This window comes from Rhizobium sp. AC44/96 (assembly GCF_001692185.1).
Lineage (GTDB): Bacteria > Pseudomonadota > Alphaproteobacteria > Rhizobiales > Rhizobiaceae > Rhizobium.
Genome location: NZ_LXKO01000012.1, coordinates 1 through 57011, shown reverse-complemented (window position 1 = coordinate 57011; position 57011 = coordinate 1). Strand labels below are relative to the sequence as shown.

53 protein-coding genes and 2 tRNA genes (1 of these 55 running past the window's edge) are annotated in these 57011 nt (G+C 60.8%); 32 read left to right on the top strand and 23 right to left on the bottom strand.

The window, feature by feature from the left end; all coding sequences use genetic code 11:
• The 5 genes from nusA to truB form a co-directional block, all read left to right on the top strand.
• Window positions 1-1441, top strand: the 3' portion of a protein-coding gene (gene nusA / locus A6U87_RS11985; RefSeq protein ID WP_065691497.1) for a transcription termination factor NusA. Its footprint begins 164 nt before the window's first position; 1441 of the gene's 1605 nt are visible here — the last part of the coding sequence; its start codon lies beyond the left edge, outside the window; its stop codon occupies window positions 1439-1441.
• Window positions 1441-2130, top strand: a complete 690-nt coding sequence (locus A6U87_RS11980) for an RNA-binding protein (protein ID WP_065691496.1) — start codon at window positions 1441-1443, stop codon at window positions 2128-2130. Before nusA ends, A6U87_RS11980 begins: the two co-directional genes overlap by 1 nt.
• A 100-nt stretch (window positions 2131-2230) precedes the next feature.
• Window positions 2231-4963, top strand: coding sequence for a translation initiation factor IF-2 (infB, locus tag A6U87_RS11975; protein WP_065691495.1), 2733 nt, complete (start codon window positions 2231-2233; stop codon window positions 4961-4963).
• 75 nt (window positions 4964-5038) lie between these two features.
• On the top strand, window positions 5039-5446 hold the full coding sequence (rbfA, locus tag A6U87_RS11970) for a 30S ribosome-binding factor RbfA (RefSeq protein ID WP_065691494.1): 408 nt from the start codon (window positions 5039-5041) through the stop codon (window positions 5444-5446).
• A 12-nt stretch (window positions 5447-5458) separates the two neighbouring features.
• The gene (gene truB, locus A6U87_RS11965) at window positions 5459-6391 is read left to right on the top strand and encodes a tRNA pseudouridine(55) synthase TruB (protein ID WP_065691493.1); all 933 of its coding nucleotides are present in this window, start codon (window positions 5459-5461) and stop codon (window positions 6389-6391) included.
• Between the two features lie 42 nt (window positions 6392-6433).
• Here the strand turns inward: truB and gstA are convergent, their stop codons facing one another.
• On the bottom strand, window positions 6434-7042 hold the full coding sequence (gene gstA / locus A6U87_RS11960) for a glutathione transferase GstA (RefSeq protein WP_065691492.1): 609 nt from the start codon (window positions 7040-7042) through the stop codon (window positions 6434-6436).
• A gap of 286 nt (window positions 7043-7328) precedes the next feature.
• Between gstA and rpsO the strand changes: the two genes are divergently transcribed.
• The 4 genes from rpsO (at window position 7329) to A6U87_RS11940 (ending at window position 11636) form a co-directional block, all read left to right on the top strand.
• On the top strand, window positions 7329-7598 hold the full coding sequence (rpsO, locus tag A6U87_RS11955; protein WP_026283114.1) for a 30S ribosomal protein S15: 270 nt from the start codon (window positions 7329-7331) through the stop codon (window positions 7596-7598).
• A gap of 328 nt (window positions 7599-7926) precedes the next feature.
• Complete coding sequence (gene pnp / locus A6U87_RS11950; RefSeq protein WP_065691491.1) at window positions 7927-10068, top strand: polyribonucleotide nucleotidyltransferase; 2142 nt, start codon at window positions 7927-7929, stop codon at window positions 10066-10068.
• A gap of 75 nt (window positions 10069-10143) precedes the next feature.
• Window positions 10144-11160: a class I SAM-dependent methyltransferase gene (locus A6U87_RS11945; RefSeq protein WP_065691490.1), complete on the top strand. Its 1017-nt coding sequence runs from the start codon at window positions 10144-10146 to the stop codon at window positions 11158-11160.
• 68 nt (window positions 11161-11228) lie between these two features.
• Entirely contained in the window at window positions 11229-11636 is a 408-nt protein-coding gene (locus A6U87_RS11940) for an ester cyclase (RefSeq protein WP_065691489.1), read from the top strand.
• Window positions 11637-11683: 47 nt separating this feature from the next.
• On the opposite strand, the gene fabI is transcribed toward A6U87_RS11940, so the two are convergent.
• The 3 genes from fabI to fabA are packed head-to-tail and all read right to left on the bottom strand — an operon-like array spanning window position 11684 to window position 14293.
• Entirely contained in the window at window positions 11684-12490 is an 807-nt protein-coding gene (fabI, locus tag A6U87_RS11935; RefSeq protein ID WP_065691488.1) for an enoyl-ACP reductase FabI, read from the bottom strand.
• A gap of 4 nt (window positions 12491-12494) precedes the next feature.
• Window positions 12495-13718 (bottom strand): beta-ketoacyl-ACP synthase I, encoded by a 1224-nt coding sequence (gene fabB / locus A6U87_RS11930; RefSeq protein WP_065691487.1) that lies wholly within the window; start codon window positions 13716-13718, stop codon window positions 12495-12497.
• A 59-nt stretch (window positions 13719-13777) separates the two neighbouring features.
• On the bottom strand, window positions 13778-14293 hold the full coding sequence (gene fabA / locus A6U87_RS11925; RefSeq protein WP_065691486.1) for a 3-hydroxyacyl-[acyl-carrier-protein] dehydratase FabA: 516 nt from the start codon (window positions 14291-14293) through the stop codon (window positions 13778-13780).
• Between the two features lie 301 nt (window positions 14294-14594).
• Here fabA and irrA point away from each other — a divergent pair, with 301 nt between their 5' ends.
• Window positions 14595-15014, top strand: coding sequence for an iron response transcriptional regulator IrrA (gene irrA / locus A6U87_RS11920; RefSeq protein WP_065691485.1), 420 nt, complete (start codon window positions 14595-14597; stop codon window positions 15012-15014).
• 1 nt (window position 15015) lies between these two features.
• On the opposite strand, the gene A6U87_RS11915 is transcribed toward irrA, so the two are convergent.
• On the bottom strand, window positions 15016-15651 hold the full coding sequence (locus tag A6U87_RS11915) for a trimeric intracellular cation channel family protein (protein ID WP_065691484.1): 636 nt from the start codon (window positions 15649-15651) through the stop codon (window positions 15016-15018).
• 120 nt (window positions 15652-15771) lie between these two features.
• Between A6U87_RS11915 and A6U87_RS11910 the strand changes: the two genes are divergently transcribed.
• Window positions 15772-16254, top strand: a complete 483-nt coding sequence (locus A6U87_RS11910; protein WP_065691483.1) for a hypothetical protein — start codon at window positions 15772-15774, stop codon at window positions 16252-16254.
• Window positions 16255-16260: 6 nt separating this feature from the next.
• On the opposite strand, the gene A6U87_RS11905 is transcribed toward A6U87_RS11910, so the two are convergent.
• Window positions 16261-17046, bottom strand: coding sequence for a YdcF family protein (locus tag A6U87_RS11905; protein ID WP_065691482.1), 786 nt, complete (start codon window positions 17044-17046; stop codon window positions 16261-16263).
• Between the two features lie 231 nt (window positions 17047-17277).
• On the opposite strand from A6U87_RS11905, the gene A6U87_RS11900 reads away from it, so the two are divergent.
• Window positions 17278-17499, top strand: a complete 222-nt coding sequence (locus A6U87_RS11900) for a hypothetical protein (RefSeq protein WP_065691481.1) — start codon at window positions 17278-17280, stop codon at window positions 17497-17499.
• 61 nt (window positions 17500-17560) lie between these two features.
• Here A6U87_RS11900 and A6U87_RS11895 read toward each other — a convergent pair whose 3' ends face one another.
• From A6U87_RS11895 to A6U87_RS11885, 3 genes are all read right to left on the bottom strand, one after another.
• Window positions 17561-17884, bottom strand: coding sequence for a hypothetical protein (locus A6U87_RS11895; RefSeq protein ID WP_065691480.1), 324 nt, complete (start codon window positions 17882-17884; stop codon window positions 17561-17563).
• A 204-nt stretch (window positions 17885-18088) separates the two neighbouring features.
• A tRNA-Ala gene (locus A6U87_RS11890) sits at window positions 18089-18164 on the bottom strand.
• A 153-nt stretch (window positions 18165-18317) separates the two neighbouring features.
• Window positions 18318-18704 (bottom strand): TIGR02300 family protein, encoded by a 387-nt coding sequence (locus A6U87_RS11885; protein WP_065691479.1) that lies wholly within the window; start codon window positions 18702-18704, stop codon window positions 18318-18320.
• Window positions 18705-18952: 248 nt separating this feature from the next.
• Here A6U87_RS11885 and A6U87_RS11880 point away from each other — a divergent pair, with 248 nt between their 5' ends.
• The 3 genes from A6U87_RS11880 (at window position 18953) to rpsA (ending at window position 22118) form a co-directional block, all read left to right on the top strand.
• The gene (locus tag A6U87_RS11880; protein ID WP_065691536.1) at window positions 18953-19594 is read left to right on the top strand and encodes an FMN-binding negative transcriptional regulator; all 642 of its coding nucleotides are present in this window, start codon (window positions 18953-18955) and stop codon (window positions 19592-19594) included.
• 8 nt (window positions 19595-19602) lie between these two features.
• A complete protein-coding gene (gene cmk / locus A6U87_RS11875) occupies window positions 19603-20250 on the top strand; it encodes a (d)CMP kinase (RefSeq protein WP_065691535.1) in 648 nt (215 codons plus the stop codon).
• A 167-nt stretch (window positions 20251-20417) separates the two neighbouring features.
• Window positions 20418-22118 (top strand): 30S ribosomal protein S1, encoded by a 1701-nt coding sequence (gene rpsA / locus A6U87_RS11870; protein ID WP_065691478.1) that lies wholly within the window; start codon window positions 20418-20420, stop codon window positions 22116-22118.
• 84 nt (window positions 22119-22202) lie between these two features.
• On the opposite strand, the gene A6U87_RS11865 is transcribed toward rpsA, so the two are convergent.
• The 3 genes from A6U87_RS11865 to A6U87_RS11855 all read right to left on the bottom strand — a co-directional run bounded on the left by A6U87_RS11865 (window position 22203) and on the right by A6U87_RS11855 (window position 25517).
• Window positions 22203-23783, bottom strand: coding sequence for a hypothetical protein (locus tag A6U87_RS11865; protein WP_065691477.1), 1581 nt, complete (start codon window positions 23781-23783; stop codon window positions 22203-22205).
• Between the two features lie 226 nt (window positions 23784-24009).
• Window positions 24010-24636 carry a ribonuclease D gene (locus A6U87_RS11860; RefSeq protein WP_065691476.1) on the bottom strand — a complete coding sequence of 209 codons (627 nt, stop codon included), beginning with the start codon at window positions 24634-24636 and terminating at the stop codon, window positions 24010-24012.
• Window positions 24637-24710: 74 nt separating this feature from the next.
• A complete protein-coding gene (locus A6U87_RS11855) occupies window positions 24711-25517 on the bottom strand; it encodes a MerR family transcriptional regulator (protein ID WP_065691475.1) in 807 nt (268 codons plus the stop codon).
• A 197-nt stretch (window positions 25518-25714) separates the two neighbouring features.
• Between A6U87_RS11855 and A6U87_RS11850 the strand changes: the two genes are divergently transcribed.
• Complete coding sequence (locus tag A6U87_RS11850) at window positions 25715-26995, top strand: 4-aminobutyrate--2-oxoglutarate transaminase (protein ID WP_065691474.1); 1281 nt, start codon at window positions 25715-25717, stop codon at window positions 26993-26995.
• A gap of 38 nt (window positions 26996-27033) precedes the next feature.
• On the top strand, window positions 27034-28515 hold the full coding sequence (locus A6U87_RS11845; protein ID WP_065691473.1) for an NAD-dependent succinate-semialdehyde dehydrogenase: 1482 nt from the start codon (window positions 27034-27036) through the stop codon (window positions 28513-28515).
• 69 nt (window positions 28516-28584) lie between these two features.
• Here A6U87_RS11845 and A6U87_RS11840 read toward each other — a convergent pair whose 3' ends face one another.
• Together A6U87_RS11840 and A6U87_RS11835 are read right to left on the bottom strand one after the other, a co-directional pair.
• Entirely contained in the window at window positions 28585-29028 is a 444-nt protein-coding gene (locus A6U87_RS11840) for a PACE efflux transporter (protein WP_065691472.1), read from the bottom strand.
• 105 nt (window positions 29029-29133) lie between these two features.
• Window positions 29134-29343 (bottom strand): SlyX family protein, encoded by a 210-nt coding sequence (locus A6U87_RS11835; RefSeq protein ID WP_065691471.1) that lies wholly within the window; start codon window positions 29341-29343, stop codon window positions 29134-29136.
• Between the two features lie 179 nt (window positions 29344-29522).
• Here A6U87_RS11835 and uxaC point away from each other — a divergent pair, with 179 nt between their 5' ends.
• Complete coding sequence (gene uxaC / locus A6U87_RS11830) at window positions 29523-30938, top strand: glucuronate isomerase (protein WP_065691470.1); 1416 nt, start codon at window positions 29523-29525, stop codon at window positions 30936-30938.
• Entirely contained in the window at window positions 30935-32398 is a 1464-nt protein-coding gene (locus tag A6U87_RS11825; protein ID WP_065691469.1) for a mannitol dehydrogenase family protein, read from the top strand. The genes uxaC and A6U87_RS11825 overlap by 4 nt, the downstream gene beginning before the upstream one ends.
• Before the next feature lie 98 nt (window positions 32399-32496).
• Here A6U87_RS11825 and A6U87_RS11820 read toward each other — a convergent pair whose 3' ends face one another.
• The 7 genes from A6U87_RS11820 to A6U87_RS11790 all read right to left on the bottom strand — a co-directional run bounded on the left by A6U87_RS11820 (window position 32497) and on the right by A6U87_RS11790 (window position 41204).
• Entirely contained in the window at window positions 32497-34947 is a 2451-nt protein-coding gene (locus A6U87_RS11820) for an FAD-dependent oxidoreductase (protein ID WP_065691468.1), read from the bottom strand.
• Window positions 34944-35822, bottom strand: coding sequence for a choline/ethanolamine kinase family protein (locus A6U87_RS11815; protein WP_065691467.1), 879 nt, complete (start codon window positions 35820-35822; stop codon window positions 34944-34946). Before A6U87_RS11815 ends, A6U87_RS11820 begins: the two co-directional genes overlap by 4 nt.
• Window positions 35823-35886: 64 nt before the next feature.
• A complete protein-coding gene (locus A6U87_RS11810; protein WP_065691466.1) occupies window positions 35887-36966 on the bottom strand; it encodes an ABC transporter ATP-binding protein in 1080 nt (359 codons plus the stop codon).
• Between the two features lie 23 nt (window positions 36967-36989).
• Window positions 36990-38063, bottom strand: coding sequence for a Gfo/Idh/MocA family protein (locus tag A6U87_RS11805; protein WP_065691534.1), 1074 nt, complete (start codon window positions 38061-38063; stop codon window positions 36990-36992).
• A 25-nt stretch (window positions 38064-38088) separates the two neighbouring features.
• Entirely contained in the window at window positions 38089-38973 is an 885-nt protein-coding gene (locus tag A6U87_RS11800; protein ID WP_065691465.1) for a carbohydrate ABC transporter permease, read from the bottom strand.
• The gene (locus A6U87_RS11795) at window positions 38966-39913 is read right to left on the bottom strand and encodes a carbohydrate ABC transporter permease (protein WP_065691464.1); all 948 of its coding nucleotides are present in this window, start codon (window positions 39911-39913) and stop codon (window positions 38966-38968) included. Before A6U87_RS11795 ends, A6U87_RS11800 begins: the two co-directional genes overlap by 8 nt.
• Before the next feature lie 4 nt (window positions 39914-39917).
• On the bottom strand, window positions 39918-41204 hold the full coding sequence (locus tag A6U87_RS11790; protein WP_065691463.1) for an ABC transporter substrate-binding protein: 1287 nt from the start codon (window positions 41202-41204) through the stop codon (window positions 39918-39920).
• 201 nt (window positions 41205-41405) lie between these two features.
• On the opposite strand from A6U87_RS11790, the gene A6U87_RS11785 reads away from it, so the two are divergent.
• The 10 genes from A6U87_RS11785 (at window position 41406) to A6U87_RS11740 (ending at window position 52965) form a co-directional block, all read left to right on the top strand.
• A complete protein-coding gene (locus A6U87_RS11785; RefSeq protein WP_065691462.1) occupies window positions 41406-42083 on the top strand; it encodes a TetR/AcrR family transcriptional regulator in 678 nt (225 codons plus the stop codon).
• A gap of 132 nt (window positions 42084-42215) precedes the next feature.
• Entirely contained in the window at window positions 42216-43364 is a 1149-nt protein-coding gene (locus A6U87_RS11780; protein ID WP_065691461.1) for a Gfo/Idh/MocA family protein, read from the top strand.
• Window positions 43365-43367: 3 nt separating this feature from the next.
• Window positions 43368-44531 (top strand): dihydrodipicolinate synthase family protein, encoded by a 1164-nt coding sequence (locus A6U87_RS11775; RefSeq protein ID WP_065691460.1) that lies wholly within the window; start codon window positions 43368-43370, stop codon window positions 44529-44531.
• 15 nt (window positions 44532-44546) lie between these two features.
• Window positions 44547-45374 carry a sugar phosphate isomerase/epimerase gene (locus A6U87_RS11770; RefSeq protein ID WP_065691459.1) on the top strand — a complete coding sequence of 276 codons (828 nt, stop codon included), beginning with the start codon at window positions 44547-44549 and terminating at the stop codon, window positions 45372-45374.
• Between the two features lie 42 nt (window positions 45375-45416).
• On the top strand, window positions 45417-46688 hold the full coding sequence (locus tag A6U87_RS11765; protein ID WP_065691458.1) for a Gfo/Idh/MocA family protein: 1272 nt from the start codon (window positions 45417-45419) through the stop codon (window positions 46686-46688).
• 181 nt (window positions 46689-46869) lie between these two features.
• Window positions 46870-47889, top strand: a complete 1020-nt coding sequence (locus A6U87_RS11760; RefSeq protein ID WP_065691457.1) for a LacI family DNA-binding transcriptional regulator — start codon at window positions 46870-46872, stop codon at window positions 47887-47889.
• Between the two features lie 41 nt (window positions 47890-47930).
• The gene (locus tag A6U87_RS11755; protein ID WP_065691456.1) at window positions 47931-49169 is read left to right on the top strand and encodes a sugar ABC transporter substrate-binding protein; all 1239 of its coding nucleotides are present in this window, start codon (window positions 47931-47933) and stop codon (window positions 49167-49169) included.
• 76 nt (window positions 49170-49245) lie between these two features.
• The gene (locus A6U87_RS11750; RefSeq protein ID WP_065691533.1) at window positions 49246-50163 is read left to right on the top strand and encodes a carbohydrate ABC transporter permease; all 918 of its coding nucleotides are present in this window, start codon (window positions 49246-49248) and stop codon (window positions 50161-50163) included.
• Window positions 50160-51023 (top strand): carbohydrate ABC transporter permease, encoded by an 864-nt coding sequence (locus A6U87_RS11745; protein ID WP_065691455.1) that lies wholly within the window; start codon window positions 50160-50162, stop codon window positions 51021-51023. The genes A6U87_RS11750 and A6U87_RS11745 overlap by 4 nt, the downstream gene beginning before the upstream one ends.
• Before the next feature lie 25 nt (window positions 51024-51048).
• Entirely contained in the window at window positions 51049-52965 is a 1917-nt protein-coding gene (locus A6U87_RS11740) for a glycoside hydrolase family 127 protein (RefSeq protein WP_065691454.1), read from the top strand.
• A gap of 152 nt (window positions 52966-53117) precedes the next feature.
• Here the strand turns inward: A6U87_RS11740 and A6U87_RS11735 are convergent, their stop codons facing one another.
• The gene (locus A6U87_RS11735; protein WP_065691453.1) at window positions 53118-53855 is read right to left on the bottom strand and encodes a type 1 glutamine amidotransferase; all 738 of its coding nucleotides are present in this window, start codon (window positions 53853-53855) and stop codon (window positions 53118-53120) included.
• A 115-nt stretch (window positions 53856-53970) separates the two neighbouring features.
• On the opposite strand from A6U87_RS11735, the gene A6U87_RS11730 reads away from it, so the two are divergent.
• On the top strand, window positions 53971-54267 hold the full coding sequence (locus A6U87_RS11730; RefSeq protein ID WP_065691452.1) for a SelT/SelW/SelH family protein: 297 nt from the start codon (window positions 53971-53973) through the stop codon (window positions 54265-54267).
• 2 nt (window positions 54268-54269) lie between these two features.
• Here the strand turns inward: A6U87_RS11730 and A6U87_RS11725 are convergent, their stop codons facing one another.
• Window positions 54270-54698 carry a BA14K family protein gene (locus A6U87_RS11725; RefSeq protein WP_065691451.1) on the bottom strand — a complete coding sequence of 143 codons (429 nt, stop codon included), beginning with the start codon at window positions 54696-54698 and terminating at the stop codon, window positions 54270-54272.
• Window positions 54699-54882: 184 nt separating this feature from the next.
• On the opposite strand from A6U87_RS11725, the gene A6U87_RS11720 reads away from it, so the two are divergent.
• Window positions 54883-54969 (top strand) — tRNA-Leu (locus tag A6U87_RS11720).
• A gap of 110 nt (window positions 54970-55079) precedes the next feature.
• Window positions 55080-56741, top strand: a complete 1662-nt coding sequence (locus tag A6U87_RS11715; protein ID WP_065691532.1) for a tyrosine-type recombinase/integrase — start codon at window positions 55080-55082, stop codon at window positions 56739-56741.
• Window positions 56742-57011 lie beyond the last annotated feature (270 nt).

Sequence of the window (57011 nt, the reverse complement as noted above, 5' to 3'; positions counted from 1 at the left end):
CCCGAAGACCGGCGAAATCCGTCTTCAGCGTCTGCTCGAAGTTGTCGATAAGGCCGAAGATTATTCGACCCAGATCCCGCTTGAGCTGGCCCGCGACCGCAACCCGGACGCAGCCCTTGGCGATTTCATCGCCGATCCGCTGCCGCCGATGGATTTCGGCCGTATTGCCGCCCAGTCCGCCAAGCAGGTTATTGTCCAGAAGGTTCGCGAAGCCGAGCGTGATCGCCAGTTCGACGAATTCAAGGATCGCGTCGGCGAAATCGTCAACGGCACCGTCAAGCGCGTCGAATACGGCAACGTCATCGTCGATCTCGGCCGTGGCGAAGGCATCATCCGCCGCGACGAAATGATTCCGCGCGAAAACGTCCGCTATGGCGATCGCGTCCGTGCATACGTATATGACGTTCGTCGTGAACAGCGCGGCCCGCAGATCTTCCTGTCGCGCACGCATCCGCAGTTCATGGTCAAGCTCTTCACCATGGAAGTGCCTGAAATCTACGACGGCATCATTCAGGTGAAGTCGGTTGCCCGCGATCCGGGTTCGCGCGCCAAGATCGCAGTGATCTCGAACGATAGCTCGATCGATCCGGTCGGCGCCTGCGTCGGTATGCGTGGTTCGCGCGTTCAGGCCGTCGTCGGCGAGCTCCAGGGCGAAAAGATCGACATCATTCCGTGGTCGCAGGACCCGGCGACCTTCGTCGTCAACGCCCTGCAGCCGGCTGAAGTCGCCAAGGTCGTTCTCGATGAAGACGCAGAGCGCATCGAAGTCGTGGTTCCGGACGAGCAGCTTTCGCTGGCCATCGGCCGCCGCGGCCAGAACGTTCGCCTGGCATCGCAGCTGACCGGCTGGGATATCGACATCATGACGGAAGCCGAAGAGTCGGAACGCCGCCAGAAGGAATTCAACGAGCGCACCAACCTGTTCATGGATTCGCTCGATGTTGACGAAATGGTTGGTCAGGTTCTGGCGTCGGAAGGCTTCGCAGCTGTTGAAGAACTGGCTTACGTCGATCTCGACGAAATCGCTTCGATCGACGGTTTCGACGAGGATACGGCACAGGAAATTCAGACCCGCGCTCGCGAATATCTCGAAAAACTCGAAGCCGAGATGGACGAGAAGCGCAAGGCGCTCGGTGTATCCGACGAACTGCGCGGCATCGACGGCATGACGGCCCAGATGATGGTTGCGCTCGGCGAAGACGGCATCAAGACGATGGAAGACTTCGCAGGCTGCGCCGCGGACGATCTCGTCGGCTGGAGCGAGCGCAAGAACGGCGAGACCAAGAAGTTCGAGGGCCTCTTCTCGAAGTTCGACGTTTCCCGCGTCGAAGCCGAACAGATGGTCGTTCAGGCGCGCCTCGCGGCTGGCTGGATCACCGAAGAGGACCTTGCGAAGGAAGCGGAAGCTGAAGAAGCTCCCGAGGCCGAGCAGGAAGTTTAATGTCTGCGCGTGAGCCTACCGTTTCTCCTGAGGATGACGATCTTGCAGGTTATGACGTGAATGGTCGCATGTGCATCGTGACGCGCGAAAGCGGATCGCCGGATGAGTTGATCCGCTTCGTCGCTGCTCCCGATGGAACGGTCGTCCCCGATCTGAAGCGTCAGCTTCCGGGTCGCGGCTGCTGGGTGAAGATCGACCGTGCTTTGGTCGACAAGGCTGTGGCGAAGAAGTCCTTCGCCCGCGCCTTGAAAGCGGATGTAAAGGTGGCGGCCGATCTCGGCGAGGCCGTCGACAAGCTGCTGCTGCAGCAGGTCATGCAGATGATGAACATGGCTCGCAAGGCCGGACAGTTCATCACCGGCTCCTCGAAAGTGGATGCCGCTATCAGAAGTGGCGCCGCCATCGCGGTGTTCCACGCGACAGACGCCGCGGCCGACGGCGTGAGAAAGATCGACCAGGCCCGCAAGGCCTGGCACCTCGGAATGGAGACCGAGGAGGAAATACCTTCCTACCAGCTCTTCTCGGAGGGCGAAATGGAAGGCCTGATGGGCCAGAACGCTTTTATCCATGCTGCAGTGCTTGCAGGGCAGGCGGGTGAGGGTGTAGTGAAGCGCGCAAAGATGCTTGAGCAGTACCGCAATGGCGGTCAGTCCCGGGCAGCGGGCGGCGCTGGCCGGCAAAAACAATGATACGGTCACCGGCTTGCCCGGTCCCAACATCATTGATCGACATATTTGATTGACAGGGCCTGATGACGTCATCGCTCCCTGTCCGAAGGAACGGGAACGAATGACCGATAGCAATGACGACAAGACACTGAACGGACCGGGCAAGAAGACTCTGACCCTGAAGCCGTCGGGCGTGAGCCAGGGCACCGTGCGCCAGGATATGGGCCGCGGCCGCACCAAGGCGGTCGTTGTCGAAACCCGCAAGCGGCGCCCGATGCGCCCCGAGGACGAACGTCCAATCACACCGGTAGCAGCACCGGCAGCGCCCGTGCGCGTCGCTGAACCTGCCCCCGCAGCAGCGCAGGCACCTGTTCAGGCGCGTCCGCAGCAGCCGCAGCAGCAGCGCCCCTACCAGGGTGGCCAGCCGTCGCGTCAGCAGCCTTCTTCGCAGCCGCAGCGCCAGCAGGACCGTCCGCGTCCTGTCGTGCTGAACCATCTTTCGCCGGAAGAAATGGACGCTCGCCGTCGCGCCTTGGCCATGGCCCAGGTTCGTGATGCCGAAGACGCCGTTCGTCGCGCCGAGGAAGAAAAGCGCCGCGCAGCCGAAGAGGTAGCCCGCCAGGCCGCTGAAGCCGAAGAAGCCAAGCGCCGTGCAGCCGAAGAGGCCGCCCGTGCTGCCGAAGCTGCTGCTGCTCCGCCGGCACCTGCCGCGCCGGCTCCGTCGGAAACACCCCGCGTTCAGTCGGCTGCGCCAGCCGTCCGCCGTACCGACAATGCTCCGTCGCCTTCGCAGGCCCGTCCCGCTCCGGGCGGCGCGCCTGGCGCCCCCGGTGTTCGCCGCCGTGAAAACGACGAAGACGACCGTGGCGCGCCGCGTGGCGGTGCTCCGGCCCGTGGCCGCGTCGTGCGTCCGGAACCGGCAAAGCCCGTTACCACGCGTCCGAAGGGCGACGATGGCCGCCGCCAGGGCAAACTGACGATCACCGCTGCGAGCACCGACGACGACGGCAACGCCCGTGGCCGCTCGATGGCCGCCATGCGCCGCCGTCAGGAAAAGTTCCGCCGCAGCCAGATGCAGGAAACGCGCGAAAAGGTTGTTCGCGAAGTCATCCTGCCTGAAACCATCACCATTCAGGAACTGTCGCAGCGTATGTCCGAACGCGCCGTCGACGTCATCAAGTACCTGATGAAGGAAGGCCAGATGATGAAGCCGGGCGACGTCATCGACGCCGACCTCGCCGAACTCATCGCCTCGGAATTCGGCCACACCGTCAAGCGCGTTTCGGAATCCGACGTTGAAGAAGGCATCTTCGACAAGGCCGACGATGCCGGCGAAATGGTGTCGCGTCCGCCTGTTGTCACGATCATGGGTCACGTCGACCACGGCAAGACCTCGCTGCTTGACGCCATCCGTCAGGCAAACGTCGTCTCGGGCGAAGCCGGTGGCATCACCCAGCATATCGGTGCCTATCAGGTCGAACAGAACGGTCAGAAGATCACCTTCATCGACACCCCCGGCCACGCCGCCTTCACGGCCATGCGTGCTCGTGGTGCGCAGGCAACTGATATCGCGATCCTCGTGGTCGCGGCCGACGACAGCGTCATGCCGCAGACGATCGAATCCATTAGCCACGCCAAGGCGGCCGGTGTTCCGATCATCGTGGCGATCAACAAGATCGACAAGCACGAAGCCAATCCGGACAAGGTGCGTCAGCAGCTTCTGCAGCACGAAGTCTTCGTTGAATCGCTCGGTGGTGAAGTGCTCGACGTCGAAGTGTCGGCGAAGAACAAGACCAACCTCGACAAGCTGCTCGAAGCAGTCCTGCTGCAGGCCGAAATCCTCGACCTCAAGGCTGACCCGAACCGCACCGCGGAAGGTATCGTCATCGAAGCCCAGCTCGACCGTGGTCGTGGCGCGGTTGCGACCGTCCTCGTCCAGAAGGGTACGCTGAAGCCCGGCCAGATCATCGTTGCCGGCGATCAGTGGGGCCGCGTTCGCGCGCTCGTCACCGACAAGGGCGATCATGTCAAGGAAGCGGGTCCGGCCATGCCGGTCGAAGTGCTCGGCCTGTCCGGCACGCCTGCTGCGGGCGACAAGTTTGCCGTCGTCGAAAACGAGAGCCGTGCGCGCGAGATTTCCGAATATCGCCAGCGTCTGGCCCGCGACAAGGCGGTTGCCCGCCAGACCGGTCAGCGCGGTTCGCTCGAACAGATGATGAGCAAGCTGCAGAACACCGGCTTCAAGGAATTCCCGCTGCTCATCAAGGGCGACGTGCAGGGTTCGATCGAAGCGATCATCGGTGCTCTCGACAAGCTCGGCACCGACGAAGTGCGGGCACGTATCGTCCATTCGGGCGCCGGTGCCATCACCGAGTCGGATCTGGCGCTTGCCGAATCCTCCGACGCCGCGATCATCGGCTTCAACGTCCGCGCCAACGCACAGGCGCGTGTTGCCGCCGAACGCGCAGGCATCGAGATCCGCTACTACAACATCATCTACGATCTCGTGGATGACGTGAAGGCAGCGATGTCGGGTCTGCTCACGCCGGAGCGCCGCGAAACCTTCCTCGGCAATGCCGAGATCCTCGAGGTGTTCAACATCACCAAAACCGGCAAGGTCGCGGGTTGCCGCGTCACTGAAGGCAAGGTCGAGCGTGGTGCTGGCGTGCGCCTCATCCGCGACAACGTCGTCATCCACGAAGGCAAGCTCAAGACGCTCAAGCGCTTCAAGGACGAAGTATCGGAAGTTCCGGTTGGTCAGGAATGCGGTATGGCCTTCGAGAATTACGAAGACATCCGCGCGGGCGATGTCATCGAATGCTTCCGCGTCGAGCATATCACCCGTACGCTCTGATCGTGCGAGACTAGAGTTGTGGACGGGCGCCGGATCATATGAGGCCGGCGCCCGAACCTTTTGAGGCAAAGAACAATGGCAACAAAAACCTCGACAGCACAGTCGCAGCGCATGCTGCGCGTCGGCGAGCAGGTGCGCGCCGCGATCACCCAGGTCCTGCAGCGCGGCGAAGTGCGCGACGACCTCCTGGAAAAGACCGTCATCTCCGTGTCCGAAGTGCGCATGTCGACCGACCTCAAGGTCGCGACCGCCTTCATCACGCCGCTCGGCGTGTCGGATCACGAGACGGTCCTCACGGCGCTCAACCGCCACGCCAAATTCATCCGCGGCCGTCTCGGCCCGCATCTCCGGCAGATGAAATTCATGCCGGAAATCCGTTTCCGCGACGATACGAGCTTCGACAATTACAAGAAGATCGACGAGCTCCTGCGTTCGCCGGAGGTCATGCGTGATCTCACTGACGGCGATACCGAAGAACAATAGTAGAAGAGCCTTATGTCCAAACCACGTAAGCCCAAAGGCCGCCCGATTTCGGGCTGGCTTATCCTTGATAAGCCTGTCGACTTCGGCTCGACGGAAGCGGTCTCCAAGATCAAGTGGCTTTTCAAGGCCCAGAAGTGCGGCCATGCCGGTACGCTTGATCCGCTCGCTTCCGGTATGCTGCCGATTGCGCTCGGCGATGCGACGAAGACCGTTCCCTACGTCATGGACGGACGCAAGATCTATGAATTCACCGTGACCTGGGGCGAGGAGCGCGCCACCGACGACCTCGAAGGCGACGTGACGCAGAGCTCGGACAAGCGCCCGACCGAGCAGCAGATCCGCGATCTCCTGCCAGGCTACACTGGTGTGATCAATCAGATTCCGCCGCAATTCTCCGCCATCAAGATCTCGGGCGAGCGCGCCTACGATCTCGCCCGCGAAGGCGAAACGGTCGAGATTCCGTCGCGCGAAGTCGAGATCTTCCGCCTGACGCTGCTCGAATGCCAGGACGAAAACACCGCGCATTTCGAAGTCGAGTGCGGCAAGGGCACCTATGTCCGCGCGCTCGCGCGCGACTTCGGCCGCGAACTCGGCTGCTACGGTCATATCTCCGGTCTGCGCCGCAGCTACGTCGCGCCGTTTGCCGAAGAGACCATGATCCCGCTCGCTGACCTCGTCGCACTCGAAGCGATCGAGGACAATGACGAGCGACTGGCCGCCCTCGATGTGCTCCTGATCGACACCAGCGAGGCGCTCTCCGCGCTTCCGCATCTGATCGTCAACGACGATCAGGCTCACCGTCTGAAGATGGGCAATCCCATCCTCGTGCGTGGCCGCGATGCCCCGGTCGCCGAAAGCGAAGCCTATGCGACCGCCCGCGGCAAGCTGATCGCCATCGGCGAGATCGGCCAGGGCGAGTTTCGCCCCAAGCGCGTTTTCGGCTGATTTGCAATGCGCGCGGCGTGATCCGCGCGCACCTTTCTGCAATCAGATCACGCCTTCGGCCTTCATGGCAGCCTGAACCGACGGACGAGCGCCAACGCGGGCGACGTAGTCCTTCAGCTTCGGCCACGCTTCAAGCGAAACGCCCGTCACGTTCGACCAGTTGGTCACGACGAATGCATAGGCGTCCGCAACGGTGAAGTTGGAGCCGGTGAGGTAGGCACGACCGTCAGCCAGCCGTGATTCCAGCCATTCGAATTTCTTCTGCAAGACTTCGCGCGCCGCGTCCTTTTCCGCATCGGTCTTGCCGGGGTGAAAGAGCGGGCTGAATGACTTGTGCAATTCGGACCCAATGAAGCTCAGCATTTCCTGAACGCGGGCGCGAGCAAGCGTGCCGGCCGGTGGCGCCAGGTCGGTCGCACCGTTGGTGTCGGCGATGTATTGCAGGATTGCCGAACCTTCGGTCAGGACTTCGCCGCCGTCGAGCTCGAGAGCAGGCACCGCGCCCTTGGGATTGATCGCCCAATAATCGCGGCCGCTTTCCATGACTTTCGTCTTGGTACTGACCTTCTCGATCTCGAACGGCTTGCCGATTTCATGGAGGACGACGTGAGACGCCATGGAGCAGGCGCCGGGGGAATAATAAAGTTTCACTCAATTTCCTTTCTGGAAATATCCTTGGGACGCGCAGGTGATAGCCAATTGGCTTTTTCGTGTAATCAACATTCTCGTGATCAACGCGCTGCAACGTTCGATACATGAGGCCAACAAGTGCCAAACGTGGGCGAGCAGGCGGCGAAAACTCCGCTCTTCCATTCATGCGCCGGATATTGTATAGGCAGCGCCAGCATCAGGCTTTGCTTGAATGCATTCGCGGCCAAAGCTGGACGACATCCCGGCTTTTGGCGACCTTATCTCCTCTCATCGAAAGGAACATCCGATGTCGATTACTGCTGAGCGCAAGACGGCACTTATCAAGGAATACGCAACGTTCGAAGGCGACACCGGTTCGCCGGAAGTCCAGGTTGCGATCCTGACCGAGCGCATCAACAACCTCACGGAACACTTCAAGGGCCACAAGAAGGATAACCATTCCCGCCGTGGCCTGCTGACGATGGTTTCGAGCCGCCGCTCGCTTCTTGACTACCTCAAGAAGAAGAACGAAGGCCGTTACACCAAGCTGATCACCAGCCTGGGTATCCGCCGCTAAGGCCTTTTTCGGCGGGCGCTCCTTGTGGACGCCCGCCGCATTTGTTTCCGGGGAACGTTTCTCCGACACCGCAGGACGCCGTAGCGTTTGCGGGACTGCCCGCGGACCCGGATGGGCCGGATCCGCAAAACCAACCGTTGACCTGTCATGGGGCAGGATTGCCGGATGCTTTCGGCCAAGGCGCACACCTTGGCCCGGCGTTCTCGAAAGGGAAGCCGAAGATGCAAAGCCTCCCGTTGTCTTGCCCATGATGCGTCATCAACAATTGCGGTCGTCTGCGCCGTGCCCTCGGGCCAATGGCGCGCCTCCGCATTGAAGGACAAGACATATGTTCGACACTCATTCCGTGGAAATCGAGTGGGCAGGCCGCCCGCTGAAGCTCGAAACCGGCAAGATCGCCCGTCAGGCTGACGGCGCCGTTCTCGCGACCTACGGCGAAACCGTGGTTCTCGCCACCGTCGTTTCCGCCAAGGCGCCGAAGCCTGGCCAGGACTTCTTTCCGCTGACCGTCAACTACCAGGAAAAGACCTACGCAGCCGGCAAGATCCCCGGTGGCTACTTCAAGCGCGAAGGCCGTCCGTCGGAAAACGAAACGCTGGTTTCGCGCCTGATCGACCGCCCGATCCGCCCGCTCTTCCCTGAAGGCTACAAGAACGACACGCAGGTCGTCGTCACGGTTATCCAGCACGACCTGGAAAACAACCCCGACATCCTGTCGATGGTTGCTGCTTCGGCTGCCCTGACGCTCTCCGGCGTTCCCTTCATGGGCCCGGTCGGCGGCGCACGCGTCGGCTACATCAACGGCGAATACGTCCTGAACCCGCATCTAGACGAGATGGACGAGTCGATCCTCGACCTCGTTGTCGCCGGTACGCACGACGCCGTTCTGATGGTTGAATCCGAAGCCAAGGAACTGAACGAAGAAATCATGCTCGGCGCCGTCATGTTCGGCCATCGTGGTTTCCAGCCGGTTCTCGACGCGATCATCAAGCTCGCCGAAGTGGCTGCCAAGGAGCCGCGCGACTTCCAGCCGGAAGACTTCTCCGAACTCGAAGCCGAAATGCTAAAGCACTTCGAAGCCGAGCTGCGCACCGCCTACAAGAACACGCAGAAGGCTGAACGCTACGCTGCCGTCGACGCCGTCAAGGCAAAGGTCAAGGCGCACTTCTTCCCGGAAGGCGAAGAGCCGAAGTACACCGCCGAAGTCATCGGCGCGATCTTCAAGCACCTGCAGGCCAAGATCGTTCGTTGGAACATCCTCGACACTAAGAGCCGTATCGACGGCCGCGATCTCGAGACCGTTCGCCCGATCGTCTCGGAAGTCGGCCTCCTGCCGCGCACCCACGGTTCAGCTCTCTTCACCCGCGGTGAAACGCAGGCGATCGTCGTTGCCACGCTCGGCACCGGCGAAGACGAACAGTACGTCGACAGCCTCACGGGCATGTACAAGGAGCGCTTCCTGCTCCATTACAACTTCCCTCCCTACTCGGTTGGCGAAACCGGCCGCATGGGTTCTCCGGGCCGTCGCGAAATCGGTCACGGCAAGCTCGCATGGCGCGCTATCCGCCCGATGCTGCCGACAGCCGAGCAGTTCCCCTACACGCTGCGCGTCGTCTCTGAGATCACCGAGTCCAACGGCTCGTCCTCGATGGCAACCGTCTGCGGCACCTCGCTCGCTCTGATGGACGCTGGCGTTCCGCTCGCTAAGCCGGTTGCCGGTATCGCCATGGGCCTGATCCTCGAAGGTGACCGCTTCGCCGTTCTCTCCGACATCCTCGGCGACGAAGACCACCTCGGCGACATGGACTTCAAGGTTGCAGGTACTGCCGACGGCATCACCTCGCTGCAGATGGACATCAAGATCGCCGGTATCACCGAAGAGATCATGAAGGTCGCGCTCAGCCAGGCAAAGGGCGGCCGCAACCACATCCTCGGCGAAATGGCCAACGCCATCACCGAGAGCCGTGGCCAGCTCGGCGAATTCGCTCCGCGCATCGAAGTCATGAACATCCCGGTCGACAAGATCCGTGAAGTCATCGGCTCCGGCGGCAAGGTCATCCGCGAAATCGTTGAAAAGACCGGCGCCAAGATCAACATCGAAGACGACGGCACCGTGAAGATCGCCTCTTCCTCGGGCAAGGAAATCGAAGCGGCCCGCAAGTGGATCCACTCGATCGTTGCCGAGCCTGAAATCGGCGTGATCTACGAAGGCACCGTTGTGAAGACCGCCGACTTCGGCGCCTTCGTCAACTTCTTCGGCGCCCGCGACGGCCTCGTCCACATCTCGCAGCTTGCTTCCGAGCGTGTTGCCAAGACCCAGGACGTCGTCAAGGAAGGCCAGAAGGTTTGGGTCAAGCTCCTCGGCTTCGACGAACGCGGCAAGGTCCGCCTGTCGATGAAGGTCGTTGACCAGGCAACCGGCCAGGAAATCCCTGCCGACAAGAAGAAGGAAGAAGCTGCAGCCGAGTAAGCTGCGCCTTCCCGAGACTTCATGGGCGCGGGGTAGTTTCCGCGCCCTTTTTGTATTCAAGAACGAGATAGAACCATGAGCAGCGAGACGCTGAAGACACTGTTCCACCCCTTTGTAAGCGGCACCGTTGAGGCGCCCGGCGAGGGCGAGCGCGTGCTCTTCCTCGGCGCCCAGGCGGGCTTTGCGCTGCCGGAAGGCTTTGCCGCCTCGCTGAGCGCCGTACAGGGCTTTCGGTCGCTGTACCGACAGTTGCTCGCCCAGCGCATCGAAACCACGCCTGAGGTCGAAGGCGAGGACTATGATGCCGTTCTGGTTCTCTGCAACAAGCACAAGGGCGAGAACGAGGCGAATATCGCCGAAGCACTCACCCGCGTGAAGATGGGCGGTCTCGTCGTCGTCGCCGGCGGCAAGGAAGACGGCATCCAGCCGCTGCGCAAGCGCATGGAAGCCTTCGGCCTGTCGCTCGAGCACATGCCGAAATACCACGGCGTCGCCTTCTGGTTCGGCGCGCCTGCCGATTCGAGCGAGATCATTGCCAAGTTCGCCAAGCCGCCGGTGCGTGTCGATGGCCGCTTCGAGGCCGCCGCCGGCATGTTCTCCCACGACCGCATCGACGACGGCTCGGAACTGCTCGCCTCGCGCCTGCCGGTCGATTTCACCGGCGATGTCGCCGATTTCGGCGCTGGCTGGGGCTATCTCTCCGTAGAGCTGGCCGACCGATCCCCCGGCGTCAGCCGTCTCGACCTCTACGAGGCCAATCACGCCGCCCTGGAGGCCGCCAAGGCCAATATGGCGGAGAACTGCCCTGGCGTGCCCGCGCGTTTCTTCTGGCATGATCTGGCCGGCGAGCCGGTCAAGGACAAGTACGATCTCATCATTATGAATCCGCCGTTCCACGAAGGCCACGCGGCGGAGCCGTCACTCGGCCAGGCGATGATCAAGACAGCCGCTTCGGCGTTGCGTGGCGGCGGACGCCTGCTATTGGTCGCCAACCGTGGTTTGCCCTACGAGCCGGTCCTTGCCGCAAACTTCAAGGAAAGCGGCGAGACCTGCCGCAACGCCCGCTTCAAGGTGCTCTGGGCGAAGAAGTAACCTCCGGCATAGGCAGATCTTTCAGATCTGCTAGACTTCCCCCAGCACGCCTAGTGGAGGGGGAAGCCATGGACGCAGAAGCCAACAAGGACCTCGTCAGAGCCTATGTCGAGGCATTCAACCGCTTCGACATGCCAGCGCTGCGGGCGCTATTTGCCTCGGACGCGCGGATCTACGGTGTTCTGGGATATGGCGGGCTCGACGATGTCGAACCCATCTGGCACGAGCTCCACGAGGGTATGAACATAAACCTCGAGATCCTCGATATCGCTGCCGAAGGGCAGAATGTCGTCGCCCGCTACCGGGAGACAGGTCGCTATACCGGTTTCTTTCGCGGTCTCGTCGGTCATGACCCGACCGGGAAAAGCTACGATATCACCGCAATAGAATGGTTTGTCATCGAAGACGGGAAGATTGCGACCCGTTGGGGCGCTCGCGACTCAGCGGCAATCCTGCGGCAAGTCATGCATCCCTAGCGGATGCGCCTAAAGGAAAAGCCGGGCTTGGAGCCCGGCTTTTTGTCTTATTCCACGTCTGCCTTGCGCAGCGCCTCGAGCGCCGGCATCGAGGTTATGTTGAACCCGGCATCGACGAAGTGGATTTCGCCGGTCACGCCTGCCGCCATGTCGGAGAGCAGGTAGAGGGCCGAATTGCCGACGTGATCGATGGTTACGGTCTTGCGCAGCGGCGAGTTCTGCTGGTTCCAGGAAAGGATAGCGCGCGCGTCGGAGATGCCGGCGCCGGCAAGCGTGCGGATCGGGCCAGCGGATATCGCGTTGACGCGAATGCCGCGCGGACCGTAGTCAGCCGCCAGATAGCGCACGGAGGCCTCGAGTGCTGCCTTGGCAACGCCCATGACGTTGTAGTTCGGAATGACGCGCGTCGAGCCGTTATAGGTCAGCGTCAGCATCGAGCCGCCTTCGTTCATCAGCGGCGCAAGGCGCTTGGCGATTTCCGTGAAGGAGAAGCAGGAGATGACCATCGTGCGGCTGAAATTGTCGCGCGTGGTGTCGGCGTAAAGGCCCTTCAGCTCGTTCTTGTCGGAGAAGCCGATGGCATGCACGACGAAGTCGAGCGTGCCCCAGCGTTCCTTGATCGCTTCGACCGTGGCGTCGACCGAGTCAATGTCTTCAACGTCGCACGGCAGGACGAAGTCTGATCCGACCTCGGCCGCCAGCGGCTTGACGCGTTTGCCCAGTGCGTCACCCTGGTAGGTGAAGGCAAGTTCTGCACACTGTGCGGCCAGCGCCTTTGAAATTCCCCAGGCGATGGAATGGTTGTTCGCAACGCCCATGATAAGCCCGCGCTTACCCTGCATGATTCCCGTCATATTGTTATCCGTTGTAGCGCTGGAAGACGAGCGTGGCGTTGGTGCCGCCGAAGCCGAAAGAGTTGGAGAGCGCGATGTCGATCTTGGCGTCGTCGATACGCTTGCGAACGATCGGCACGCCGTCGAATTCCGGGTCGAGCTCTGTGATGTGAGCGCTTTCGCCGATGAAGCCAGCCTGCATCATCAACAGAGAGTAGATCGATTCCTGTACGCCGGCAGCGCCCAGCGAGTGACCGGTCAGCGACTTGGTCGACTGGATGTGCGGCATCTTGGCGCCGAATACTTCGCGGATCGCGCCGATCTCCTTGCTGTCGCCGACAGGCGTCGAGGTGCCGTGCGTGTTGACGTAGTCGACATCGCCCTTCACCGTCGAGAGCGCCTGGCGCATGCAGCGCACCGCGCCTTCGCCCGACGGAGCGACCATGTCGTAACCGTCGGAGGTCGCGCCGTAGCCGACGATTTCAGCGTAGATCTTGGCGCCGCGCGCCTTGGCGTGTTCCAGTTCTTCAAGAACCAGAACGCCAGCGCCGCCGGCGATGACAAAGCCGTCACGGCTGACATCGTAAGCACGCGAGGCCGTTGCCGGCGTGTCGTTGTACTTGGAGGACATCGCGCCCATGGCATCGAACAGGTTCGACATCGTCCAGTCGAGGTCTTCGTGACCGCCGGCGAACATGATGTCCTGCTTGCCCCATTGGATCATCTCGGCGGCGTTGCCGATGCAATGTGCCGAGGTCGAGCAGGCCGACGAGATCGAGTAGTTGACGCCGTGGATCTTGAACCAGGTCGCGAGCGTGGCGGAGGCCGTCGAAGACATCGCCTTCGGCACGGCGAACGGGCCGATGCGCTTCGGGCTGTTGTTCTTGATGGTGATCTCGGCAGCTTCGATCAGGGTACGGGTCGAAGGACCGCCCGAACCCATGATGATGCCGGTGCGCTCGTTGTTGCTGATGTCGCTTTCTTCGAGGCCCGAATCGGCGATCGCCTGCTTCATCGCAACGTGATTCCACGCACCGCCCTGGGAGAGGAAGCGCATGGCACGGCGATCAACGAGATCCGTCGGATCAAGCGTCGGACGACCCCAGACCTGGCACTTGAAGCCATGCTCGGCAAAATCGTTGGAGAAGGAAATGCCGGACTTGGCATCGCGCAGCGAAGCGGTGACCTCGGCGGCATCATTGCCGATCGAGGAAACAACGCCCAGACCCGTGACAACTACCCGTCTCATGTGTTTCGACCTTTTCGTTTTTTCTAACTTGGAGAACCGGGCACGAGTGCCCGGCGAAATCAGGCTTCTTTATCCTTGGACAGGCCGACGCGCAGGTCGGTTGCCTGATAGATGGTTTCGCCGTCTGCCTTCAGCCAGCCATCGGCGGTGCCGAGCACCAGGCGGCCGCGCATGACGCGCTTGAAATCGATGCCATATTCGAGAAGCTTCGTGGTCGGGCGGATCATGCCCTTGAACTTCACTTCGCCCGTCGAGAGCGCCATGCCGCGTCCGGGCTCGCCCAGCCAGCCGAGGAAGAAGCCGGTCAGCTGCCACATGCCGTCAAGGCCGAGGCAGCCAGGCATGATCGGGTTGCCCTGGAAGTGGCAGGGGAAATACCAGTCATCCGGCTTCACGTCGTATTCGGCGCGGATATAGCCCTTGTCGAAGGCGCCGCCGGTTTCGGAAATATCGGTGATGCGATGGACCATCAGCATCGGCGGCAGCGGCAGCTGCGCATTGCCCGGGCCAAACAGCTCTCCGCGGCCGCAGGCCAGGATTTCCTCGTAGTTGTAGCTGGATTGTTTCGTCGCCATGAAAACTCTAATTCCCCCCGCAACTATGCCGATGGATGTGAACGTTTAGTCCAAGTACAGCAGAAAATGAAGCATAAGCATGGCTGAGCTTCCCCACCAACAAGGACCGGCTGTGCGCCTTATTTGGTGGTCGCATACAGGAAGGCCAAGCCCTCGGCCAGAGGTATTTGCTCGAAAAGCCCGATTTCGCGGCCTTTTCGCACCTGTTGTCCCCATTGAAGCTATTGAAAGGCTTTTGCGCAAAAGTTATATGGCTAAGGAAACCTGATTGCTGGACGCTAGATTAAACGGAGTTCGTCGAATGGCGGCTGAAGCCCCGCTTACCATCGAAGCAAGGCTGCGTAGCGCAGGCTTGCGACCGACGCGACAGCGTGTGGCCCTGGGTGATCTGCTCTTTGCAAAGGGCGACCGGCATCTGACGGTCGAAGAGTTGCACGACGAAGCGGTGGAGGCCGGCGTGCCGGTTTCTCTCGCAACGGTTTACAACACGCTGCACCAGTTCACCGAAGCCGGCATGATTCGTGTGCTCGCGGTGGAAAGTGCGAAGACCTACTTCGACACCAATGTCTCCGATCACCACCACTTCTTCATTGAGGGCGACAACGACGTCCTCGACATCCCGGTAAGCAACCTGACGATCGCCAACCTGCCGGAGCCTCCCGAGGGCATGGAAATCGCCCATGTCGACGTGGTCATCCGGCTGCGGCCGAAGCAGCGCTAAGCTACATCACATCATCGGGATGGCGGCCAGGCTTGGCCTTGTAGGTCGGGATCGTCCAGCCGAAATGGAGCGCACCGCCACGAACGGCGAATGCCGCAAGAACACCCACGGCGGACGCCGAGTAGATGGGTAGATCCAGTCCATTCGCGACCGTGAAGATCCCGGAGCCGATCAGCGCTGCGGTGATATAGATTTCCGGCCGCAAGAGCACCGACGGCTCGTTGGCAAGCAGATCGCGCAGGATCCCGCCGAACGTCGCCGTCAATGTGCCGGTGACGATGGCGATCGTTGGCGAACCGGTTGCCGCAAGGCCCTTGGCGGCGCCCATGACGCAATACGCCGACAGTCCGACGGCATCGAGCCATATCAGCAAGCGATAGCGTGACTCGACCAGATGCGCCGTGAAGAAGACGATGATGCCGGCGGCGCAGCAAACCAGGATATAGGTCGGGTTTAAGACCCAGAATACCGGTACACGACCGAGCACCATGTCGCGCACCGTGCCGCCACCCGCTCCAGTCACGATCGCAAAAAACAGGAAGCCGACCAGATCGAGCTGCTTGCGCGATGCTGCGAGCGCACCAGTCGCTGCAAAAAGCGCAACGCCGGCATAATCCAGATAGACGAACAATGACATGCGGTGCTCCGGAGACCGACAGGATATCCTGATGAATGAATCATGGCGGCAAGGGCGGCGCAAGGCGGCTCTGCCAAAGTCGTCGATTGATAGCCCCCTATTCGGCCAAAAGAGAAACCCGTGAAAACGCTCCTGATCACCCTGAACCTTCTCGCATTCCTCGTGATGCCCGTTGCCGCCTTTGCTCAGCAATCGTTGCTTTCCGATCCGGAGATCTACGAGAAGAAGCACTTTCAGGAGCAGTGCACCAAGGCTGAGTTCTCGGACGCCTTCGTAACGCATCAGGACATCAACAATGACGGCCTGATCGATACGGTGGTCAATGAAGGGGAGCTCACCTGTGATGGCGAGAAGGGGCCGGGCTGCAACGACGATGGTTGCACCTACAACTTCTACCTCCAGGTCGCCGAAGGCGGCTACTTCATGATCGCGACCGCGCAGATCTACGGCTACGACTTCGTCCAGCGCTTTGGCAACATGGTCCTAGCCATGAAGATGCATCCGCGCTTCTGCGACCGCCCGGATGCCGACCCGACAAAGGAGCAGTGCACGGTCACCGCCCGGGTGCGTGGCACGAAGTTCGTGACGATCTCCAAGAAATAGATTGCGTTAGCCCGGATAGAGCGCCGACGTGCGCCCGGCAAAATAGTACCCGACCAGCCCGAACCACTCGCGAATGGCCGTTGCCATGTTCTGCGAGTTCCGGTTCGGCTGGGTGAAGTCGATCCCGAGGACCTCATGTCCGTCGGTCCGGTAATCGGTCGGCCAGGGCACGATATTGATTCCCTGCTTGCGAAAGATGCCGACCGAGCGCGGCATGTGGTAGCCGGACGTGATCAGCAGGCAGTCCGACAGCCCCTGGCTTGCCAGCAGTTCCTTGGTGTTCGTCGCGTTTTCAAAGGTGGTACGCGATGTCGTCTCTTCGACCAGGCGCTCTTTTCCGACGCCGAACAGCGGGAAGAAGCGGGCGGATATCACCGCATCGCCTTCGTAGATGCCCGACATCGAGCCGTCGCCGCCTGAAATCAGGATGCGGGATTGCGGGTATTTCTGCGCGAGACGCAGCGCTTCGATGAAGCGGTCTCCGCCGGCGTTGAATTCGATGCCGTGGCGCGCCGTATTGACCTCATTTTCGAAGGCACCGCCGAGCACGATCATGCACTGCAGGTTTTCGGGATCCTCACGCTTTGGAAAGCTTTCCTCCAGCCCCTGCAGAAGATAGGTACCAAGGCTCGTATAGAGCGTGACGAAAAGGATGAGCGCGCCAAGTGCTGCGCTTGCAATACCCGTCTTGCGCCACCTGACGCAGCTGAGAAGCACGGAGAGCACGGCGAAAAGGAAAGCGAGAGAGAGCGGCTGTCCAAAAACCCAGACAAGTTTTGAAAAGAGAAACAAAGGCAACGCCCTCCTGGATTTCGATCGACCTCTTTATCCGATGCGATAATGAAGGAAGCGCGACATGGTCAACCGCATCAGCCACGATTGCACGCGTTTTTACCCCGGCTGAAGCTGCGATGCCCGTTCCCCTTGCATGCGCCGAAATGACGCTTTGTCAAAAGAAGGCCGGGCCATAGCTACCTCCAAGCTGGCAACAAGACTGCCAGTCCTACCGAACGGAGGAATGCGATGATCAAGAAAACAGCTTTGACTATTGCGATCCTGGCAATTGGCGCCGTTCCAACGATGGCCGCCACCCATTATTACGTTGTGCATCCCCATGACAGTACGAAATGCAGCGTGGTTTCCAAGCATCCCGACGGCAAGATGGAAATGATGGTCGGCGGCGCGCACAAGACGAAAGCGCTGGCCGAATCTGCCATGATGTCATCGCCCGCTTGCAAATCCTAAATAGACAAACACGGCTGATACGCGCCCGCCGACCGGCGGGCGTGCGAATCCTCAATCGCCGCTAGATCACGGAATACGCGAACAAGACCCCGATTCCGACGATTGCGACAAGGCCCAGCAGGAAACATTGATCTGCGAACAGTTCCAGCCGCCTGCTTGCCACCACGTTGTCCTCCATCCGCAACGACAAATACGAGCTCATTGCACTGGCGAGGAACACCAGCGTTGCCAGGGCGGCATATTCGTCGACATGGCTGCTTTGCCCCTTGAGTTCGGTGACCTTCACCAGGCCGATCAATGTCATGCAGATGCCGATCATCGTGCCGGAGGTCGGCAGGATATGATGGGAAAGGGCGATTTTCCGGCCGTGGGTATCTTGTGACATGGCGCGCCTCCGCAGCTAGCCAGCGTACAGTCTGGAGGTTAGCCTCCGCATTTGCGGCAGCGTTAAACGGCGCGAACTGGGCGAAATTACTGGCAAGCGAAGCTTCACCGCGCTGCAAAGTGACGCACCAGGCGATCAAATTCAGGTGATGCGGAACGCCGGAAAGGATCGAGCATCGGACCTAGAATTCAGAAGAAGGAAGATTGGTGGAGCTAAGCGGGATCGAACCGCTGACCTCTTGCATGCCATGCAAGCGCTCTCCCAGCTGAGCTATAGCCCCATCAGGGTGGTCCGGTTTGTGGCCGGGCCTGGGATGCTTCGCGAAGCGCTTTGCCTCAGGAAGTGGCGGCTTATTACTTCCGGTTTTCGGAGATGGCAAGCCCAAAAAAATAGGCCCGGCGAAATTTTCTCGTCCGGGCCGATAGTTATCGGATCAGACTTCGTCTTCGTCGCCGGTCACGCCGATGATGTCGCTCATGTCGTCGTCATCGTCGTCTTCGTCAGCTTCGAGGAAGGTATCGTCGTCATCGCCTTCGATTTCAACGTCGTCATCGCCCATATCGGGAATGTCGTCGCCGGATGCGCCTTCATCGGCGTCCTCGAGCGAAACCAGTTCGACTTCCGTGCTTTCGGCATCGACTTCCGCGACCTCTTCTTCGTCCTGGGCTTCTGCGGCAGCAGCAGCTGAGGTTTCCTCGAAGTAGGAGAGGGGGTAGGACTTGCCTGTGTAAGGAGAAACGATCGGATCCCGGTTCAGGTCGTAAAATCGCTTGCCGGTTTCCGGATCGGTACGCTTGGTTCCAAGTTCCGCTTTCGCCACTGTTAGCCTCGTGAGAATGGCCGAACCTAGATTCGGCAAATGCCGTTAAAACCGGCGTTCTGTTCGGAATTTATAAGCCGGTCCCCATAATCGTTGCAGCCTTACATGTCAAAGCCAAACTTCATGCTTTGCTCATGCGCGTTACGCAACGACTGGATGACCGGCGCCGTCCTTTGTGTTAGTGACCCGGATATTGTTCATTTGCAAGGGAAAGCCGGCATTGCCCCGGCACCCGAATGGATCGCTCGATGTATCAGCCCCCGCATTTCAGAGAAGACGATCTCGACACCCAGCATGCGCTGGTTCGCGCCCATCCACTTGGCCTGCTCATCACCGCGGGCCAGTCGGGCCTGATCGCCAACCCCGTGCCTTTTCTTCTGGACGCTGCCGCCTCGCAAAAGGGGACGCTGCGCCTGCATGTCGCCAGAGCCAACGGGCAATGGCGGGATATTGAGGCCGGCGCCGAGGTGCTTGCCGTGTTCCAGGGTGCCAATTCATACGTGACGCCATCTTGGTACAAGACCAAGCAGGAGACCGGCAAGGTCGTTCCGACCTGGAACTATGCCATCGTGCAGGCGAAGGGCTCAGCGCGGGTGATCGAGGACGCGAACTGGCTTCTGGCGCAAATCACCGCGATCACCCGTCAGCAGGAAGGGGAGCGGGAGAAGCCGTGGGCGGTCGGCGACGCACCGGACGATTTCATCCGTGCGCAGATGAAAGGCATCGTCGGCATCGAAATCGAAATCTCCTCGATCGAAGGCAAATGGAAGGTCAGCCAGAACCGACCGGTTGCCGATCGGGAAGGGGTCGTGGTGGGCCTTGGCGAAATGCCGGATCAGGCCGAGATGATCGACCTCGTTCGCCATTACGGCGGATTGACCACGGAATGAGTGCATCCATGACCATGCAGAACTTTACGATCGCCATTGATGGTCCGGCCGCGGCCGGCAAAGGCACGTTGTCGCGCCAGATCGCCGAGGCCTATGGTTTCCATCATCTCGATACCGGCCTGACCTATCGCGCAACGGCGAAGGCGCTGCTGGACGCCGGCCTGCCCCTCGATAGTGAAATAATCGCCGAAAAGATTGCTCGCGAGGTTGAACTCGGCGGCCTGGATCGCGACATACTCTCGAAACACGAGATCGGCGAAGCTGCGTCGAAGATTGCTGTCATGCCGTCCGTCCGTCGCGCGCTGGTGGAGGCACAGCGCCGGTTTTCGGAAAAGCAGCCGGGCACCGTGCTCGACGGTCGCGACATCGGAACCGTGGTCTGCCCGCAGGCGCCGGTGAAGCTCTATGTGACGGCTTCGCCGGAGGTGCGTGCCCGACGCCGCTATGACGAGATTATCGGCAGGGGAGGCCCGGCCGACTACGCGGAGATTTTCGAAGACGTCAAACGGCGCGACGAACGCGACATGGGACGGGCCGACAGCCCTTTGAAACCAGCGGAAGACGCGCACTTGCTTGATACGTCGGAAATGAGTATAGAGGCCGCGTTTCAAGCTGCGAAATCGATCATCGATGCGGCCTTGAACCGAAATACATGAATTGAGGCGTTTGATCAGGGCTTTGCCCGATTCGCCTTGCAAGACAGCCTGAAATTCCGTCCAAGCGCCGGATTGCCTTCGATGAGAGGGCGGACGGGGATCAGGCTCATTCAACACGAACCAACCGGCGCATACGTGTCCAGATATCCGGACACGCAGGAGATTTCATGTCAGTAGCTACTCCCTCTCGCGAAGATTTCGCGGCCCTTCTGGAAGAATCCTTTGCCAAGAACGATCTGGCTGAAGGCTATGTAACCAAGGGTATCGTAACGGCAATCGAGAAGGACTCCGCCGTTGTCGACGTTGGCCTCAAGGTCGAAGGTCGCATTCTGCTCAAGGAATTCGGCGCCAAGGCCAAGGACGGCACGCTCAAGGTCGGCGACGAAGTCGAAGTTTACGTTGAGCGCATCGAAAACGCTCTCGGCGAAGCTGTTCTGTCGCGCGAAAAGGCTCGCCGCGAAGAGAGCTGGGTCAAGCTCGAAGCCAAGTTCGAAGCTGGTGAGCGCGTTGAAGGCGTTATCTTCAACCAGGTCAAGGGCGGCTTCACGGTTGACCTCGACGGCGCGATTGCCTTCCTGCCGCGCTCGCAGGTCGACATCCGTCCGATCCGCGACGTTACCCCGCTGATGCACAACCCGCAGCCCTTCGAAATCCTCAAGATGGACAAGCGTCGCGGCAACATCGTCGTATCGCGTCGTACGGTTCTGGAAGAATCCCGTGCCGAGCAGCGTTCTGAAATCGTTCAGAACCTCGAAGAAGGCCAGGTTGTTGACGGCGTCGTCAAGAACATCACCGATTACGGTGCGTTCGTTGACCTCGGCGGCATCGACGGCCTGCTGCACGTCACCGACATGGCATGGCGCCGTGTGAACCATCCGTCGGAAATCCTGTCCATTGGCCAGCAGGTCAAGGTTCAGATCATCCGCATCAACCAGGAAACCCACCGCATCTCGCTCGGCATGAAGCAGCTCGAGTCGGATCCGTGGGATGGCATCCAGGCCAAGTATCCGGAAGGCAAGAAGATCTCCGGTACCGTCACGAACATCACCGACTACGGTGCGTTCGTCGAGCTGGAGCCGGGCATCGAAGGCCTGATCCACATCTCGGAAATGTCCTGGACCAAGAAGAACGTACACCCCGGCAAGATCCTGTCCACGAGCCAGGAAGTCGAAGTCGTCGTTCTCGAAGTCGATCCGTCCAAGCGTCGTATTTCGCTCGGCCTCAAGCAGACCCTGGAAAACCCGTGGGCGGCATTCGCTCGCAACCATCCGGCCGGCACTGAAGTCGAAGGCGAAGTCAAGAACAAGACCGAATTCGGCCTGTTCATCGGCCTCGACGGCGATGTTGACGGCATGGTGCACCTCTCTGACCTCGACTGGAACCGTCCGGGCGAACAGGTCATCGAAGAATACAACAAGGGCGATGTCGTTAAGGCTGTCGTTCTCGATGTAGACGTCGAAAAGGAGCGCATCTCGCTCGGCATCAAGCAGCTCGGCAAGGACTCGGTCGGCGAAGCTGCCGCTTCCGGCGACCTGCGCAAGAACGCTGTTGTTTCGGCTGAAGTCATCGCCGTCAACGACGGTGGCATCGAAGTGAAGCTCGTAGACCACGAAGACATCACCTCGTTCATCCGCCGCGCTGACCTCGCTCGCGATCGCGACGACCAGCGTCCGGAGCGCTTCTCGGTTGGCCAGACGGTTGACGCTCGCGTCACCAACTTCTCGAAGAGGGACCGCAAGGTCATGCTTTCGATCAAGGCTCTGGAAATCGCTGAAGAGAAGGAAGCCGTTGCTCAGTTCGGTTCGTCCGACTCTGGCGCTTCGCTCGGCGACATCCTCGGCGCGGCTCTGAAGAACCGCGGCGAATAATCGCCAGCCGTCAGGCTTGAAGAATAAGAGAACCCGCCGGAGCGATCCGGCGGGTTCTTTCGTTTTGGTTCGTTGAAAGCCGATTTATTCCCAGCCGACCATGCGGCGGTAAAGGGCATAGGCCTCCTCGGCCACCGGCGGCATGGCGAGGCCTGGTGCCGGAAGAAGCTGCATCGACGTATCGTTCCGTGGCGCGACCGGTGGGGGAGCATCGTCGGCATCTGCAAGCATTGCCGGCTCGTCTGCGGCACCATCCGCCGGAGCGTCGGAATCGCCTTCGTCTTCCTGCTCGTCGGATTGTGGTCCAGCGTCGTGGTCTTCCCGGTGCATTTCCCTGGAGCCGCTATCGTCCGCCTCATCCTTGGCGAATTGATAGGGCTGCGGCGCATACGGCACGCCTTCGACGATCTTCATCAGCACGGGCGCGTTGGCCATGTCGATCGTCGGCGCATCAGCGGGGCGCGGATCTGCTTCGTGCGTTGTCTGTCGGTTCGCGGCTGCATTGATCGCCGCCGCATCCAGCGCCGGTTGAGCCGTGAGCGGAGACGCCTGACGAGCAACCACTGCCTGCAATACCGGCTGATCGGATGGCCGGATCAGCTCGTCGGGAATGTCGCCAATCAGGGCGTCATCGAGAATGACGTCGATGTCCACTGCGGGATCGATATCGGCCGCCTCCAGCAAGGTCTCGCTCTCCTGATCGCGGATGATAGCAACGATCAGATCCGTTGCGTCCTCTGACAAGGAGGCGGGAATGCCGGCCCAGCTCTTCGGAATGATGGGATCAGCCTTCGCTGCCACCGGCGCTGGTTCCGGTTCTATCGGCGTTGTGCTTTCGGCGGTGTCGGCGATGATGCGATCGGTATCTTCCGGTTTGAAGGCGGCACTCTTCGCCTCGGGGAGCTGCTGCTGCGCTTCCTTCCTGGTCGTGGTCGAAATCTTCTCGCCCAGGCGGGCATCCGCGACGTTGGCGGCCTGACCGGTCGACACGGGCTTTTCAGCCGACTTGGTGTCGCTGGTTGCCGCCGCCGTGATTGTAGTCTTTGCCGACGTCTCGCTCGCTCGCTCGCTCTGCGCCGGGACCGTTGCTTTGTTGGTGGCGGGAAGGTTCTCTCGTTGGATACTGATTTCCGCGCGTTGTTCCTGGCGCGGCGCAGCGTCATTCTGGCCATAGGAACGGTTGACGGCCCGCGCTACGAGATCGCGGTCCTTGTAGCGCATGGTTTCCAGATAGGCGACAACACGAGCGGCCTCCGGCCCGGACGGATTCTTGAGTGCCTCGACAAGAAGGCGCACCGGGATATCGTGACCTTGCGCGACAAGCTGCCGTTCGATCTGCGCAATCTTTGATGCCGGCAGCTTTTGGATGGCCTCGGCGAGCCGGGAGGCAAAGACAAGATTGGTCTCCGCATCATCACGCGGCACGACAAGAGCATCGGCGGTCGTCTTGAGGGCGTCGAGCAGCGCCTCCACCATCCGTTCGCGGACAGCGAGCAGGAGAATGCTCAGCTTGCCTGCGATGGCCGAATTCAAATCCGTCGTTTCGACTTGTTGAACCGGTGCAATCGCCGTTGCGGCGCGCACTAGGCTGTCGGCATTTAGGGACGCGCTCTGTCCCTGAGCCGAAAAACTTGCATTTGACGCTGCACGAACCGGAGTCAACATGGCATGCTCCTTCCATCGTAAAATGCTGTGAAAAGCAGGTTACAGGAGAGCCGCGCTCATCGGGCCCCTCGCATTCCGGCAGGTCCTCCCGCCTGTGTGACGCTGCATCGCGTCGTCGAATGCTTAAAAATTGATAAGCATCCTAATTAAGCTATCTTAAGAAATTGCTAATCGCCGGCGCGCGGAGGCCGCGCCCGGTTTCGATTTCGACAGAGCAGCAGGAACGCTAGCTGTGGGCGAAGATGTCAGTCTCGTCCCACCCAAGCAGGTCGAGTTTCGCGCGGGTCGGCAGGAACTCAAAGCAGGCAGTCGCGTGCTCCATACGGCCGTCGCGCACGAGGCGGGCAGTCAGCTTGTCACGCAGCGCGTGGAGATAGAGCACATCCGAAGCCGCGTATTCGAGCTGCGCCTGGGACAGGGTCGCCGCCGCCCAGTCCGACGACTGCTGTGCCTTTGAGACGTCGACGTCCAGCATCTCTTTCAGATTGTCCTTAAGACCGTGCCGGTCCGTATAGGTGCGGCAGAGCCGGGAGGCGATCTTGGTGCAGAACACCGGCTGCGCGGTCACGCCGAAGGTGTGAAACAACACGGCAATGTCAAAGCGGCCATAGTGGAAGATCTTCTGACGTCCAGTATCGGCGAGCAATGCCACGAGGTTGGGAGCATCCTTTTGGCCGGCGGCGATGCGGATGACATCAGCCGATCCGTCGCCCGGCGAAAGCTGCACGACGCAGAGACGGTCGCGTCTCGGCACCAGCCCGAGCGTTTCGGTATCGATCGCGATTGCGCCGGTGTAGCGGCCGGCATCTGCCGAGGAGATATCGCCTTCGTGATAACGTATGGTGGCCGCCATCGGTCTCGTCTTTCGTTCAAATGCTATTGTGGCGCTATAGCGCAAAGTCGGACCGGGCGATACCGCTTTGGACGTCAGAACGTCGGCGGAGTGTTGATCCAGATGAGAATCGTCTCACCGTCATGGCGATTGCGCCAGGAGTGATAACGACGGCTTTCGAAGTAGAGCGAGTCCCCCGGGCCGAGGTCGAAAAACTGATCGGAATCGAGCACCAGCTCGAGACGCCCGGAGAGTACGTGCATGAACTCCTCGCCGTCGTGCCGGTAAGCGCCCTCACTGGCGGCGCCAGGCGCCAGCACAAACCTGTGGCAGTCCATCATGGTGCGGCCCTCGGCAAGCAGCTGCACAGTGACCCCCGGTGTCGTTTCCGGCCAGGCGCGCCACTCGCCAGCGCGAACGACGCCCGGCAGGTCGTCTGTGTCTTCGCCGGACAGGCGCGAGACGGTCGTTCCGTAATATTCCGCTAGGTCATGCAGCGTCTTGAAACTGACGCCCTGTGATGTCCGCTCCAGCGTGGAGAGCGTCGAAGCGGTGATACCCATGTCGCCTGCGACCTGGTCCAAGGTTTTACCGCCAGCGTGCCTCAAGCTGCGCAACCGTCGCCCGATGTCCGAAATCACGCTTGTTTCGGAGAGATCCGAAGGCTCTTCGCTCTCCAGCGCTTCGCGGATTGCTGCAGGGTTAAGGCCGCGTTCTACCCTGTAGAATGAAATCCGCTTCAGTCGCGCCACGTCCTCGGCGCTATATTGCCGGTGGCCGGTATCCGAGCGGCTGGGGACGACAAGGCCTTGGCTTTCCCAGAGGCGCAGTGTCGAGGCGGAGACGCCTGCCAGTTTCGCAGCCTCGGCCACCTTGTAGCGCACGGGCGCCTCGTTGTTCATAAGCCAATATTCCTGGTTTCGTTGTCTTTGGCGGGAAAGGGTCCCGCTGTTTTTGCCGTGAACCATTGCTGAAAACGCCAGCGGTTTGAAGCGGAAAATGACACTTGCGTTCTTGCAGAAAAAATGTAGGTATTTTCTATAAGTCTTGCAGAAGTTATGCAAGATAATTCCGGATTCTCTAACGCAGGAACGCAAAGATGACCGCGACCACCCTCACAGACCGCAAGAATGCCGCCATTTCCCGTGGTGTTGGCATGACCACGCAGATCTATGCCGACCGCGCCGAGAATTCCGAGATCTGGGACAAGGAAGGCCGCCGCTATATCGACTTTGCAGCTGGCATCGCCGTTCTCAACACCGGCCATCGCCATCCGCGCGTGATTGCTGCGGTAAAGGACCAGCTCGATCATTTCACCCACACCTGCCATCAGGTCGTGCCCTACGAAAGCTATGTGCATCTTGCTGAGCGCCTCAACGCACTGACGCCCGGTAATTTTGAAAAGAAGACAATTTTCGTCACGACCGGCGCTGAAGCCGTCGAAAACGCCGTCAAGATTGCCCGCGCTGCCACCGGCCGTTCCGCTGTCATCGCCTTCGGTGGCGGCTTCCATGGTCGTACCTTCATGGGCATGGCATTGACCGGCAAGGTCGTCCCCTACAAGGTTGGCTTCGGCGCGATGCCGGGCGATGTCTTCCATATCCCGTTCCCCGTCGAGCTCCACGGTGTCACCGCCGACCAGTCGCTGACCGCTCTGAAGAAGCTGTTTGCCGCCGACGTCGACCCGCAGCGCGTCGCCGCGATCATCATCGAGCCTGTGCAGGGCGAAGGCGGTTTCTATCCGGCGCCCGTTTCCTTCATGAAGGCGCTGCGCGAGCTGTGCGACCAGCACGGCATCCTGCTCATCGCCGATGAGGTCCAGACCGGCTTTGCCCGCACCGGCAAGATGTTCGCCATGGATCACCATGAAGTCGCGCCGGACCTGATCACGATGGCAAAGAGCCTGGCTGGCGGCTTCCCGCTCGCAGCCGTCACCGGTCGTGCCGAAATCATGGATGCGCCGGGCCCAGGCGGCCTCGGCGGTACCTATGGCGGCAATCCGCTCGGCATCGCCGCCGCTCATGCCGTCCTCGATGTGATCAAGGACGAGGATCTCTGCGGCCGCGCCGACCAGCTCGGCGGCCGGCTCAAGCAGCGCCTGGAATCGCTGCGCGAGAAGGTGCCGGAAATTGTCGACATCCGTGGCCCCGGCTTCATGAATGCCGTCGAGTTCAACGACAAGACGACGAAGCTGCCGAGCGCCGATTTCGCAAACAAGGTGCGCCTGATCGCTCTTGAAAAGGGCCTCATCCTGCTCACCTGCGGTGTCCACGGCAACGTCATCCGTTTCCTGGCTCCCATCACCATTCAGGACAACGTCTTTGGCGAGGCACTCGACATTCTTGAAGCGTCGATTCTGGAAGCAAGCGCCGGCAAGTAAGCCGGTACTCGCCCACCCATGCCTTTGGAGTACATGACATGGCATTCACGACTGCACTGACAAAACACGTTCGCTTCTCCTCTCCGTTCCTTCGCGACGCCGGCTACATCAACGGCGTTTGGACGGCGGGCGGCGCCACCGAGACCTTCGACGTTCTGAACCCGGCGACCGGCGAAGTGCTGGCATCGCTGCCGGATATGGGCGCCGCTGAAACCAGGGAGGCGATCGACGCCGCCTACGCCGCGCAGCCTGGCTGGGCCGCCCGTCCGGCCAAGGAACGCGCCAACATCTTGCGCAAGTGGTTCGATCTGATGGTCGCCAATGCCGATGAGTTGGCTGCCATCCTGACGGCCGAAATGGGCAAGCCCTTTGCGGAAGCGCGGGGTGAAATCCTGTATGCCGCCGCCTACGTCGAATGGTATGCCGAGGAAGCAAAGCGCATCTACGGCGAGACCATTCCCGCGCCGTCGAACGACAAGCGCATGATCGTCATCAAGCAGCCTGTTGGCGTCGTCGGAACGATCACGCCCTGGAACTTCCCGGCGGCGATGATCACGCGCAAGATCGCCCCGGCGCTTGCCGTCGGCTGCACGGTGGTTTCCAAGCCCGCCGAACAGACGCCGCTTTCGGCACTGGCGCTTGCCGTTCTCGCGGAGCAGGCGGGCATTCCCGCCGGCGTCTTCAACGTCATCATCGGCCAGGACGGCCCGGCGATCGGCAAGGAGCTTTGCGGCAACGACAAGGTCCGTAAGATCAGCTTCACCGGTTCGACGGAAGTTGGTCGCATCCTGATGCGTCAGTGCGCTGACCAGATCAAGAAGGTTAGCCTCGAGCTCGGTGGCAACGCGCCCTTCATCGTCTTTGACGATGCCGATCTCGACGCCGCCGTCGAGGGCGCACTTGCCTCGAAGTACCGCAACGCGGGCCAGACCTGCGTCTGCGCCAACCGCCTTTATGTGCAGTCGGGGGTCTATGACGCCTTCGCAGCCAAACTGGCGGCGAAGGTCGAGGAGATGTCGGTCGGCGATGGGTTCAAGGCAGGTGTGACGATCGGCCCGCTCATCGACGCGCAGGGGCTTGCGAAGGTCGAGGATCATGTTACCGACGCTGTCTCCAAGGGCGCGAAGGTCTTGACCGGTGGCAAGCGTATCGAGGGTGCGGGCACCTTCTTCACGCCGACCGTCCTGACCGGTGTCACGCGCGGCATGAAGGTGGCGCGCGAGGAAACCTTCGGTCCGGTGGCGCCGCTCTTCCGCTTCGACACCGTCGACGATGTCATCCAGCAGGCGAACGATACCGAGTTCGGCTTGGCAGCCTACTTCTTTGCCGGCGACATGAAGAAGGTCTGGCGGGTCGCAGAAGCGCTGGAGTACGGCATGGTGGGCATCAACACCGGCCTGATGTCGACGGAAACCGCCCCGTTCGGCGGCATCAAGCAGTCGGGCCTCGGCCGCGAAGGCTCGCGTCACGGCGCCGATGACTATCTGGAAATGAAGTATCTCTGCATGGGCAACGTCTGAGCATCAGGCGCCTTGCTTGCCAATCAATGGGATCGCCCGAAACGGCGGTCCCATTTTTCGTTGGAAGCGTTAGCCTTGAGACGCTTCCGCCGCTATCTGCCAGTCCGGCAACGGGAAAACGCGGTCGTAGACCCAATTGAAGACGAAGGCATACACCATGTAGAAAAGTGCGAAGGACACGTCCATCATCAGGGCCTGCAGCAGGCTGACGCCGAGATACCAGGCGATCAGCGGCAGCAGGACAAGCAGCAATCCGCCTTCGAACAGCGCGGCATGGGCGACCCGGATGGCGACAGTCTTTTGCGTGCCGCCGGTCAGGCGCTGCATGAGATGGTCGAAACCGAGATTGTAGAGATAGTTCCAGCCGGTCGCGATCGTGGCGCTCGCAACGCCGATCACGCCGATGTCGGCCATCGGCATGCCGAATGCCAAGGCGCCGAGCGGCGTGATGAGCGCCAAGCCGATAATTTCGAAGCTGATAGCGTGACGGATACGGTCTGCGGTCGATCGCATGTATAACCCCTATGGGATGGTCGGGTCGTCCCGAGTTTTATGCCCATAAGGGGGAGGTCGTCCTCACGACCATATTATAGGGATCCCGACTGCCCCGGACAAGGGTCAGTAGTGTGGCGGCCGCGTGATTGCGGGCGCTTCCAGCGATTGTTCTTCCAGCGAGAGAAAGCGTTCCGCCAGCCGATCGAGCTTGGCGCGGGTCTGTTCGACGACCTTCCACTGCTCTGCCAACTGATCGGAGAGCTCCTCGATAGTCTTCGTCTGATGGGCAATGATCTCTTCAAGCTGGGTGAGGCGGTTCGTCTCGTCGGACATCGGATTCTCCTTGCCGCAACCGATCTTCTTCGGCCCTCTCAAAAGCGGAAATAGGCCGCGCCGTCAATCGTTTCGAGGTCGATGCCAAACGTATCACAAAGTGAACCGTTTGGTTACTAAAAGCCCTTGCCGCGTCTTTTGTTGTAGGGTAGGGCGGTAATCCTCAGGGAGGAAATCTGATGGATGTTGGTAATGGCTTTCTTCATCCGGACCGGCTTTTTCCGGCCGATCCGACGACTCGCACGATCGCGCGGGACCTCTATGAGACTGTCCGTGGCCTCCCGATCGTAAGCCCCCACGGCCACACCGAGCCTTCCTGGTTTGCCGATGACAAGCCGTTCGAGGACGCATCGTCGCTGCTGGTCATTCCCGATCACTATCTCTTCCGGATGCTGCACAGTGTCGGTGTTTCGCTTGACGATCTCGGCGTGCCGAGGCTAGACGGAAAGCCGGTGGCTGCCGGCCGCGCGATCTGGCGCGCTTTTGCGGCCCATTATCATCTCTTTCGTGGCACGCCGTCGAGCCTGTGGGTCGACCATGCGATGTCCGCAGTCCTCGGCTGCACCGAGCCGCTGACGCCCGAGAACGCCGATACCCTCTACGATCACATCAACGCACAGCTGGCGCGTCCGGAGTTTCGTCCGCGCGCCCTGCACAAGCGCTTCGGCATTGAGACGATCGCCACCACGGAAGGCGCGCTCGACCCGCTGGTGCACCACCAGAAGCTCGCGGCCGATGGCTGGATCGGCCGCGTTCGCACCACCTATCGTCCTGACAGCGTCACCGATCCCGATGCTGTCGGCTTCCGCGACAATCTCATCCGCCTTGGCGAACTCACGGACTCCGATGTGACGAAGTGGGATGGCCTGATCGACGCACACCGCAAGCGCCGCGCTTATTTCCGCCAATACGGTGCAACCGCGACCGATCATGGCGTACCGACGGCCTTTACCGCAGATCTGCCGCTGGCCGATAAGCAAAGGCTGCTCGACAAGGCGCACAAGGGCACATTGAGCGCCGATGAGGCCGAACTCTTCCGCGGCCAGATGATGACCGAGATGGCGGGCCTGTCCGCCGAAGATGGCATGACGATGCAGATCCACGCCGGATCGCGCCGCAACACCGATCGCGAGCTGTTTCGGACGCGCGGCCCGAACATGGGCGCCGATATTCCGGGGCCGACGGACTGGGTTGGCGGTCTCTCAGCGCTGCTGTCGAAATATGGCCACGCGCCGGGTCTGCGCGTCCTGCTCTTCACCCTCGATGAAACCACCTATGCCCGCGAGCTGGCGCCAATGGCGGGCCATTGGCCCTGCCTGATGATCGGTCCGCCGTGGTGGTTCCTCGACAGCCCTGCCGGCATCCGCCGCTATCTCGATCAGGTGGTCGAGACGGCTGGCTTCGCCAACATGGCCGGGTTCAACGACGATACGAGGGCGTTGCTGTCGATTCCCGCGCGTCACGATGTCTGGCGCCGCGAGGTCTGCGGCTTCCTCGGACAGCTGACGGCGGAGCACCGCATCTCCCGCAAGGACGCCGAGATCGTTGCCGGCGAACTTTCCTATGGCAACGCGAAGAAGGCCTACAAGCTGTGACCGAACGACTGACGAGCCTTGTAGGCCTTGCGCCGACCGCCAAGCTTCCCGACTATGACCGCAATCTGCTGAAGGCCGGCATCCTGCACCTCGGGCCTGGTGCCTTCTTCCGCGCGCACTTCGCGCCGTTCACCGATGCCGCACTCGCCGCGGCCGGCGGTGATTGGGGAATAGAGGTGGCAAGCCTGCGCTCCGCTGATGTCGCCGATCACTTGAACCAGCAGAACGGTCTTTATTCGATGCTGGTTCGCGATACCTCGGACACGAAGGCCGAGATCATCGGCCCCATTCTTCGTGCGCATGTCGCGACGCGCAATCCTGGCGATCTCCTTCAGCGGCTAGAAGATCCCGCGATCCGGATCGTCAGCCTGACCGTGACCGAAAAGGCCTATGGCTTTGACGCGGCGAGCGGCGGTCTCGATCTCAATCACCCCGATGTCGCCGCCGATCTGGCCAATCCGCATGCGCCACGTGGCGTCATCGGTTATCTCGTCGAGGGCCTGTCACGCCGGCGCGCGAAGGGTATTGTGCCCTTTACGGCGCTCAGCTGCGACAACCTGCCGAGCAACGGTGCCGTGCTGAAACGGCTGGTGGTTGATTTCGCGGAGCGCGTCGATCCGTCGCTACGGCAGTGGATCGAACAAAACGTACCGTTTCCCTCAACCATGGTCGACCGCATCACCCCGGCCAGCACGGAAGCGACCTATCGCGACGCCGAAACGCTGACCGGCCGGACGGATCTTGCCGCGATCGAGACCGAACCTTTCGCGCAGTGGGTGATCGAGGACCATTTCGTCAACGACCGCCCGCAATGGGAGAAGGCCGGCGCCCTGATGGTCGAGGACGTCTCCGCCTATGAGAAGATGAAGCTTCGCATGCTGAACGGAGCGCATTCGCTTCTCGCCTATCTCGGCTACATAGGCGGCTATGAATTCATTCGGGATGTGATGGACGATGCTGGCCTTGCCGGTCTTGCGCGTCGCCAGATGAACGCCGCGGCGGCCACGCTCGATCCGGTTCCCGGCATCGATCTCGAAGCCTACGCGGACGAGCTGATAGCCCGCTTTGCAAACAAGGCCATCGCCCATCGCACCTACCAGATCGCCATGGACGGCACCCAGAAACTGCCGCAGCGCCTGTTGGAACCGGCGACGGAAGCGCTCGCCAATGGCAGTAGGGCGGAAACCTACGCGATCGCCGTCGCCGCCTGGATGCGCTATGCGCTCGGCATCGACAGGAACGGCCAAACCTATGAGCTCCGCGATCCGCGTGCTGGCGAGATTGCCGCCCTGCTTGCCAATGTGCCGCGTAACGGCGGCGCAGTCTCGGCGGCGCTCTTTACACTGCCGGGCTTGTTTCCTCCCGCGTTGACCAGGAATGTCGCATGGTCTGAAGATGTGGCCAACAAGCTCGAGATCCTCATCCAGGATAACAGGCTGCCACTGATCCGGGGTCCGTAAACAAGGGTTCCAGGTGTTCGAGGCCACCGGGACCCAAGACGCTGGAAGGTCCGCGCTCGGTAGAGCGCAGACACCAGCTCGGGTAAAGCTGCCTGCAGCTACGCTTTGATCCGCTTCATCTCAGGATCATAAAGCGGCTTCAATGACACACGGCAGGGAACACGTTCCCGGGCGACGTCGAGTTCGTAAGTGCCTGACAGCACGAAATCTTCGGTCACCCCTTCCGGATTGCGCACATAGCCATATCCGATCGGCTTGCCGATGGTGTAGCCGAAGCCGCCGCTGGAAAGCCAGCCGACTCGCTTGCCATCGCGGTAAATCGTTTCGCGACCGAGCAGAACGACCTCCGGATCGTCGGGCACGAAGCAGGCGAGCATCTTCTTGACGCCCGACGCCAGCTGCCGCTCGATCATCTCGCGCCCACGGAAGGGCGTGGCTTTCCTGGTCTTCACCGCCCAGCCGAGCCCCGCTTCGATCGGGGTGTGATCCGGCCCGATGTCGGAGCCCCAGGCGCGATAGCCCTTTTCGAGCCGGCAGCTCTCGATTGCGCGGTAGCCCGCATTGGTCAGATGAAACTCGCCTCCCGCAGCCATCAGCGCATCGTAGACCGCCGTCGCATATTCGACCGGAACATGCAGCTCGTAGCCGAGTTCGCCGACATAGGTGATGCGCAGTGCCCGAACCGGGCAGCCGGCGATGCCGATCGTCTTCACCCGTCCGAAGGGGAAGCCGGCGTTGGAAACATCGCTATTCGTCACCTTCTCCAGCACCGCCCGGGCATTCGGCCCCATGAGCGAAAGGACGGAATAGGCGGAGGTCACGTCGACCAGTTCGGCATGCATATCCTCAGGAATATTGCGTGCGATCCAATCGAAATCATGGGTCGCGAAACCGGTGCCGGTGACGATGTAATATTCATCCTCGGCAATGCGGGCGCAGGTCAGGTCGCATTCGATCCCGCCCTTGTCGTTCAGCATCTGCGTGTAGATGAGCGACCCCACCGGCTTGGCAACGTCGTTGGAAGCGATCCAGGACAACGCGGCTTCCGCATCGCGACCCTTGAGCGCGAACTTTGCAAAGGATGTCTGGTCGAAGATGACGGCAGCCTCGCGCACGGCCCGATGCTCACGCCCGACGGCGTCGAACCAGTTCTGCCTGTTGTAGCTATAGATGTCCTTCGGCTCTTCATTGGCGAAAAGATCCGCAAACCAGTTCGGGCGCTCCCAGCCGAGTTTTTCGCCGAAGCAGGCGCCCTGTGCCTTAAGCCGGTCGTAGAGCGGCGACCGGCGGCAAGGCCTTCCGCTCGCATATTCCTCGAAGGGAAAGGCGAGTGTGTAGTGCTTGCCATAGGCCTCGAGCGTGCGTGTGCGCACCCAGTCGGTGTCGAAATGCGGGCGGCCGAACCGGCGAATGTCCACCGGCCAGAGATCGTAAGGCGGTTCGCCTTTGGCCACCCATTCGGCCAGCGCCATGCCGGCGCCGCCGCCCGAAGCGATGCCGAACGCATTGAAACCGGCGCCGACGAAGAAGTTCTTCAGCTCCGGCGCCTCGCCGAGGATGAAGTTGCCATCCGGCGTAAAGCTCTCAGGCCCATTCAGCAGCTGCTTGACGCCGACATTCTCCAATGCGGGCACACGGCCGAGCGCCTGCTCCATGATCTGCTCGAAGTGGTCGAAATTGCTGTCGAGCAGCGTGTGGTGGAATCCCTCCGGAATGCCGTCCTTTGCCCAGGCAATCGGGTTCGGCTCGTAGCCGCCCATGACGATGCCGCCGACCTCCTCCTTGTAATAGGTCAGTCGATCGGGATCACGCAGCGTCGGCAGATTGGAGGGAACGCCGAAGGATTCGGTGATGATGTATTGATGCTCGACGGAAACCAGTGGCACGTTGACACCGAAACGCGCCGCAAAGCTCCTCGTCCACTGGCCGGCGCAGACGACAACGCGCTCACACTCGATGCGGCCATGCCCGGTGATGACGGCGCGGATCTTTCCCTTGTCGATCTCGAGATCGATCACCTCGGTGTCTTCGAAGATGGAGACGCCGGACATGCGCGCACCACGCGCCAGCGCCTGGGTGATATCGGAAGGGTTGGCCTGACCGTCGGTCGGGAGGTAAGCGGCGCCGACGAGGTCGTCGATCGTCATCAGCGGCCAGAAATCGAAGGCCTCCTGCGGCGTCAGCAGCTGCATGTCGAGGCCGAAGGATTGCGCCGTCGTCGCCTGCCGCTTCACCTCCGTCCAGCGTTCCTCGTTGCACGCGAGGCGTAGGCCGCCATTCATCTTCCAGCCGGTGCCGAGCCCGGTCTCTGCCTCCAGTGTTTTATAGAGCTCGACGGAGTAACCGAGCAGCTGCGTGATGTTGGCGCTGGTGCGTAGCTGCCCGACGAGGCCGGCGGCGTGAAAGGTGGTACCGGAGGTCAGCTTCTTGCGCTCGAGCAGCACGGTGTCCGTCCAGCCGAGCTTACCGAGATGATATGCGGTCGAGCAGCCGATGATGCCACCACCGATGACGACGACCTTTGCGGTCTTGGGCAATTCCTTGGTCATGCAGTGTCCTGTTCGAAAGCGTCATAGGCGCGCTCGAAACGCGCGCGGTTTTCTGCGGTATAGCCGACATAGTCGAAGTCTATGGTGGAGTGTATTTCAGAAACCATGCTCCAGAGCATTTCGCGCAGCAACGAAGCGCATTTCATGGCGCGGTATCGTTGCCAGAGATCGGGTGTGAGCGATCGCTGATAGTAAGCCTCAAGCAACGATCGCTCCGCGTCGTCGGCAAGCTCGTTGTTGGATGCAAGGCCGCCGAGGTCGAACAGCGGCGTGTTGAAGCCGGCATAATCCCAGTCGATCAGCCACAGCCGCTTGCCGTCGTCGAGAAAGTTCGCGGCCAGCATGTCGTTGTGACCGAAGGCGATCTCGAAGGGACCTGCCGCCGCTTCCAGCCTCTCGGCTTGCGCCAGCAGGCTGGGAAACAACGGGCGGTAGGGGCTGTTTGCCGCGTCCAGGTTGGCGATGTAATCGCGGATGACATGAAACACCCAGAAGATCGCTGCCGCACCACGGAACTCACGGGCGATATCATAGTGACAGGCGCGCACCAGCGGAATCACGCGCGCCAGCGTCTCGGCGTTCCTGATGTCATCGGGCGAAAGCGCCTTGGCCTCGATATAATCCAGGACGAGGATACCCGGCGCATGATGCACCACCTCGGGCGATAGCCCAGCCGCGTGGGCGGCCTGGCTTGCGGCAAGCTCGTTCTGCCGGATGATGTGGTGAACCGGGATATCCTCACCCAGCCTCACCACGCGTCGCGTCGTGCGGTCGCGCACCAGATAGTTCCGGTTGGTGATGCCGCCGGTGATAGGTGTGATGTCGATCGGACCGTGCCAGATGCCAAGCGAGCGTATCCGATCTTCAGGCGTCACGATTTCCCCCTGGTGGCCTATCCTATTGAAATCTTGGCCAGAAGGGGGAGCGCTGTCAAGCGTGCTAGATAGCGGCCCCCGAGGCGTCGAAGACGTGACAGCGGGCCGGGTCGAAGGAGGCCTTCACATTGGTGCCGCGTTCCACCTTCTGCTGCCCATCGAGCGCGACCGTCAGTTGCTGATTGTCTGGCGTCGTCGTGTAGAGCATGGTTGCGCCGCCGAGGTTTTCGACGAGGTCGACGTTGACAGTCGCAAGCGTGATACCGCCTGTGTTGAGAACGGAGAGGTGCTCCGGGCGAATGCCGAAGGTGACGCTCTGGCCCGCCTCTGCCTTCAGGCGCCGTGGCAGGCGTACGGAATTGCCGCAGACGTTGATCGTCGTGTCTGCATCGCCCGTCGTTTCGATCCGACCCTGCAGGAAGTTCATCTTCGGGCTGCCGATGAAGCCGGCGACAAAGCGGTTTGCCGGATTGTTGTAGAGATCGAGCGGCGCGCCGACCTGCTCGATACGGCCGGAATTGAGCACCACGATCTTGTCGGCCATCGTCATCGCTTCGACCTGGTCGTGCGTGACGTAGATCATTGTGTTGCCGAGGCTCCGATGAAGCCGGGAAATCTCGACGCGCATCTGCACGCGCAGCTCGGCATCGAGGTTGGACAGCGGCTCGTCAAAGAGGAAGATCCTCGGTTCACGCACGATCGCGCGTCCGATCGCCACGCGCTGGCGCTGCCCGCCCGAAAGCGCTTTCGGCTTACGCTCCAAGAGCTTTTCGATCTGCAGAATCTCGGCCGCGCGCTTTACCTTCGGCTGGATATCCGCCTTCTTGTAGCCCGCCGTTTCAAGCCCGAAGGCGAGGTTCTTGTAGACCGACATGTGGGGATAGAGCGCATAGGACTGGAACACCATGGCGATGCCGCGCTTGGCGGGCGCCACTTCATTCATCCGTTCGTTGTCGAGCATCAGGGCGCCGCCTGTGATCTCTTCCAGCCCTGCGATCATGCGCAGCAGCGTGGACTTTCCGCATCCCGACGGGCCGACGAAAACCACGAATTCGCCGGGTTCGATTTTAAGATCGATGCCGTGAATGACATCCAGCGCGCCATAGCGCTTCTCGACCTTCTGAAGAACGACGCTCGTTGCCATCTCTCAAATTCCTCTCTGGTCCGTTATTTCGTTCGTGCGCGCCAGTCGGCGTATTTGGGGCTGTATGGTCCCATCGGCAGAACAACTTCGCTGCCGCTGTCGGATGATTGATAGATCGCCGTGACGAGTTCCAATGCGCGCCGGGCATCACGTGTCGTCACGGGAAGTGGACCGCGGCCACTGAGATAGGCATGAAAATGCTCCATCTGTGTCGTGAAGCGGGGGGCGACCGGTTGCCAATTGCCGACGATGGCGTCGATCTTCGCCTGCACGTCATCATTCGCGGCAATGATCTTCCAGGGATCCTTGCCCGGCGAATAGGGTTCGTGGTTGCTTTCGAATGTGACGTTTTCGAAGTGCAGTCGCAGGCGGCTGATCTGCTCCTGCGAACCCAAGGTGCAGGACAGTGAAACGAACGCGCCGCTCTCCATCAGCAGACTGGCCGATGCGCAGTCCTCGACTTCGATGTCGTTGACGCGGGTCATGACCCGGCCGAAGACCTTCGCAGCCGGCCCCATGAGATGCAGCAGCATGTCGTGCAGATGCAGCGCATGCGTTACCAGCACGCCGCCGAGCTCGGTTGCCCACTTTCCACGCCAGGGGACCGAATAATACTCGGCGGTTCGCAGCCAGAAGGTCTCGACGGATCCCATGTAGGGCTTTCCTGCAATGCCGGCCTCGATGATCCGCTTCGCCTTCTCGACCCCGTCACCATAGCGATACTGGAAGATCGGCATCAGCACGCCCTTGGCTGTCTTTTCGGCTTGCATGATCTGGTCGACGCCGGCAAGCGAGCCGGTCAACGGCTTCTCGCAGATGACATGTTTGCCGGAGGTGAGCGCCGCGATCACCTGTTCAAGGTGGATGCCGGGTGGCGTGCAGATGTCGACGATGTCGACGCCGTCATCCGCGAGGACCTCGGCAAACGAGGTGGTTCGCTTTTCGATGCCGAACTCGTCGCCGACTTCCTTCAAACGCTCCTCGTTCAGGTCGCAGAGCGTCACCACCCTGAACTTGTCGGGATGCGGCAGGTAACCTTCGACGATGTGCGAACGGCCGATGCCGCACCCGATGATCGCAACTGTCTTGATGGTCATTTCATTCATCTCGGTGTCGTAGCCATCAACGCTTCATGCCTGTCGTGGCGATACCGTCGATGAGCAGTCGCTGGAAGAACAGGAAGAAGAAGAAGACCGGCACGAGCGTCAGCGTGGACATAGCGAACAACCCGCCCCAATCGGACGCGCTGGTCGAGTCGACGAATGTGCGAAGACCAAGCTGGATCGTGTAGGTGTTCATGTCGTTGAGGTAGATCAGCGGCCCGAAGAAATCGTCCCAGGTCCAGATGAAGGAGAAGATCGCGGCCGTCGCCAGAACCGGGAGCGAGAGCGGCAGCATGATTTTCCAGTAGATGCGCCAGGCGCTGCAGCCATCCATCATCGCCGCTTCGTCAAGTTCGCGCGGGATGCCGCGGAAGAACTGGACCATCAGGAAGATGAAGAAGGCATCGCTTGCCAGGAACTTCGGCACGACCAGCGGCAGGATGGTGTTGACCCAGCCGAGGTTGAGGAACAGCACGTACTGCGGGATCAGCGTCACGTGGTACGGGATCATCAGCGTGCCGAGCATGATCGCGAACCAGAAGTTCCTCCCCGCAAAGCGCAGGCGGGCAAAGGCGTAGGCGGCCAGCGAACAGGCAACCACGTTACCGACGACCGTCAGCACGGAGATGATGAGCGAGTTCCAGAAGAAGCGGCCGAACGTGATGTCGAGACCGACCCAACCGCGAAGATAGGATGAAAAGTCGATCGACGACGGAATGAGCGACGTCGACGAGAAGATCTCGCTCTCCGGCCTGACCGAGGCAGAGACCATCCACAGCAGCGGATAGAGCATCAAAAGCGAGGCGAGGATCAGCAGCGTATGAATGATGATCGATGCTGGCCGGCTGCGCTTGGTGATGTCGGAGGGCGGTGCCGAGACGGCGGCGGTGATACCGTTAGTCATCGTAGTGTACCCAGTAGCGCGAGGACAGGAACGAGAAGGCGGTGAACACGGCAATGATGAGCACCAGAATCCAGGCAAGCGCCGAGGCGTAGCCCATGCGGAAGTTCCCGAAAGCCTCCTGATAGAGGTAGAGCGTGTAGAACAGCGTCGAATTGATCGGCCCGCCGGATCCGCCGGAGATGATGAAGGCCGGCGTAAAGGCCTTGAAGGCGTCGATCGTCTGGACCACCGCATTGAAGAAAATGACGGGCGTCAGCAGCGGGAGCGTGATCTTGTAGAACTGCCGGAATTTCGAAGCGCCGTCGAGGCTGGCAGCCTCATACATGTCGGTCGGAATCTGGCGCAGCCCGGCAAGGAAGATGATCATCGGAGAACCGAACTGCCAGACGCTGAGCGCCACCAGCGTGTAGATGGAATAGCTCGGATGCGAGATCCAGCTAGGACCTTGTATACCGACCTGCGCAAGCGCGGCATTGACGAGGCCGTCACCGGCAAACAGTTGCCGCCAGAGAACGGCGATGGCAACGCTGCCGCCGAGCAATGACGGAAGGTAGAAGATCGCACGATAAAACGGCAGGCCGCGAACGCCCTTGTTGAGCGCCATCGCGACGAGCAGCGCAAAGGTCAGCTTGAACGGAACAGACAGAACCACATAGGTCAGCGTCACCCTCATCGCAGCAGCGAATTTGGGATCGGCGGTTGCGATGCGCACGTAGTTCGCGGACCCCACCCACTCCGGCGACCTGATCATGTCGAAGTCGGTGAATGAAAGGTAGAGCGAGATCAGGGCTGGTCCGAGCGTCAGCCCGAAGAAGCCGATGAGCCACGGCAGGAGAAAAAGATATCCGGGTGCATTGGCAGCCCAGAGGCGTTTGAAACGCCCCTCGGCCACCGCGCCCTTGCCGCTTTCGACAGCGGTCGCGCGCATCACATTGCTCATTGCACTAGCCCCGCGCGAGAAGTCGCGTGATTTCGTCAACAAGCTGCTTGGCACCGTCGCCCGCCGAAAGCTGGCCGAAGGCAACCTGCTCGGAGATGGTGCGGAGGGTTACCTGACCTTCGCCGGCTCCTGATGGAGGCGGCGGGGGCAGCTTGCCGGCGAGGTCGCCAAGTCCGCTGACATATTCAAGCGGGATCTTGCCGGTCTCATCCAGCTTCGCGGCCACGACGTCGCGCATCGCCTTCGATTCCGGGATGCCGCGTTCGACGTCGAGCGCCACGGCCGCATCGGGATTGGTGACGAAGAAGTTGACGTAGTCGACGGCCTGATCGAGCACCTTCGATTGCGACGAAACCGAGAAGAACATGGACGGCTTGCGGTAGTGGCCACCCTTGGAATCCGGCTTGATACGCATGTAGTTCGTCAGTGCCAGCTTATCCTTGCTGATCGCCTGGAAGCCGACAAACTGGTTGCTGTGCGCGTAATCGGCGGCAGCCTTGCCGAGCGTGACGGGGCTGGTGTCGATCGTGTCCTTGTAGAGAGCCTGAACGTCAGGCGGCACGCAGGCTCCGGCTTCGCGGAACTTGCTCCACATGTCGAACCATTCCGATGCATCGTCCACGCCGAACGCAATCTTGGAATCAGCCGTATAGAGCGCCTTACCGCGCTGGCGCAGGTAGTTTTCCAGAAGCGGTTCGTTGCCGCTGCCGTCGGCAAAGCCGAACATGCCCTTGCGCTTGCCGGCCTTGGTGATTTCGGCGCCAATCTTGCCGAACTCTTCCCAAGTGGTCGCCTGCGTGGGCAGATCAACGCCGGCTTCCTTGAAAGCGGTCGTGTTCAAAACGGTTGCTGCTGCATTGGCGCCGAGACTGACGCCGTAAAGGTGGCCATCAACGCTGCCGCCCTCGACCTGCGCGGGATCGAAATCGCCGAGGCTGAGCTTGGCCGGCATGTAGCTCTCAAGCGGAGCCAGCGCGCCGCGCCGGGCGTATTCGACGATATAGCGATAGTCCATCTGGATGACGTCGGGGGCGTTGCGACCGGCGACTTGGGTCGCGAGGCGCGGCCAATAATCGTTCCAGCCCAGGAATTCCCCGGTGATTGAGGTGCCCGGGTTCTTCGTCTGGTAAAGCTGGGATACCTTGTTGGTGCGGTCTGCGCGCGGTTGCGATCCCCACCAGAGAAGCCGCAGCCGAGCGTCGGCAGCGAATGCAGCCGACCCCAAGGCCGACATCGAAAGAAGCGTCGCTCCTCCCGCCAGAAAATGACGTCTGTTTACGCGTAGTGTCATCTGTTTTTCCTCCTCCTTGGGGAGCGCCTCCACACGCTCCTTGCTGGTTTCTCTTGCAACAAATAACTAATTGGTTACAAGCTATGGAGAAGGACCGAACCTGTCAAGCGCTGATGTCGCGGGCTCCATGTGGAATTCGTTTTTACATTATCATCGCGAAATATTATGAGCGCAGCGGGGGATCAAAGGAAGGTAGGGTTAATGGATAGCGCCGACGGCAGTGGGGAAAAGAAGACGGCAAGGCGCCGCTCATCAGAGCGCGTGCTGCAACGCGATCCGGAACGCACGCGCGCCGCGATCCTTGAGGCGGCAACGAAAGAGTTTGCCGAGAATGGCATGGGCGGTGCCCGGGTGGATGCGATTGCCGAGCGGGCGGGCACCAACAAGCGCATGCTCTACCACTATTTCGGAGACAAGGAGCGGCTTTACCTACACGTGCTGGAGGAGGCCTACGTCGCCATCCGCACGGCCGAGCGAGAATTGCATATCGGCGATCGCAGTCCGAAGGAGGGGATCGGCGAACTGGCGCTGTTCACCTGGCGCTATTTTCTCAAGCACCCGGAATTCCTCAGCCTGCTCGGCACCGAGAACCTGCATCGCGCACGCTGGCTGCGCCAGTCGGTCCGGCTGAAGGAGCTCCATTCGCATCTGATCGGTGAACTTTCTCAGGTCATCGCCCGCGGCAAGGTGGAAGGTGTCTTCGCCGAAAACGCCGATCCGTTGAACGTCTATCTGACGATCGCTTCGCTCGGATATTTCTATCTTTCCAATCAATACACACTCTCGACGATCTTCGGACGAGAGCTCGCCACGCCCGAGAATCTGGATGCCTGGGAGCGCCATATCGTCCATGTGACGCTCGCCTCCATCGCCGCCTGATTTCTGAAATTTGGTTTTGTCTATTGACAGCCGCGCTTTTCGTCTGTCATCAAGTAACTGTTTAGTTACTGGCCGGGAGGAGCCGTGCAGTATGCGCGACCGGCCTCGCAAAGCTTTTGCAGGGAGAGAAACATGGCTCGTCTAGGGATTATTTTGCACGGCGTTACAGGCCGTATGGGCTACAACCAGCATCTCGTCCGATCGATCCTGGCAATACGCGATCAGGGTGGATTGGTGCTGAAGTCTGGCGAGAAGCTTGAGATCGATCCGATCATCGTAGGCCGCAATGGCGCCAAGATGGAAGAGCTGGCGCGCAAGCACAACATCAAGCGCTGGTCCACGGATCTCGACGCGGCTCTGGCAAATCCTGAAGACCAGATCTTCTTCGATGCCGGAACGACCTTGATGCGAGCCGAGCTGCTCTCGAGGGCGTTGGACGCCGGCAAGCACGTCTACTGCGAAAAGCCGATCTCGGACGACCTGCAGGTGGCGATCGATCTCGCCAGAAAGGCGCGCGCTTCGGGTCTCAAGCACGGCGTCGTGCAGGACAAGCTGTTTCTGCCGGGCCTGCGCAAGCTGGCGCTCCTGCGCGATTCCGGCTTCTTCGGCAAGATCCTCTCCGTGCGCGGCGAGTTCGGCTACTGGGTCTTCGAAGGCGACTGGGGCGTTCCGGCCCAGCGGCCCTCCTGGAACTACCGCAAGGCCGATGGCGGCGGCATCATTCTCGACATGCTCTGCCATTGGCGCTACGTCCTCGACAATCTCTTCGGAGAGGTGAAGGCGGTTTCGTGCCTGGGAGCAACCCATATCGGCACGCGCATCGATGAGCAGGGCAAGCCTTACCATTGCGACACCGACGATGCCGCCTATGCGACGTTCGAGCTGGACGGCGGGGTCGTTGCCCATATCAACTCGTCCTGGGCCGTGCGCGTTCGCCGCGACGACCTCGTGACATTCCAGGTGGATGGCACGCATGGCTCAGCGGTCGCCGGACTGACCAAGTGCTGGACGCAGCATCGCGTCAATACGCCGAAGCCGGTCTGGAACCCTGATCAACCGCAGACGATCGATTTCTACAACACCTGGGACGAAGTGCCGGATACCCAGTTGTTCGACAACGGCTTCAAGGCGCAGTGGGAAATGTTCCTTCGCCATGTCGCCGAAGATGCTCCGTGGCCTTACGGCCTGGAGGCAGGCGCCAAGGGCGTCCAGCTCGCCGAACTGGCGTTGAAGTCATGGGCAGAGCGCCGTTGGCTCGACGTTCCAGCACTGGAGTTCTGAGCCGTGACCACGATCAACCTTCCTATCGACGGCAAGATAGTGCCCTATGAGTTGACCGGTTCTCCGATCGAGCTCAAGAAGCGCGACGCCAAGGACTTCTCCCGCATTGCCTATGCCGCCGCCCATGTCGTTGCGGACCCTCTTGCGGACAACGACCCATGGATTGCGCCCGCAATCGATTGGGACCGGACGCTGGCGTTCCGCCACCGGCTTTGGGACCTCGGCCTCGGCGTCGCCGAGGCCATGGATACCGCCCAGCGCGGCATGGGACTTGGCTGGCCGGAGGCGCGGGAGCTCATTCGGCGCGCGCTGGCGGAAGCCGCTGGCCGAAAAGATGCTCTGATCGCCTGTGGCGTCGGCACCGATCATCTCGTTGCAGGGCCTGATGTGACGATCGATCAGATCATCAGGGCTTACGAAGAGCAGATGGAGACCGTGGAGGCCGCGGGCGGGCGTATCATCCTGATGGCGAGCCGCGCGCTGGCCGCGGCAGCAAAGCATCCAGATGATTATGTCAGGGTCTACGATCGAATACTCAGGCAGGCGAAGCAGCCTGTCATCATCCACTGGCTTGGTGAGATGTTCGACCCGGCTCTTGAGGGCTATTGGGGTAACGTCGATCACATGAAGGCGATGTCCACTTGCCTGCAGGTGATCGAAGCCAATGCGGCGAAGGTTGAGGGCATCAAGATCTCGCTCCTCTCCAAGGAAAAGGAGATCGCCATGCGCCGGCAGTTGCCGGATGCTGTACGCATGTTCACCGGCGACGACTTCAACTACGCGGAATTGATAGCCGGCGATGAACAGGGGCATTCGGATGCATTGCTCGGTATCTTCGATGCCATCGCGCCGGCCGCTTCAGCAGCTCTGGAGGCATTGGGGTCCAATCGCGATAAGGAGTTCTTCGAGCTGCTTGAGCCGACGGTTCCGCTCTCTCGCCATATCTTCAAATCGCCGACCCGCTTCTACAAGACAGGTGTCGTCTTTCTCGCCTACCTCAATGGTCTGCAGGATCACTTCGTCATGGTCGGCGGCCAGCAAAGCGCGCGTTCGCTTTCGCATCTCGCCGAGCTTTTCCGTCTCGCCGATAAGGCCCGCGTACTTGCCGACCCCGATCGTGCGGTCGCTCGGATGAAGAATGTGCTGGCCGTGCACGGCGTCGTCTGAAGCGGGAGGATCAGAATGGTAGAAGGACTTTCGATCAATCTCGCGACAATCCGCGAGCAATGTGGCTTTGCCGCTGCCGTGGATGTTTGTCTGAAGCACGGCATCACCGCCATCGCGCCATGGCGCGACCAGGTGGCGGCGGCCGGCCTTGATGAGGCGGTGCGTATTGTCCGTGCAAATGGACTCAAACTGACGGGGCTATGCCGCGGCGGGTTTTTCCCCGCAGTGGATGCGGATGGTCGCCAGAAGGCGATTGACGACAACAAGCGCGCGGTTGACGAGGCTGCGGCCCTTGGCGCGGATTGCCTCGTGCTCGTCGTCGGCGGCCTGCCCGGCAGCTCGAAGGATATCGGCGCCGCCCGCCAGATGGTAACCGATGGCATCGCGGCGACCCTGCCGCATGCGCGCGTCGCCGGCGTGCCATTGGCAATCGAACCGCTGCACCCGATGTATGCCGGCGATCGCTCCTGCGTGAACACGCTCGGCCAGGCGCTGGATATTTGCGAACAGGTTGGCGAAGGCGTCGGCGTCGCGATCGATGTCTATCACGTCTGGTGGGATCCCGATCTTGCAAACCAGATCGCGCGCGCCGGTCGCATGGACCGCATCCTCGCCCACCACATCTGCGACTGGCTCGTGCCCACCAAGGACATGCTGACCGACCGCGGCATGATGGGCGATGGCGTCATCGATCTGAAAGGCATACGACGGATGGTCGAAGGGGCGGGATTCTTTGGCGCCCAGGAGGTCGAGATCTTCTCGGGGGACAATTGGTGGAAGCGCCCGGCGGATGAGGTGATTGCCACCTGTGTCGAGCGCTACCGGAGTTGCTGCCAGGCATAGGCACGGAATTTCGTTTCAGCACGCATGAAGGAGGATCATCCGATGGAGAAACGCCGCTTTGCACTCATAGGAACAGGCAACCGCGGAACCACGATGTGGGGCAAGGAACTGCTCGCCGGCTGGCGGGAGCATGTGGACCTTGTCGCCATCGTGGACACCAACTCGCTTCGCGCCGAACGCGCGCGGACGATGATTGGCAGCAATGCGCCGATTTACGAGAACATCGATGCGATGCTGGCCGAACAGCAGGTCGACATGGTCATCGTCTGTACGCCTGACTATACGCACGACGAGATTGTCGTCCGGGCACTTGAGGCCGGCATCGATGTCATCACCGAAAAGCCGATGACGACAGCCGTCGACAAGATTCGCCGCATCCTCGATGCCGAGAAGCGCACCGGTAAGCGCGTCGACGTCTCTTTCAACTACCGCTACGCGCCGACGGCCGCGAAGATCAAGGAGCTTCTCAGTTCGGGCGAGATCGGCCGGGTCACTTCGGTGGATTTCCATTGGTACCTCGATACCAAGCACGGTGCCGACTACTTCCGCCGCTGGCACGCCTACACCGAAAATTCGGGCAGCCTCTTCGTTCACAAGGCAACGCATCATTTCGATCTGCTGAACTGGTACCTGGACAGCGATCCCGAGGCGGTCACGTCATTTGCCGATTTGCAGAACTATGGCCGCAAGGGCCCGTTCCGTGGCCCGCGTTGCAAGCTCTGTCCGCACACTCAGGAGTGCGACTACTATCTCGATCTGGAGGCCGATCCGTTCCTCGATGCGCTCTACGAGGATCCGTCGGAAATTGACGGCTATTTCCGTGACGGCTGCGTCTACCGCGAAGACATCGACATTCCGGATACCATGGTCGTCAGCATCCGCTACAAGAACAATATCCATGTCTCCTACTCGCTGAATACATTCCAGCCGATCGAGGGACATCACATCGCCTTCAACGGCACCGAGGGGCGCATCGAGTTGCGCCAGTTCGAAAAGCAGCCCTGGGAAACGCCGGATGAAGATACCATCCTTCTTATCCGCAATTTCCCCAAGGGCAGGGATGCCGTCGAGCGCATCGTCGTACCGCATTCGGCAGGCGGCCACTACGGCGGCGACGACAGGATGCGCAACATGATCTTCAAGCCCGGTATGGAGGACAAGCTCGGTCAGCGCGCCGGAACCCGCGCCGGCGCCATGTCGGTCCTCTGTGGCATTGCGGCTCTCAGCAGTTCGCGCAGTGGCAACGTCGTGAAGATCGCCGATCTGATGCCGGAATTGGTAGGCAATTCAGCGGCGAGCTTGAAAGCTGGCTAAGGATAATCCTCTCCCGTCGATGAAAATGACGAGCGGCTCCCATCAGGGACCGCTCGTTTTCGTTTGCGGATCCTGCCGCAACCGTCTCTCAGCAAGAACCATGATTTGAATGAGAAAACCTTTTCTCACTTGACGAACAGGAAGAGAAAAGGTTTTCTCACGAAAAATACGGGAGAGCGCGGTGGATATCGCGGGAGGAAAAAAAGGGCGGACCACGATCCACGATGTCGCGGCGGCGGCAGGGGTCAGCATATCCACGGCGTCAAAGGCGCTGAACGATACGGGCCGCATGAGCGCCGAGACGCGGGAGCGTGTGAAGCGGGTCGCCGGAGATGTGGGCTTTCGCCCCAATGCGCTCGCTCGCGGCCTGCTGAGCAAGCGCAGTTTCACCATTGGCCTTCTGACGAACGACACCTACGGTCGTTTCACCTTGCCGCTGATGGCGGGCATTTCGGAAGCGCTTGTCGATCATGGTGTCTCGGTCTTTCTCTGTGCCATCGAGGATGATCCGGCGCTTGGCCAGGTTCACGTCGAGGCGATGCTGGAAAAACAGGTGGACGGCATTATTGCGTCGGGCAAGCGTCTGGATCGGCAGTTGCCGGTCGATCTTTCGAATGTGCCCGTGCCGGTCGTCTACGCCTTTACCGAAGGCGCACCGGATAGCGTCACGTTCCGTTCCGACGATGCGCAGGGCGCGCGTCTGGCGGTGGAATGGCTGGTGAAAACCGGTCGCCGCCGAATTGCGCATGTGACCGGTCCCGAAAGCTTCTTCTCGGTTCGCGAGCGTACCGGGGCCTATCGCGACGTAATCGGCGACAAAGGTCTGGTTCTTTACGGCCAGTGGGCCGAGGCCTGGGGGCACGAGGCAGTGGCCGAGATCTGGGCCGGGCAGGGCGAGCGGCCGGATGCGCTCTTCTGCGGCAACGACCAAATTGCGCGCGGCGCCGTCGACGCCTTGCGTGAGCGCGGCATTCGTGTGCCGGAGGATGTGTCGGTCGTCGGCTTCGACAATTGGGAGATTGTCGCCGCGCAGACCCGTCCGCCGCTGACGTCGGTCGATATGGAACTCAAGGAGCTGGGACGACAGGCCGGGTTGACGGTTCTGGCGCTGGCGGAAGGGCGTGCGGTGGAAGCCGGCGTCAGGAAATTGCCGTGCCGTCTTGTGGTGCGGCAGTCATGCGGGGGAAGCCCCACGGGTTGAGGAACCGGCGCGGAGGAGAGCGCCACTTTGGGAGGAAAGCCATGATCAAGCGTCTATTGGCAGCGACAAGCGTTGCTACCCTGTGCCTGGTGACAGGTGCATCGGCCGCCGAAAAGGTGGAAATGTGGGTTCGTTCCGGTATCGGCGAATCCTTCAAGAAGGTGGTGGAGGCCTACAACGCCAGCCACGAGAACCAGGTCGTTGCGACCGAAGTTCCGTTCTCTGAACTCGTCCAGAAATATGCCACCGCCATTGCCGGCGGTCAGGCGCCGGACGCGCTGTCGATGGACCTCATCTATACGCCGGCCTTTGCCGCTGCCGGCCAGCTCGAGGACCTGACCGACTGGGCGAAGAAGCTGCCCTATTTCAACTCGCTGTCGCCGTCGCACGTCCGTCTCGGCACCTATCAGGATCACATCTACGGCCTGCCCCTGTCGGTCGAAACGTCGGTCTTTGCCTGGAACAAGGATCTCTACAAGAAGGCCGGGCTTGATCCGGAAAAGGCGCCCGCGACCTGGGAAGAGATCACCGCCAACGCTGAAAAGATCCGCAAGCTCGGTGACGACACCTACGGCTTCTACTTCTCCGGTGGCGGTTGTGGCGGCTGCATGATCTTCACCTTCACGCCACTCACCTGGGGTGCCGGTGCCGATATCCTGTCGGCCGATGGCAAGACCGCCACACTCGATACGCCGCAGATGCGCAAGGCGGTCGGCTACTACCGTGACATGGTCAAGAAGGACCTGGTGCCGGCTGGTGCTGCGAGCGACAATGGCGCCAACTTCCTGAGCTTCACCAACGGCAAGATCGGGCAGCAGAGCCTTGGCGCCTTTGCAATCGGCACGCTGGTCACCGAGCACCCCGATATCAACTTCGGCGTGACGCTGATCCCCGGTGTTGACGGCCAGCCGTCGTCCTTCGCCGGTGGCGATAACTTCGTCATCACCAAGGGCACCAAGAAGATCGACGCCGTGAAGGACTTCCTCGAATACATCTATTCGATGGACGGCCAGAAGACGATGGCGAAGTACGGCAGTCTGCCGACGCGCGGCGACATCGCCGACAAGGTGCTTGAAGGCCTCGATCCACGCCTGCAGGTCGGCCTGAAGGCAATCAGCGTTGCCAAGACGCCCTACACGCTGCAGTTCAACGATCTGATCAACAGCGCCAACGGTCCGTGGGCAACCTTCACCAACGCCGCGATCTTCGGCGATGACGTGGACGGTGCCTTCTCGACCGCGCAGTCCGAGATGCAGTCGATCATCGACAGCGGCCAATAATCTCCCAAAAGGCCGCGGCCGGAGGATTGTGGCAGTCCTCCGGCCGGTTTTCCCAGAAATGATGCGGAGTGTTTCGATGACCGTTACAGGTCAAGTGCAGCGATCATGTGTGCGCAGGCGGACTACCAGACCGGAATGGACCGGCCTTCTCTATATCGCTCCGGCGATGCTTCTCGTCATTGTCTTCTTTGTCCTGCCGGTGATCTTCACAGGCTGGATGAGCTTGCACAACTGGCCCCTGATGGGCGCCCAGCGCTGGATCGGTTTCAACAATTACTTCCGCATGTTCAACGACAGCCGTTTCGTGGCGGCGCTGAACTTCACAGCCTACTATACTGTCATCGTCACCATCGTGATCTTCGCCGTTGCCTTTCCCCTCGCGCTGTTCGTCGAGCGTGAACGGGCCTTTGTTAGCACTTACCGGACGATCATCTTCCTGCCCGTCGTCGTCGGGCTGGCGTCCGCCTCGCTGCTCTGGGTCTGGCTCGCCAATGTCGACAGCGGCTTCATCGGCCCGGCCTTGAAGGCACTCGGCCTTGTCGAGAGAAGCCCCAATTTGCTGGCGACCTTCGACAGCGCGTTTCTCACCATCATCGTCATGGTCGTCTGGAAGATTGCGGGCTTCACCATGATCATTCTTCTGACCGGCCTGCAGGCGATCCCGGCCGACCTGACCGAAGCCGCCGTCGTCGATGGCGCGTCATGGTGGCAGCGTTTTCGCTTCATTACCCTGCCGCTGATGCGCCGCACAATCGCGCTGGCGCTGATCATTTCGGTCACCGGATCCATCCTGGCCTTCGATCAGTTCTACATCATGACCGCCGGCGGCCCACAGAACCGCATGATCTCGGTCGTCTATTACATCTTCAACCAGTCCTTCGTGTCCTTCAATCTTGGCTACGGTGCAGCCCTGTCCATCGCGCTTCTCGCCATTCTGGTGGTCATCAGCGTTGCGCAGCTCTGGCTGCTCAAGGTTGGGGAGGAGCGCGCATGAGCCGCGTCACTGGACGGCCAAGAAGCAGGGAGCTGCGGGCGCAAACGGCCTATCACGGCACCGGACTGGCCATTACGATCTTCTTTCTGGCCCCTTTCGTCATCACGCTGCTGGCCTCGCTGCGGCATGGCACAGAAGCCCGCTTGCCACCGCTGCCGCCGTGGCCGACGACAGGGATCAGCTTCGACTCCTACCGTTCGCTCGACAGCTTCGGCGCCGGCATCTGGCAGCATACGATCAATTCGCTGATCGTCTCGCTGGCGACCGTGGTGTTGACCGTCGCCATCAGCCTGCTCGCCGGCTATGGCTTCTCGCGCTATCGCTTCCCGCTCAAGAACGTCTTCTTCGTGCTGATCATCGCGACGCTGATGATCCCGTTCCAGTCGATCCTCACGCCGCTCTTCATCATCCTGGCGAAGCTTGGCCTCAACAATTCGCTGTTCGGCCTGACGCTGGTCTACGTGACACTGCAGCTGCCCTTCTCCGTCTTCATGATGCGAAATGCCTTCGACGCGGTCCCGAAGGAGATCGAGGAAGCCGCGCGCATTGATGGTGCGCAGGACATGAAGATGCTGGTCATGGTGCTGCTGCCGCTCGTGCTGCCGGGTGTAGCGACGGTGGCGATTTTCGCCTTCCTCAATGCGTGGAACGAGTTTCTGGCAGCACTCGTGCTCCTCTCCAGCAATGAGAAATACACGCTCCCTGTTCTGATGATGGCGGTTCGCGCCGGTCGTCTTGGAGCGATCAACTGGGGCGCCGTGCAGGCCGGCGTCGCCGTGATGACCATCCCCTGCCTGATCGTCTTCCTGCTTTTGCAACGCTACTACATGCGCGGGCTCATGGCCGGCGCAGTGAAATAACCTCCCGAGAGAAATGGATTAAGCCATGAACAAGCTGAAAAGAGATCGCCAGTTCCGTCCGCTCCCCGTTCCCAACGTCGATGTGCATGGGCTCTTCGGTGATCGCCAGGATGCGATTTGTGATTCCACCGCCGAAACCCTGCTCGACCGCTGCGTGGAAGCCGGCATGGTGCGCGCCATCGATGTCGACCAGCCGAGCGATGGCGTCGTCATCCCGATCGGTCCATGGGGTGGCTCGACGCAGATGTTCTGGGATAGCGATCTCGGCAAGTCGATCGAGACGGTGGCCTATTCGCTCTACCGGCGCGCCAATCCGGCGCTGGAAGCCCGCGTCGACGCCATCGTCGATATGTACGAGAAGCTGCAGGACAAGGATGGCTATCTGAATGCCTGGTTCCAGCGCGTCCAGCCCGATCGCCGCTGGACTAACCTGCGCGACCATCATGAACTCTATTGCGCCGGCCATCTGATCGAAGGCGCGGTCGCCTATTACCAGGCCACCGGCAAGCGCAAGCTGCTGGATATCATGTGCCGCTTTTCCGACTACATGATCACCGTCTTCGGCCATGGCCCGGGCCAAATCGCGGGCTATTGCGGCCACGAGGAAGTGGAGCTGGCGCTGGTCAAGCTCGCCCGCGTGACGGGTCAGAAGAAGTATCTGGACCTCGCCAAGTTCTTCGTCGATGAACGCGGGACCGAGCCGAACTTCTTCACCGAAGAGGCGATCCGCGACGGCCGCAGCGCCGAAGATTATCACCAGAAGACCTACGAGTATGGCCAGGCCCATGAGCCGGTCCGCGACCAGAAGAAGGTCGTCGGCCACGCCGTTCGCGCCATGTACCTCTATTCGGGCATGGCCGACATCGCGACCGAGTACAGCGATGACAGCCTGACCAACGCTCTGGAGACCTTGTGGGACGATCTGACGACCAAGCAGATGTACGTGACCGGCGGCATCGGTCCGGCGGCTGCCAACGAGGGCTTCACCGACTACTACGATCTGCCGAACGAGAGTGCCTATGCCGAGACCTGCGCTTCCGTCGGCCTCGTCTTCTGGGCGAACCGCATGCTCGGCCGCGGCCCGAACCGCCGCTACGCCGACATCATGGAGCAGGCGCTCTACAACGGCGCGATGTCCGGCCTGTCGCTTGATGGCAAGACGTTCTTCTACGAGAACCCGCTGGAAAGCGCTGGCAAGCACCATCGCTGGGTTTGGCACCATTGCCCCTGCTGCCCGCCGAACATCGCCCGTCTGCTCGCCTCGATCGGCTCCTACATGTATGGCGTCGCGGAAGACGAGATCGCGGTTCATCTCTACGGCGAAGGCAAGGCTCGTTTCGAGATCGCCGGCGCATCGGTCGAACTTGCGCAGCAGACCCGCTATCCGTGGGACGGCGCCATCCACTTCGATGTGACCACCGAAAAGCCGACGCGTTTTGCCGTGTCGTTGCGTATTCCGGAGTGGGCCGATGGCGCGAAGCTCCGGGTCAACGGCGAGCCGGTTAACCTCGCATCGGTCGAGATCGATGGCTATGCTCGCATCGAGCGCGAATGGAAGAGCGGCGACCAGATCGATCTCGAGATTCCGCTTGCCACGCGTGCGCTCTGGGCAAATCCGCTCGTACGCCAGGATGCCGGACGGGCTGCTTTGATGCGCGGGCCGCTGGTCTATTGCGTGGAGGCAACCGACAACGGTTCAGGTCTGAACGGGATACAGCTCAAGGGTGGCGTCTCGACCGCGAAGACGGCGGAAATCGCCGAACTCCGCGGCGCCGTCGCGCTGGATATCCCTGCAGTCAGGGAAACGGAGGAATGGGGCTCGACGCTCTATCGTACCACGCCGCCCGCGGCGAAGGAGACCACGGTTCGATTCGTGCCGTACCACCTCTGGGACAACCGTACTCCCGGCGAAATGCTCGTCTGGATCAGGTCAGAAGGGTAACGAGAGACGGGCGGCATCGCTTGGTGCCGCCCTTATCCCTGGGCGACCTTCCCACATGTGAGCTTGGGCTTATCCGGAATCGCTACGGCTGTGACGGTCGCGGAGCCGCAGATCCTCGGCGAAGGGCCGAGGATGATCGGCGGCATCTCACCTTAGGCGCTGGCGACAAGTTGCTTGTCGGCCGTGGCAACATCGATCAAGCGCACCCAGTTGCGCGCGATCGTCAGCCCCGTCACATCGGCCTTTTCGGCGTGTTCTGCCGCAAGCGCCGGATAGCGCTCGAGCCAGTCCGGCTCCATGCGCCTGATCGAGGCCTCGAAGTCCACCGTCCAGTCGGCGACGACGCCGGAGCTGGCCTCGAAGTGAAACTGCGTGCCGTAGGCCGCGCGCCCGACACGAAACGCCTGGTTTTCCACCAGTGTCCCGGTCGCCAGGCGGGTGGCCCCAGCAGGCAGCGTGAACGTGTCGCTGTGCCATTCGAAGGTCGTGAACGTCGCATCGAGACCCGCCAGCAGCGGATCACTCTTGCCATCCTCAGTCTGCTCGATCGGTTGCCAGCCGAATTCCAGCTGGAAGTTCAGGCGGTTCTCCGCACCATGGCCGCGCGCCAGCAACTGAGCGCCAAGGCAGATGCCGAGCACTGCCTTGCCTGATTCGGTGAAGCGTTGCATCAGCCGCGCCAGAGCCGGCAGATAGGGGTGCTTTGCGTCGTCGAGTGCGTTCTGCTCGCCGCCAAGCACGACCAGCGCATCATGGTCGAAGATGCCTGCAGGGAGCTTCTGGTCGATGTAAGGCCTGAAATAGGTGATTTCGGCGCCTGCTTCGGCCAGTGCCAGACCGAGCGGTCCAAGCGGCGTATTCTTCATGTTCTCGACGATAGCTACCCGCATCAGCGACTCCTGTCTTCTCACCCGGGAAACAGGAACACCATGCGCTTCGCCGTTGCAATATGCATTGCGTCCTGTGTAGGCAGTTAGCGAAGCCGGATCACCATAGGAGCCTCCGATGAGCGACAAGAAAGCCCGCGTCACAATCCTCTATTGCACCCAGTGCAACTGGCTGCTGCGGGCAGGCTGGATGGCGCAGGAGTTGCTGCAGACCTTTACCGACAGTCTGGGCGAAGTCGCTCTCATTCCCGGCACCGGCGGCAACTTCGAGATCCGCGTGGATGACGAACTGATATGGGAGCGCAAGCGGGACGGCGGCTTTCCCGGCCCGAAGGAGCTCAAGCAGCGCCTGCGCGACATTATCGAGCCGGGCAGGGACCTCGGTCATACCGATCGGGCGTCGCTTGAAAGCTGAGCCTAGTCGTAAGGCGAGCTGCAGGTCTTGTAGATGCCTTCGTAGGTAAGGAAGCGATCGGTCTTCGGGTTATAGGTCCTGTACTGGTTGCGACACCACTGGACATGGAAATTCTTGTCGGGCGTCTGCGGCCGAACGGTCTGTACCGGCTTCGTATTGTAATAGAGGGGCGCCGCCCCCTGCGCGCGCGGCCGGTAGTAGGTCGGCCCTGTCGCCGTCGGCGGACGATAGTTCGGCTGCATGTAGGCTGGACGGAAGGATTGTGTACGCCCGTAGGTAAAGCAGCCGCGTGCGTCGCACATGGTCTGCACTTTGATGATATCGGGATCGGACCCGCCCTGCGGCAACGACACGAGAGGCATCGCCGAAAGCGATGCGCCGGGTGCCAATGACAAAACAGCAATCAGCAACAGATTCTTGAAATCGCGCATCGCCACAATCCTTTCGTGTCCCGGATCATATAGTGCACCGCGCGCCAATCGGCATCAAGCGTGGTCACGCGCCTGTGAAAAGCGCACTTCCGCTCCTCAACCACAGACTTTTTTGCCCGCCGTCAGAAAAACTTCAAAAACCCTGTTGACAGCAAGAGGCCACCCCCGTACATGGCTCTCCGTCGCCCAGATGGCGGAATTGGTAGACGCGCCAGCTTCAGGTGCTGGTACCCGAAAGGGTGTGGAGGTTCGAGTCCTCTTCTGGGCACCATTCCATTTTGATCGCTAGCCAGATCAAATAGTTAAGCCTTTCCAAAAAGATGCGCATTGGATACCTTGTAACAAAGGTCTGTAACAATGCGCCTACGATTGGTAAGTCCGATGGTCTCGAAAGGCTCCTCCAACGCCTGCTTTGTGAAGCGCATACCGGCTGACATTAAGTCTCAGTTGGTGGGTCAAACGCTGTTCATTCCGCTGGGTGATTCGACGGTGTCCTTCATCGTCACCGCGAGCACGCAGAGCATACGGTTCTCGCTCGCCACCTCAGACCCCTCCGTTGTTCGGATCAGGCAGGCCCAAGCTCTCGCCTACGTGGAGGAGTTCTTCGCCAGGGTGCGTACGGGGAAGCCAGTAGACCTCTCAGCGAAGCAGATTGCCAGCCTCCTTGGGGAGCTCCACGCATCCTGGGCGCAAGATCCCGACGCTTCCCAAATGCTCACAGTGAACCCAGAGACAGGAACGATAGACACCGACCACCTCATAGACCCAGAGCTTGTGATGGAGTGGGACCAGATGGAGCAAGAGCTCGCCGAGTCGGCGTCCACAGACCCAGCAGCATTCTTTCGCCAGCCACGACGGGGCCAGAAGCTAGAGCAACTTGCCGAGCGCATGGGGAGACTCAAAGGCATCCCCTCGCTATCCGAGCGGTCTGTCGCGCAGCTTGCGGCTAGAATACCTCGGGCGGTTGCTGACGGTATGAATACGGCGGCCAGGAAGCTCGCTGGCGACTATTCTCCAGATGCGAAGCTCTCGGGGTATCCGCAATGGGAAAGCTCTCCACACCCCTCTATGTCCACGCCAAGAGTCTCCCTAACGGGTCTTGTGGCATCATGGTGGAATGAGGCCAAAGCCGCTGGCAAGTCAGAAAGCACACGAGAGAGCTATACCAACACCTTCAAGGGCCTGAGCGCTTTCTTAAAGCACGATGATGCCGAACGAGTGACGCCGGAGGATGTGGTGGCGTACAAGGGCTACCGGCTCACTACTCCCAACCCTAAGACTGGAAAGCCCGTTTCGGCCAAGACCGTAAAGGCTAGCGATTTGACGGCCTTCAAGTCTGTCTTTGATTGGGCCGTCGCGAACCGAAAGCTTCCTTCGAATCCGGCTACAGGTGTCGGCTTGAAGCTGGGTAAGAGGCCAAAGGTCAGGGAGCGCGAGTTCACCGACTTTGAGGCTAGGGCTCTGCTGACGGCTGCCAATAAAGCTCTCATCGGCAAGGCGAAGCCCAATCAGACCGAGCTAGCCAAACGCTGGGTCCCCTGGCTGTGCGCCTATTCGGGAGCCCGAGTCGGTGAGCTAGTGCAGCTCCGCAAAGAAGACTTTAGCCGAGACACCACCATAGGTGCGTGGGTGATGAAGCTCACCCCTGAGGCTGGCACAATGAAAGGCAAGGAGTTCCGCGAGGTTCCGCTCCATGCTCACCTTATCGAAATGGGCTTCATGCGGTTCGTTGAGGCAGCACCGGACGGCTACCTGTTCATGACCATCAAGCCTGGCAAATCGTTTCTGGGTGTCTGGCAAAGCAAGAAGAACCGATTGGCGGAGTTTGCCCGCGAGTACGTCAAAGACCCAAATGTTGCCCCCAACCACGGCTGGCGACACACCTTCAAGAGTATCGGCTTTGAAGCAGACATTCAGGAGAAGGTCTTAGACGCGATATGTGGGCACGCACCAGCAAGCATAGGACGAGCATACGGTAGTGTAAGCTTGAAGACGAAGGTGGATGCCATTGCACTCTTCCCGTGTTTCAGACTTGAAGATTGAGAACGGACGTGGAGGCAGGCGGCGGGGTCTAGTCAACCTCCACAGCTTCAACCGCTGGTTCATCACCAAGCCATAGCAGTCAGGCCAGCCCGAAAGCACCATGGCAACCGTCGTGGGGCGCAAGCGCACGGGATGACATTCGGGGTCTACTCCGGGGTCCATTGCTAGAGCTGTTGATTCCCATTGAGAGCTGACCCGGCGTTTCCACCGAGAAGTGACCCGCTTTTAGGTATCGTTTGTGTTAGTCGTAGTGGTCAAGTTCCTGCGTTT

Coding starts and splice junctions, on each gene's coding strand:
- A6U87_RS11980 (WP_065691496.1), top strand. CDS start 1,441: ATGTCTGCGCGTGAGCCTACCGTTTCTCCTGAGGATGACGATCTTGCA.
- infB (WP_065691495.1), top strand. CDS start 2,231: ATGACCGATAGCAATGACGACAAGACACTGAACGGACCGGGCAAGAAG.
- rbfA (WP_065691494.1), top strand. CDS start 5,039: ATGGCAACAAAAACCTCGACAGCACAGTCGCAGCGCATGCTGCGCGTC.
- truB (WP_065691493.1), top strand. CDS start 5,459: ATGTCCAAACCACGTAAGCCCAAAGGCCGCCCGATTTCGGGCTGGCTT.
- rpsO (WP_026283114.1), top strand. CDS start 7,329: ATGTCGATTACTGCTGAGCGCAAGACGGCACTTATCAAGGAATACGCA.
- pnp (WP_065691491.1), top strand. CDS start 7,927: ATGTTCGACACTCATTCCGTGGAAATCGAGTGGGCAGGCCGCCCGCTG.
- A6U87_RS11945 (WP_065691490.1), top strand. CDS start 10,144: ATGAGCAGCGAGACGCTGAAGACACTGTTCCACCCCTTTGTAAGCGGC.
- A6U87_RS11940 (WP_065691489.1), top strand. CDS start 11,229: ATGGACGCAGAAGCCAACAAGGACCTCGTCAGAGCCTATGTCGAGGCA.
- fabI (WP_065691488.1), bottom strand. CDS start 12,490: ATGACGGGAATCATGCAGGGTAAGCGCGGGCTTATCATGGGCGTTGCG.
- fabB (WP_065691487.1), bottom strand. CDS start 13,718: ATGAGACGGGTAGTTGTCACGGGTCTGGGCGTTGTTTCCTCGATCGGC.
- fabA (WP_065691486.1), bottom strand. CDS start 14,293: ATGGCGACGAAACAATCCAGCTACAACTACGAGGAAATCCTGGCCTGC.
- irrA (WP_065691485.1), top strand. CDS start 14,595: ATGGCGGCTGAAGCCCCGCTTACCATCGAAGCAAGGCTGCGTAGCGCA.
- A6U87_RS11915 (WP_065691484.1), bottom strand. CDS start 15,651: ATGTCATTGTTCGTCTATCTGGATTATGCCGGCGTTGCGCTTTTTGCA.
- A6U87_RS11900 (WP_065691481.1), top strand. CDS start 17,278: ATGATCAAGAAAACAGCTTTGACTATTGCGATCCTGGCAATTGGCGCC.
- A6U87_RS11895 (WP_065691480.1), bottom strand. CDS start 17,884: ATGTCACAAGATACCCACGGCCGGAAAATCGCCCTTTCCCATCATATC.
- A6U87_RS11880 (WP_065691536.1), top strand. CDS start 18,953: ATGTATCAGCCCCCGCATTTCAGAGAAGACGATCTCGACACCCAGCAT.
- cmk (WP_065691535.1), top strand. CDS start 19,603: ATGACCATGCAGAACTTTACGATCGCCATTGATGGTCCGGCCGCGGCC.
- rpsA (WP_065691478.1), top strand. CDS start 20,418: ATGTCAGTAGCTACTCCCTCTCGCGAAGATTTCGCGGCCCTTCTGGAA.
- A6U87_RS11865 (WP_065691477.1), bottom strand. CDS start 23,783: ATGTTGACTCCGGTTCGTGCAGCGTCAAATGCAAGTTTTTCGGCTCAG.
- A6U87_RS11860 (WP_065691476.1), bottom strand. CDS start 24,636: ATGGCGGCCACCATACGTTATCACGAAGGCGATATCTCCTCGGCAGAT.
- A6U87_RS11855 (WP_065691475.1), bottom strand. CDS start 25,517: ATGAACAACGAGGCGCCCGTGCGCTACAAGGTGGCCGAGGCTGCGAAA.
- A6U87_RS11850 (WP_065691474.1), top strand. CDS start 25,715: ATGACCGCGACCACCCTCACAGACCGCAAGAATGCCGCCATTTCCCGT.
- A6U87_RS11845 (WP_065691473.1), top strand. CDS start 27,034: ATGGCATTCACGACTGCACTGACAAAACACGTTCGCTTCTCCTCTCCG.
- A6U87_RS11840 (WP_065691472.1), bottom strand. CDS start 29,028: ATGCGATCGACCGCAGACCGTATCCGTCACGCTATCAGCTTCGAAATT.
- A6U87_RS11835 (WP_065691471.1), bottom strand. CDS start 29,343: ATGTCCGACGAGACGAACCGCCTCACCCAGCTTGAAGAGATCATTGCC.
- uxaC (WP_065691470.1), top strand. CDS start 29,523: ATGGATGTTGGTAATGGCTTTCTTCATCCGGACCGGCTTTTTCCGGCC.
- A6U87_RS11820 (WP_065691468.1), bottom strand. CDS start 34,947: ATGACCAAGGAATTGCCCAAGACCGCAAAGGTCGTCGTCATCGGTGGT.
- A6U87_RS11810 (WP_065691466.1), bottom strand. CDS start 36,966: ATGGCAACGAGCGTCGTTCTTCAGAAGGTCGAGAAGCGCTATGGCGCG.
- A6U87_RS11805 (WP_065691534.1), bottom strand. CDS start 38,063: ATGACCATCAAGACAGTTGCGATCATCGGGTGCGGCATCGGCCGTTCG.
- A6U87_RS11800 (WP_065691465.1), bottom strand. CDS start 38,973: ATGACTAACGGTATCACCGCCGCCGTCTCGGCACCGCCCTCCGACATC.
- A6U87_RS11795 (WP_065691464.1), bottom strand. CDS start 39,913: ATGAGCAATGTGATGCGCGCGACCGCTGTCGAAAGCGGCAAGGGCGCG.
- A6U87_RS11790 (WP_065691463.1), bottom strand. CDS start 41,204: ATGACACTACGCGTAAACAGACGTCATTTTCTGGCGGGAGGAGCGACG.
- A6U87_RS11785 (WP_065691462.1), top strand. CDS start 41,406: ATGGATAGCGCCGACGGCAGTGGGGAAAAGAAGACGGCAAGGCGCCGC.
- A6U87_RS11780 (WP_065691461.1), top strand. CDS start 42,216: ATGGCTCGTCTAGGGATTATTTTGCACGGCGTTACAGGCCGTATGGGC.
- A6U87_RS11770 (WP_065691459.1), top strand. CDS start 44,547: ATGGTAGAAGGACTTTCGATCAATCTCGCGACAATCCGCGAGCAATGT.
- A6U87_RS11765 (WP_065691458.1), top strand. CDS start 45,417: ATGGAGAAACGCCGCTTTGCACTCATAGGAACAGGCAACCGCGGAACC.
- A6U87_RS11755 (WP_065691456.1), top strand. CDS start 47,931: ATGATCAAGCGTCTATTGGCAGCGACAAGCGTTGCTACCCTGTGCCTG.
- A6U87_RS11750 (WP_065691533.1), top strand. CDS start 49,246: ATGACCGTTACAGGTCAAGTGCAGCGATCATGTGTGCGCAGGCGGACT.
- A6U87_RS11745 (WP_065691455.1), top strand. CDS start 50,160: ATGAGCCGCGTCACTGGACGGCCAAGAAGCAGGGAGCTGCGGGCGCAA.
- A6U87_RS11740 (WP_065691454.1), top strand. CDS start 51,049: ATGAACAAGCTGAAAAGAGATCGCCAGTTCCGTCCGCTCCCCGTTCCC.
- A6U87_RS11735 (WP_065691453.1), bottom strand. CDS start 53,855: ATGCGGGTAGCTATCGTCGAGAACATGAAGAATACGCCGCTTGGACCG.
- A6U87_RS11730 (WP_065691452.1), top strand. CDS start 53,971: ATGAGCGACAAGAAAGCCCGCGTCACAATCCTCTATTGCACCCAGTGC.
- A6U87_RS11725 (WP_065691451.1), bottom strand. CDS start 54,698: ATGCGCGATTTCAAGAATCTGTTGCTGATTGCTGTTTTGTCATTGGCA.
- A6U87_RS11715 (WP_065691532.1), top strand. CDS start 55,080: ATGGTCTCGAAAGGCTCCTCCAACGCCTGCTTTGTGAAGCGCATACCG.